We start from the raw sequence: 57,671 nt of genomic DNA on the forward strand, positions 1-57,671 counted from the left end.
CTAGCGCAACGCACTCCTCGTGCCGCCGGTGGCGCCTGTTCGATGGCACCGGGGTCCGGCAGTCGTAGCGAGATGCGTCGTCGACACTAGTGCGTCGATGTCCACGACTCGGTCTGCTGTTCGACGATGCTGACCAGGCGGTCGAGGCCGAATTGGAAATCAAGCAGGTGCGTCTGGTTTCCCGGCACGTTTGTGTTCGTCGAATAGGCGACGACACAGCCCGCTTGACCGCGTCGAGTACAGATCGGAATATTGCGGAAGTCACCGCCGTGCGTGCGACCGCGCTCGGTCATCACGTTGCCCCCGAGGAGCACGGCGCCGACCATTCGCGCACGCAGGGTTGGGTTAGGGTCAATCTGCTCGCGGATCAGCCGTCGCAGCATCAGCGTTCCCTGAGAATGACCGATGAACACGATGCCGCGTCCGTGGTTACTCGTCGCCAGGTACTCTTTCCAGGCAGCTTCCACGCTGGCGTAGGCCACATCGGTCGGGTACCGCCACCCGTACATGACCGGATAGACGCCCGGCAGGGTGACTTGTCGATACAGCGGCGCGAAGATTCGGCACGCCGGCGCGAAACGCGCCGCCTGCATCATCGTCACCGTGTTGATATCAGGCGTCGAATGCAGCGGAGCGTTGATGGTGGGGTCAGATGTCGCAGTCGGATAGACGTAAAAGCAGTCGACGGGCTTAGCGGATTTGGGATTCTCAGCCGGGGTGGTCTTTCTCCCGGTTGACAGGTCTGTTGAATACCCCGGCTTCGGGCCGGGGTATTCAACGCAGTCGAGGACGAGTCAGTGGCGATCCAAGCCACCGACCAGGGTGGCCAGTTCGGCAGTCGACTCGCCGGCAGACTCTACCGCGATCACCAGATTCGACGTAGCTCCGGCGTGGGGATGCCACGGCTCGAAGGTGGGCGCGGTTGTCTCATTCTGGATCGACTCGGCGATGGCCTGCAGGCGACCGGCGAATTCCTCGGACTCGAGGCGTACCTTCTCGCGGCGATCCGCATCCGGTCCGGTGGCGAATGCTGCCATGACCGAAGTCTGCCGGGAGATATTCGCGACAGCGGGCGTCAGCGCGGCGATCTTGTCCGCCGACCATCCGCCGCTAGCGACGCGGCGCGGTTCGGCGGAGGCACGGTGCACCGCTTCGGTGAACTCCATTCGGGCGATCCGTGATCGCGCGGTCGCGTGAACCACTTCCGCGTCGGCCGCGGCGTCGTTGGGCTGCTCGGACAGATCGGCGATCGCCCGCAGCCGTTCGGACTCGGCCCGCAACAGCGCGGTGAGCAGGCTCGACAATCGGGAACCATGCCACGTCGGGGCGATCAGATAGACGACGAATGCGAGAACACAGCCGGCGAGCGTTTCCACGCCACGGGTGATCGCACCGGCGGGACCTACGGTCAGGGCAGCAATCCATGCAACCACCCAGAACATCGTGTACGCCTGTCCGCAACTGCGGAACGCCAGATAGCCGAAGTACAGCACAGTGAGAACCAGCGCATGGACGGCCAGTGTGCTGGGGAGAAACGACAGTGCGATGCCGAGGCCCACGCCGAACACCGTTCCGATGGTTCGACTGATACCGCGCGACATCGTCTCGCCGTAGTCGGGAAACAGGATCAGCACCACCGCGACGACCACCCAGAAACCGTGGCCGCGCAGGACCAGATCGGCAGGTGTCGCCTGACCGATGGCCAGGCCGATCAACTGAGCTACGACTCCGGCACACGCCAAGCGGAGACCGTGCTGCATCATCGGGGACGACAATCGCAGCTCCGCGCGAACCAGATCCAGCGCCGACGGCGGCCGATGCCGACTGGCGGTCGATGCCTCGACGTCGGCGGGAAGTTCTGTCGAGGCAATGCTGCTCGCGGTGTTGACGGCCCGGACGAGTGCGTTCGACAGCCGATCCGCATCGGTCTGCTCGTCGAGCACGATCTGCTCGGCATTTACGAGTCGCCCGCGCTGCACTCCGACCGCGATCGCACGGCATCGCCCGCTGATGGCGTCCAGTGTCGGCCGGTCCGCGGCGTCGTGGCGATTGTGCATGGCCTGCAGGAGCTGACCGATCTCCTCGGCGACCTCGACCAGTTCGGTCAGCCGCCCCACTTCGTGGCTTCGCCGGTGGCTCACCAGCGCGAGACTGCGATCCGCGGTGAGGATCGCCGGGCCGTATGGACCGTCGGTGGCCAACGCCCGATACAGGTCGGCTACTGCCACCCGCTGCGTCGCATACGCGGGTTCGATCGGCGGCAGGAATTGCGCGACCATCATGATCAGTCCGCCCGCCGCAAACAGGCCCAGCTCCGTCAGTCCCGTATGCCACGAAGTCGTTATCTCCGCGAATGCGAGGAAGATGATCGTCACAACGATCACCCGCATGCTCAGCCCGACAGTCACCGACCGCAGCAGTCCGCCGGCCAACAATCCGATGAATAGGACGGGCAGGATCACCCACCAGATCCCGTGGACGACCACACCCAGAAATAGCGCTGCAATTTCTCCGAGCGTCGTCAACGACACTGCGGATAATCGCGGCCGGTTATGCGGCATGACCGCCGCGATACCGGCGAGGAATGCTCCGACGCATACCAGGGCCAATCCACCTATCGTTCCAGTGAGATATCCGACAATCGTCGCCACCGTCATTCCGACAGCGACCCGCAAGAGTCGCGCGGGGTCCTTGAGCGGTGGTTTGGGGCGCATTTCACGCAGCGCATGATCCAGGATCGACGGTAGTGACATCGTGGCTCCTTAAGGCCGTGTCATGTCACCGATTTGAGCGGACTGGCACGGGGCCGTCGTAGTTGTAACCGACCGATACGACGATGTGTACGCATGGTCTTTAGCAAAAGAATATCGCCCGAGCGAAATGGAAAGCAATTGGAAAAAGAGCAACCATGGATTCGACTGTGGTAAAGGATCCACCGTCGGGAAATCGGTTCGTGGCCGTCGAAGACGCGATTCGCAAATCGTCACTTGGCTCGACCGACCAGGCCGCCTAGTGTCTGGTTATTGGGTGACTTAGGTCACGAACGCACAGCGCGGTGCGCGTGCCAGGTGGCCGCGGGTCGCTCGACGAGGAGGACAGAAATGACAACCACCAGGGCTGCGGTACTGAAGTCGTCACCGGGACGGCTGGAGATCGTCGAACTCGAGATGGCTGACCTGCGTCGGGGTGAGATTCGCGTGAAGATGGCTGCAGCGGGCCTCTGCCACTCCGACGACCACTTCGCGACCGGAGACCAGACGCCAGGGATCGTTCCCATCGTGATGGGTCACGAGGGTGCCGGCGTCGTCGAAGCGGTCGGCCCGGAAACATACGGCTTCGAGGTCGGCGACCACGTCGTGTTTTCCTTCCTCCCGGTCTGCGGCAGATGCAAATGGTGCGCGAAGGGCATGCAGAATTTGTGCGATTTGGGTGCCTTCCTGTCGACCGGTTCCCGTTTCGAAGAGCCGGGTACCTATCGACTCTCGCTGGACGGTGAGCCGGTCGGAGCGCTCGCGAGCCTCGGAACATTCGCCGAACGCGTTACCGTTTCAGCGATCTCGGCGATCAAGATCGACAAATCTATTCCGCTCGACGTCGCGTGCCTGACCGGCTGCGGGGTCGGCACCGGATGGGGATCGGCGGTCAACGCGGCTGCGGTGCGCCCCGACGAGGTCGTGATCGTGATGGGTATCGGTGGCATCGGAATCAACGCCGTACAGGGAGCTGCGCACGCGGGCGCGGCCGCGGTGATCGCCGTCGATCCGGTCGAGTTCAAACGAGAGTGGGCGCTGAAATTAGGTGCCACCCACGCCTTCGACAGCATCGACTCCGCTGCGGAGTTCGCGCGGTCGATCACCAACGGTCAGGGTGCGGACTCCGCAATTGTCACTGTCGGTGTCACGACGGGCAAGCACATCGGACAGGGTCTCGACGCCATCCGAAAGGGCGGAACGTGCGTGGCGGCGGGTATCGGTCACAGCCACGTCAAGGAGGGCGACATCGACCTGCACCACCTGATACTCGCTCAGAAGCGACTGCAGGGCGCCCTGTTCGGCGCCAGCTCGCCGACCACCGACATTCCGGCACAGCTCGCGATGTACCAGCAGGGACGGCTGCACCTCGACGAGCTGATCACCACCCGCTACACGCTGGACGGGATCAACGAGGGCTTCGACGACATGAAGGCGGGCCGCAACATTCGCGGCGTCGTGATCTTCGACTGACGCAGGCGGCGGCCCTGGCCATTCGCCTCGGCGCAGAAGCGTCGTAAGTCGAATCACAGTGGCGCAGAACACCTCCCAGGCCAACAGACTCCAGAACCAACGAACTCCAGAACCAACGAACTCCAGAACCAACGAACTCCGGGACCGACGCACGCCGCGGCGGCGACCGGTCCGGCACACATCGTCCGCGGCACCAATTCAATTCCACGAGGAGAGTCGATGACTTCCACATCCACCGTCCAACTCGGTCAGGCCCGCAATCCGAAGGTCGCCGCGTGGCTCGACGGTCGCAAGCCGTCGTTGCTGATCAACAATGAGTGGGTGCCGGCCCAATCAGGCAAGACGTTCGACACCGTCAATCCCGCTACCGAGCAGGTTCTCGCGGTGGCCGCCGAGGCAGCCGCCGCTGACGTCGACGCCGCGGTCAAGGCCGCGGGTGCCGCGTTCACCGAGGGGCCGTGGTCGAAGATGGGGCCGGCGCAACGCGCGCGGCTCCTGCGCGCATTCGCCGCGCTGATCGAGGAGAACACCGACGAACTCGCCGAGCTCGAATCCCTCGACAACGGAATGACTTTCGCGACTGCTCAGGCGTTCATCGGGGTCGCGGTGGAGAGCATGTACTACTTCGCCGGTGCTGCGCAGCAGATCTTCGGACAGACCAGCCCGTCGGCGCCGACCAACTTCAACTACGTGCTACGAGAGCCGATCGGCGTCGTCGGCGCGATCATTCCGTGGAACGCCCCGATCACCGCGGCCGTATGGAAGATCGCTCCCATTCTGGCGGCGGGGAACACGATGATCCTCAAGCCGGCCGAGCAGACGCCGCTGACGGCTCTGCGGTTGGGGGAGTTGGCGATTGAGGCGGGACTGCCGGCCGGAGTGCTGAACATCCTGACCGGTTTCGGTCCCGGAGCCGGTTCGGCGATCGCCGAACACCCGCAGATCGACAAGATCACCTTCACCGGTTCGGTACAGACGGGCCGCACGATTCTGCGGGCCTCGACCGGCAACCTCAAGCGAGTCACGTTGGAATTGGGTGGCAAGTCACCCAATATCGTGTTCCCCGACGCGGATATGGAAGGCGCCCTTGCCAATTCGTTGGCCGGGTTCGCCACGATCAGCGGTCAGGTGTGTGTCGCGGGTACCCGGTTGTTCGTACAACGCGACATCAAAGACGAGTTCGTGGAGAACCTGTCGGCCTACGCCGCGGGTATCAAAGTGGGTGATCCGCTCGACCCGGAGACCACGATGGGACCCTTGGCGTCGCGGGAGCAGTACGAACGCGTGACCGGCTACCTGGACCTCGGCAAATCTGAGGGCGCGGTCGCGGCAAGCGGCGGAAATGCGATCGACGGCAAGGGCTACTTCGTGCAACCGACCATCTTCGATGGCGTCGACAACTCGATGCGGATCGCTCAGGAGGAGATCTTCGGGCCGGTGGTCTCGGTGATCCCGTTCACCGACGAGTACGACGCGGTGTTGCAGGGCAACGACACCACCTACGGTCTCGCAGCGGCGGTGTGGACACGCGATGTCAGTCGGGCCCACCAGGTCGCGCGGCAGATCAAGGCCGGGACGGTGTGGATCAACACCTTCCTCGAACTCGATCCGACGATGCCGTTCGGTGGCTACAAGGAATCCGGCCTCGGACGCGAGTTCGGCGCCAACTGGTACCAGCACTACACCGAAGAGAAGTCCGTCTTCCTCAAACTCTGACCCAAACCTCCCGTCGACTACCAAAAACTAGGAGCACAACGTGAAGACCAAAGCCGCTGTCGTATACGAGCCCGGCAAACCCATGGAGATCGTCGAATTGGAACTCGACGGTCCCCGCGAGGGAGAGGTGCTGATCCGGTACCTCTACGCCGGACTGTGTCACTCCGACGTGCACATCGCCCACGGCGACCTCGACGCTCGGCTCCCGATGGTGATGGGCCACGAAGGTGCCGGTGTCATCGAGGAAGTCGCGCCAGGCGTCACCCGGGTCAAGCCGGGCGATCACGTCGTCTGTTCGTTCATCCCTAGCTGTGGCACCTGCCACTGGTGCGCGACCGGACAACAGGGCATCTGCGACTGGGGCGCGGGCATCCTGGAAGGCAGCCTGCCGGGCCCCAACGCCGGCGCGGGCGACCTGGCCGGCGGACGCTTCGCGTTCACCGGCCCGCGCGGCGACTACGGTGCGATGTGCATGCTCGGCACCTTCAGCCAATACGCCACCATCCACCAGAATTCGGTGGTGAAGGTCGCCGACGATCTCCCGCTTGACAAAGCGGTGCTGGTCGGCTGCGGCGTACCGACCGGCTGGGGATCGGCGGTCAACGCGGCGAATGTGCAGCCGGGGGAGACCGTGATCGTCGCCGGTGTCGGTGGCATCGGCATCAACGCTGTTCAGGGAGCTCGGCTGGCCGGCGCACAGACGTTGATCGCCGTCGATCCGCTCGAGAACAAGCGCGCCGCGGCACTCGAGCTGGGCGCGACCCACGCGTTCGCCACGATGGAAGAAGCCGCCGAACTGGCGCGCAGCCGCACCAACGGCAACGGCGCCCAGAAGGCGATCCTGACGGCCGGGATCGTCGACGAGCAGCTGGTGTCCGAGGGCTTCGCAGCGATCGGCAAGGCAGGCACCCTGGTCGTGACCGGTGTGGGTGGACCCTTCAGCCGAAAGACCGTCAGTCTTGCGGGCTCGGAACTCACCTTCTTCAACAAGACCGTCAAAGGTACGACGTTCGGTCATTGCAACCCGACGACCGACATTCCGCGGATCCTCGACCTCTACCGGACCGGTGACGTCAAACTCGACGAACTGATCACCCGCCGCTACACCCTGGATCAGATCAACGAGGGCTACGACGACCTGCTGTCGGGCAAGAACATTCGCGGCATCGTCGTACACGAGCACTGAGACGCCGAGCTGAGGAGGAGCCATGGCTGGACCACTTGACGGCATCCGGGTCATCGACCTGACGTCGAACGTGATGGGACCATTCGCGTCGCTTCAGCTGGCAGATATGGGCGCCGATGTGTGGAAGGTCGAGGCGCCGGGTGGCGACGCCATCCGCACCGTCGGGCCCTATCGCCACCGGGGGATGAGTTCGAACTTCCTGCATCTCAACCGGAACAAGCGGAGCATCGCGCTGGATCTCAAACACCCCGACGGTCAGGCGGCGGTGCGCAGGATGATCGAGTCGGCCGACGTGGTGATGCACAGTTCACGCCCGAAGGCTATGGCCCGCCTCGGCCTGTCTTACGCCGACGTCGCTGAGCTCAACCCGCGCATCATCTATTGCGGCGCATACGGATTCGGGCAGGATGGCCCGTACGCGGATCGCCCGGCCTACGACGATCTCATTCAGGCTGCCACCGGAATGACGGTGCTGCAGAGTCGACGGTCGGGGCCACCGCAGAATGTGGCCACCCCCATCGCCGATCGGGTCGTCGGGCTGGCCGCCGCCATGGCGGTGCTGGCGGCTCTCGTCGAACGCGACCGCAGCGGCGTCGGCCAGGAAGTGCAGGTGCCGATGTATGAGACCTTCGCCCAACTGGTCATGGGCGATCACCTCGGCGGGTTGAGTTTCGAACCTCAGCTCGGCGATTGGGGATACGCCCGGTCGCTGGATTCGGGCCGCCGACCGTACCGGACGAGCGACGACGGCTACGTGGCGGTCAACATGTACATCGACAAACACTGGCATGCGTTCTTCGAGGTGTCCGGTCACCCGGAGATGATCACCGACCCGCGCTACGCCGACGTTCACGCGCGGATTGAGAATCAAAGCGACCTGTACGACTTCCTCGGCAGGACGTTCGAGACCAAACCAGCTGCGGAATGGATGAAGCTCCTCGTCGACGCCGACATTCCCGCGATTGAAATGAACACGCCCGCAACGCTTGTCACCGATCCACACATGGCGGCCGTCGACTTCTTCGCGCAGGAGCAACATCCGACCGAAGGCCTGATCCGCACCATCGGCATCCCGCAGCGGTTCAGCCGCACCGAACCGGCGCTCCGACGACACACGCCACGGCTCGGCGAGCAGTCGGTGGAATTGCTCACCGAAGCCGGATACACCGCGGACGAGATCACCGAACTGGTGAACCGCGGGGTCGCCATCGTTGCGGATGACCAAGAGGAATCATGATGTCGGACAACATATTCGGAACCAAGCGACTCAACGGAAAGGTGGCGATCGTCACCGGAGCGACGGGCGGGATCGGGCGCGGAATCGCCCTGGCCCTCGCCGCGCGCGGGGCCGCCGTCGCAGTGAACGGCCGCAACGAGCAGAAGGCCGCCGCCGTCCTCGACGAAATCGAAAGCGTCGGGGGCACTGGGATATTCGTGCCCGGTGATGTCCGTGACCGAGATGGGATGACTGCGGTGGTGGCTCGAACCGTCCAGCTGCTGGGCCGAGTCGACATCGTCGTGCCCAACGCGGGCGGTAACGACGATGAAGCCCGCGATCCGCGAGTGCGTGGACCGTTCGCCGGAATCGACCTCGCGCGCGCGACGGCCTTCGTCGGTGAAGCGCTGTCGGCGAAGCTGAACATCGTGCAGGCCGCGGTGCCCCACCTCGTAGAACACGGCGGCAGCGTGGTGTTCGTGACTTCCGAAGGCGGCCGCGAACCGACACCGGGCCAGACCGCCATGTCGGCATTCGCCGGCGGACTGGTGATGACGAGCAAAGTGTTGTCGAAAGAGCTTGCGCGCGAAGGGGTCAGAGTCAACTGCGTGTGTGTCACCGTCGTGCGGGACTCACCGTCGTGGGCCGCGGTCTTCGACGGCGAGACAGACGTCTCGCCCCAGCACCGCAAACAATACGAACGCATCGTGCAACGCAGTCCACTCGGGGTCGCGGCGCCGGGCGACATCGGCGACGTCGTTGCCTTCCTCGCCTCCGACGAGTCCCGCTTTCTCACCGGCGCGGCGCTGAGCCCCACCGGCGGGCTGACCGTTCACTGACCAACCAAAGGGAGAAGCACATGTGGCAAGGAAACTACTCGAAGCTGTTCATCGACGGCGAATGGACCGCGCCGTCGACCAGTGAGACGGTCGCGGTCATCTCGCCGTACACCGAGGAACCGATCGCGCACGTGGCGGTCGGAACGCGTGCCGACATCGACGCGGCGGCGCAGGCCGCGCGACGAGCCTTCGACACCGGACCATGGCCGCGGATGCCGCTGACGGAACGGTTGGCGATCCTGCGGCGCCTCGTCGACCTGCTCGAAGCGAATGAACAGACAATGGCCGAATTGGTGACCTCCGAAATGGGTTGCCCCATAACACAATCCATCGGAATCCAGGCACAGCGCCCGCGCGCCATTCTCGCATCGGCCATCGACATGGCCGGCGACTATCCATTCGACGTCGTGCGCGACGCTCCGACCGGCCGGGCCCGCGTCACCCGCGAGGCCGTCGGCGTGGTGGCCGCCATCGTGCCGTGGAACGCACCGCACCTGATCACCATGATGAAGCTCGCGCCCGCGCTCATCACCGGATGCACAGTGGTACTGAAGCCGTCTCCGGAAACACCCCTCGACGCGTACCTGTTTGCTGACCTCGCGCAGCAAGCGGGTCTTCCCAACGGCGTGCTGAACGTCGTCACCGCGCATCGCGATGTCAGTGAATACCTGGTCACGCACCCCGCGATCGACAAGGTGTCGTTCACCGGATCCACCGGCGCGGGCCGCCGCGTCGGTGCACTGTGCGGTGAGCTCGTGCGCAGGTGCACGCTCGAGCTCGGCGGCAAGTCCGCCGCGATCATCCTCGACGACGCCGACGTCGACGCCGCCGTGCGCTACCTGGTCAACGCCGGCTACCGCAATACCGGTCAGGTCTGCAGCGCGAAGACCCGCGTCGTCGTCCCACGGGGCTTGGCGAAGGATCTGGTCGACGGACTGGCAGCCGCCGTCGCGCCGCTGCCAGTCGGTGATCCATTCGATCCCACAACCGAATTCGGACCGCTGGTGACCGCGCGTCACCGCGATCGAGTGGAGGGATACCTGGCGGCCGGTCTCGCGGAAGGCGCGCGTGCCGCCCTTGGCGGCGGTCGGCCCGGTGCGCTGAATCGGGGCTGGTTCGTCGAGCCGACGCTGTTCACGGGAGTTCAGCGCGACATGCAGATCGCACAGGAGGAGATCTTCGGCCCGGTATTGTCGGTGCTGGAGTACGACGACGAAGACGACGCGATCGCCATCGCCAACGACTCCCAGTACGGATTGAACGGGGCGATCTTCTCCGCCGACGTCGATCACGCGGTCGCACTCGCCGACCGGATCAGGACCGGCACGGTCGAAATCAACGGCAATCCGGTCGGGCTTGCGGCGCCGGTCGGCGGATTCAAGACCAGCGGCATCGGCCGGGAGCTCGGACCCGAGGGCTTCGACCCGTTCACCGAGTTGAAGTCGGTCGGTTTGCCGCGGTAGGGCGGAGATCTGCGCCCGTTCCACCTCGGCACGAGCGCTGTTCCCATGTTGATTGAGCGAGCGCAGCGAGTCGAAATCCACCTCACGGGGGTTTCGACTCGCTGCGCTCGCTCAACCGTCGGTGGGGAAGTTCTCGCTCAACCATCGGTGGGGGAGCGGGTGCCGATTGAACACAAGGCAACCACCATCTGCCGGTTGAGCCGGGCCGAAGCGCGGGTGCCCACGCCTCGATGTTCGATTCCCATCACAGTTCGACACGTGTGCCACCGTCAAATGCATTGTGGTACAGAGGTTTCGACACGCTCGTCGCTAGCGCTCCTCGCGGCTCAACCAGCAGATGGAGTGCCCGGACCGGTGAAACCAGCCTCAACGAGCGGAGGGCAGTTGTCTTTCAGACGTTCGACGGCGGTGCCTCGACCGGTTTCGTCGAATTCGGTCGGTATTCAGCCCGATTGGCGTCGAGCACCCACGTGGCCAGGACAGTGGAAGACGACGCGGGACTCGTACGACCGTGCGAGTCGAGCGCGATGTCGTCGACGATTGTCACCATCGCGGGCCAGGCGTGCACGCTGAGCCGGCTCAGCGCCGACGTCAAGTCCCAGCCACGCAGCCCGTCGACGCCGGGACGCAGGGTGAGGGTGGCACTGATGCGCGGCGCTCCGTCGACGATCACGAGATCGACAGCGGGAATCTCCTCCAACGCGGCGCGGACGGTCGACGGTGCGATATCGCCGTCGGCGGTCACCACCTGATCGGCGGCGTCGCCCACGATCACAACTCCGTCGTGACTTGTCCGGGCGAGCACACCGACGACGTGCCAGTCGTCGGTCGGTGTGAATATGCCGTGCACGCTGCGGTCGGAGTCGCGATGAGAAATGCTGTCCGACAACAGCATTCCCGTCTCACCAGCCGTGCATCGGCGACCGGAACCGGTGCGGTCGAAGCGCAGCCGTTGCGCGCGCACGTCGTACTTCGCGATCGCGAACGACGGCGTGCCGGGCGCACGCTTACGTACCGCGTCCGGTCCGGTAGTGCCGATCAGTACCAGTTCGGCTTCCGGCCCCAGATACACGTCGTCGACGACGGAAATTCGGAATCGGTCTCGTGCACGACGCGACAGGTTCGACGGCATGTCGGCACCGACAAGCGCGCGCACCGGATGGCGACGTTCCAAGGGATGCGGTGGTGCGTCGACGATATCGCGCAGATCGGCACCCGCGTACGACACGTGCGTCGCACCGTACCGGCGGATCTCCCGCCAGAACTGATCGGCATCGGCAGCAGTCGACAATGCGATACGCGCGCCTCTGGCCACCGCGCCGCCGAGCGCGAGCAGCTGCGTCACGCGATGGTGCAACGGGGACCGAAGGTACACGGTGTCGTCGCGTGTGACGGGCGCACCCTGCGCTGCCGTCAGCCAGCGCTCATTGCTGATTCCACGCGCGATCGGCGTGCGACTCTCGCCGACGAGATCGAAGAAGATGAATGCCGATTGACCGGTTCGCGCGGGGCCGGGCTCGTACCACTGGGGCAGTGCGGCTCGTCTGACGTCGACGTCGGGCAGTGCGCGGACATCGGTGCTCGACACGGACCCTGACGGGTCGGTGCAGAACCACGGGATTGTTTCGGCCTCGGCACGATGCCCGGTATTCTCGTCATCGGCCAGGACCCACTGCACATCGCCTGCCGCCAGCTGCTCGGACAAGTCGCAGTCGTCGCGCAGCATCACTGCGACGGCGCCGATTCTATTGAGCGCGAACAGGATCGTGAGTCCGGACAGGTGCGTGGACGTGAGGAGTCCGACATGGTCGTCGCGCCGGATACCGACCGCGCACAGCCGTGCCACCGACTCGTTGATCGAATCGTCGAACTCGCGATTGCTGACGACGACCCCGTCGACGAAGATCGCCGGCACGAATGGATGCTGTGTGCCGGCCGCGGCGAGCAGACCGGCCGCGGAGACGGCGTCGGAGCCGAGCGCGAAGGACAGCCGGTCGGCCAGGCCCACCTGATGCGCGGCGTCGCGGGCGGTTGTGCGTAAGACGCCTACGGCGTCGTCGACGACGCCGGCGGCGGTCGTGACCACCGATACTGCGGTATCGACGACGCCGGTGATCCGATTGAGGATCGGCCCGGGGCGCCATTCGCCGAGCGACGTCGTCTGATCGACCGGCACGACCGCACCGGGCGAGGGAGCGGCGCCACCTCGCCAGGCCAACCACTCCGCGACGCGGGGCCAGGTGTTCCGTTTGGCGCCCGAACTGGCGATGATGCCGAAGTGGCCGGTGCTCAGCGCGAGTTCGTAGACATCGGCGAACGGGGCGGCGTCGGCGACCGCACGGATCGTCGCAGGGTTGCCCAGCGAGTCGGCGTCGCCGGTGGCGACCAGGACGGGATTGGTCATGTCGGCGAGCGTGACGACGCGATCGCCGATCACGATGCCGCCGACGAGCAGTCGGCGATTGGCCACCCAGTCCATCAGGTCTTCCAGGGCGGGACCCGGGTAGGACGTCCACCCCTTGCTGTCCAGGAATTGGCGCTGCTGTTCGTTGGGCAGCAACTTCTCGCGATCGTCGAGTTGCTTGACGTATTGGTAGTTGAACTGGGCGTTCTTCACCGGATCGGTCAGCTTGGTGAGCGTCCGGGCGACGTCCTTGGGGAGGAACAGCCGCTGGAACACCCCGCTCTGCCGGATCCCTCGAGCGACCGTCGAGTAGGTCTTCGTCGACATCGGGATCGACATCGGAGTGTCCGGCTCCCAGACCACCGACGAGCCGTAGCTGACGACCGAGTCGACACCGTCGGAGTGCCGCAGCGCGGCCGCGAGATAGCTGAAGAGCCCGCCCTGTGAGTAACCGCTGAGCACGACGTCTTTGCCGGTGATCTCGCGGACGTGATCGACGACCTCGCTCACGGCCGAGACATAGTCGGCGACATTGCGTTTGAGTCCGCCCTCGATGTCTTCGGGCCGCCCGAAGTCGACCACCCACACATCGATGCCGTGTTCGTGGACCGCTCGAACCGGCCCGGTTCGCGGGGAGGCGTCGTACACGTCTGCCAGAATCATCAGCGGCGGCACGAAGACCAGGGGCGGCATCGGTCCCGCAGTGACGTCGTCGGGGAAGTAGCGCCGCAACGAGTAGCCGGTGCCTTCGACCACGACCGAGTACGGCGAGTAGACCTCGTCGATCGCCAGTCCGCCGAACCTGAGGTACTCGTAGACGTTGCGTCCCGTGTCGCCGACATGGGCGATCAGCTGGGCTGCCTCGTCGGTCGAGGTGGGGACCGCGCCCAGTGCCGCGGCGATCGGATTGGGGGGTCTCACTGCTACCGCTTGGTGCTGTCGCTGCCGAGCACCGAATACTCCGCTCGGAGAACATGTTTGAGGACTTTGCCGGATGCGTTGCGGGGCAGTTCCGGGACGATGACGAAGTACTTGGGGATTTTGAACTTCGCGAGCCGGTCGGCGAGGTAGCGGCGAATCGCTTCGACGTCGATCGACGCCTCGCCCGAGGCCACCAGAATCGCGGCACCGACCTCGACGAACTTCTCGTCGGGCACGCCGACCACGGCGACGTCCTCGACCGACTCGTGCCCGGCGAGTACCTTCTCGATCTCCGCCGGATAGATGTTCTCGCCGCCGCTGCGCACCATGTCCTTGGCCCGGCCGGCGAGCGTCATGAAGCCATCGGCGTCGAAGCGGCCCAGATCGCCTGTGCGGCACCAGCCTTCGACGAAGGTCTCGGCGTTGGCCTCGGGACGGTTCCAGTAGCCGACGCTCACGCCGGGATTGCGGGTGAAGATCTCGCCGACCTCGCCGATCTCGACCAACTCGCCGTCCGGCCGCCGAATTTCCAACTCGCCCAACGGATTCGGGCGACCGACGCTGGTCTCGTGGCCACGCGCGTGCGAGTGCTTGAGCAAGCAGCACACCATTCCACCTTCGGTGAGCCCGTAGGTCTGATCGAGCAGCACACCGGGGAGGCGTTCCTCCAACTCGTCGTAGATCCACGGCAGGACGGTGTCGCCGCCGGCCACCAGTTGATGCAGGGTCGGCGCGACCACTTCTTTGAGGTCGTCGCGTCGCATCAGTTCGTAGAGCATGTGGGAGTACACGAAGGCCAGCGTCGCACCTTGCTTGCGGCCGATCTCCAGATGCCGATCCAGGGTGAACCCTCCTGAACCGAGGAAGATGCCGGTACCGTGCATAAGCATCGCGGGCAGTACGCAGATCTCCAGCGCCGCCGCGTGAAACATCGGCCCCGAGGTCTGCGCGACCGACGTCGAGTCCAGCTTCCACATCAGCGCCTGGATGGATGCCAGCCACAACAGATTGCCGTGCGTCAAGACCGCGCCCTTGGGCAGACCGGTCGTCCCCGACGTGTACATGATGGTCACCGGATCGTCGGCGTCGAGCTCGGGGAATGTGCCGATCGAATCGACCTGCGCGAAGGAGTCGAACGACTGCGCCCAGGTGGGGACGTCGCCGCCGGCCGGGCGAGCCACATACGTGTGGATGGCGGGGAGCACGTCGCGCACCGTGTCGATGCGCTCGGCGAACTCGGCGTCGAGGATCAGCAACGACGACCCGGAGTCGTCGAGGAGGAAACGCAACTCCTCGCCGGTCAGGCGCCAGTTGAGCCGGACAGCGGTGGCGCCCACGCGGGAGATCGCGAAGAAGAGTTCGGCGTACTCGATGCAGTTGCGCATCAGGATCGCCACTCGGTCGCCCCGGTTGACTCCGGCGTTCTGCAGCGCGGTCGCATAGCGGAACTCTGCGGTCCGGAGCTCTCCATAGGAGATCGGTGCCTGATCCTCGAATGCCAGCGCGGGCTGTTCGGGACTCGCCACCGGTACCTGCCCGGCGACTGAGTCGGTGATCCAGTTGAGTGTGGTGCCCATGAGACGACCCTTCTCGAATATTCCGACGTGATGGAGGGTGGATTTGTCCGGTGCTTGTGAATTGAGTCACAGCTCTCTGCGAAAGAAGACTAATCACGACCCGGTATCTCGTCAACTGACCTATTTCGAAGCATTGATTCGAACCTGTCGAATCGCCTGACTACGTGAGCATGGAGAATTGACAGATGGTTACAAATCAGGCTAGGAAAAGGCCTATGCCCACTTTCCTTGAATCGCTTTCCGATGTCACAGTCAGCGCACTGCAGCCGGTGAGCCCGTTGCTTGTGCGCCTCTGGGCCTATCCGGCCTTTTCGGTGCCGTTGGCGCTCGGTGTGGACGCCGGAATCAGGACCCAGCGGTGCGGTGGACGGCTACTCGGCGCCCGTACACACCAACAGGCGGGACCGCAGGTGGCATGGCATGAAGGTGGCAGCGGACCCGCGGTGCTGTTGCTCAACGGATTCACCGCCGACGGCGACACCTGGCCGCAGGCATGGGTCACGGAGTTGGAGCGGACGCACCGGGTGATCCGCGTCGACAACCGCGGTACCGGGGAGTCGGGGTCCTCGCCGCGACCGTATCGACTGGCGGACATGGCCGACGACGCATACGACGTGGTGCGCGCGTGCGGCGAGGAGTCGGTCGTCGTGTTCGGCCTGTCGATGGGCGGCATGATCGCCCAAGAACTGGCAGTCCGGCACCCCGAAGTGGTAAAACGGCTGGTCCTGGCCGCATCGATACCGCCCGTGCCGGCCTGGGTCGCCAGTGAGTACGGCGTCGGACTGGCGGCGAAGATCACGATGGGACGTCGGCGCCGAGACCCTGCGGCCGAGCCCGCGGCCGAAGTGGGCCGAGCGTTGATGGCCTTCGCCGCGCCGGGTTTCACCGTGTCCGAAGACGAGCTGCGGCGGCTGGGCACTCAGGTGTTGAGCAACCCCACGACGCCGGTCGCCGCCATCTCACAAGCTCGGGCCATCAACGGATGGTGGAATCCGAGTCGACTCGCATCGATCACGGCGCCGACGACGGTGGTGCACGGATTGGCCGATCGCGTGGTGCCGATCGCCAACGCCCGCAGACTCGCTCAGTACATCCCCGATGTCGAGTTGGTCGAAGTTGCCGGATGTGGTCACATGGTGCCGTGGGAGGCTCCAGAAGTTCTCCTCCACGCAATTGCCGGCGAGGCATGAGCGCTATCCAGCGAAGGGGGGTGCTGAGCGCACCTACCCTATTTCGCGACTGGTCGGATACCTTGATTACAAGGTCGGAACAGCAGACCAGAAACGCCAGTCGCGCGTTTTCCGAAATAATGCCGCCAGGAGGAAGACATGGCACTCGACAAAGTCCGTAACGTGAAATTGAAGGCGCTGTATTGGGATATTTCCGCCGACGTCTATTTCCCGCCGAACTTCGACGAGAATGAAAAGTATCCGGCGATTATCAGCGCGCATCCCATCGGCAGCTGCAAAGAGCAGACGTCGGGAAATGTCTACGGCACCGCCCTGGCCGACCAGGGATTCGTCGTCATCGCATTCGATGCGAGCTTCCAGGGCGACAGCGGCGGTGAGCCGCGGTTCATCGAGGACCCCACGCTGCGCGTCCAGGACTTCAGCTACGTCGTCGACTACCTGGTGACGCTGCCCTACGTCGACGCCGAGCGGATCGGTGTGCTGGGGATCTGCGGAGCCGGTGGCTACTCGATCAACGCGGCGATGACCGAGCGCCGGATCAAGGTGGTCGGGACCGTCGCCGGCGCCAACTACGGCCGACTCTGGCACGAGTCGTTCAGCGGATACGATCCGATCGGATCGTTGGAGGCGATCGCGGCGCAGCGTACCGCCGAGGCACGTGGTGAAGAGCTGCGCGTCGACGACCTTTTGCCGCCGTCGCCGGAGAAGGCGCAAGAGCTGGGCTACACCGAGATCGACGTCTACGAGGCCACCGAGTACTACCGCACCGACCGCGGACGTAAGCCGCACGGACTCAACCGAGCATTGTTCTCCCATCAGGCCACCGCGGTCGGCTGGGACGCCTTCAACCGCGCCGAGGTCCTGCTGACCCAGCCGCTGTGCGTTGTGGTCGGCGACAAGCCCGGCGCATTCGGTTCCTACCGAGACGGTGTCGAGATCATCCGCCGCGCACGCTCGACGAACAAGGAACTCGTCGTGGCCGAAGGGTGGTCGCACTACGACCTCTACGACAAGCCCGAGCCGGTCGCTACCGCGCTGGGCGCGCTGGTGCCCTTCTACCAGAAGTTCCTGTAGGCCGACGATCGAGTCCTGCTCATCCCGCAGTTGACACCGCGGGTCGAGTACTACCGTGGAGGATGTGGATTCCACGGTCGAATTGAGAGAGTTCCTCATGAGCCGGCGAGCAAAGGTCTCGCCGGCTCAAGTCGGCTTGCCTGCCGGCGGGCGACGAAGGGTGGCGGGCCTTCGACGTCAGGAAGTTGCGACGTTGGCGGGGGTGAGTCCGGACTACTATCTGCAGATCGAGCGAGGTCGGGCGCCGGGAGTCTCTGCCGAGGTACTCGGGTCGATCGCCCGGGTGCTGTTGCTCGACGACACCGAGCTGGACTATCTCTTCGAGCTGGCCGGCCTGCCACCGCGCCGCGCGGAGAGTTCGCCGTCGACGGTACCGACGATGGTGCAGTCGATGATCGACTCCATGGCGACGATGCCGGTGATCGTGTTGGACCCGGCCCTGCACATCGTGGCAGGCAATCGTCTGGGCAATGCCCTGTACGCGGAGGTCATCGAAAGGTCGCCGCACGTTCCGAACCTCGCGCGTTTCGTATTCCGTGACGAAGCGGCTCGACAGTTCTACGCGGAGTGGTCGGCGATGGCCGATCATGCCGTGTCACTGCTGCGCGCGGAGACGGCACGCCTGCCCGGCGGGCCGGCCGACGCAGTGGTCTCCGAGCTCATGACGACGAGTCCGGACTTCGCGGCGAGGTGGCACACGCACGACGTGGCCCGGCACGAGGTCGGCATCAAAGTCATCAACCATCCGAGTGCGGGTCAGCTGCGGCTCGCCTACCAGGGGCTCGACATACCGGGGGGACAGGGATTGCGAGTGTTCGGCTACACCGCGGTCGCCGACGATGCGGACACCGTGGCGGGGTTGTCGAGGTTGGCCACCGACGCGCTCGAAATAGCCGGGTTGTAGTCGACGCCCCGGTCGGGTCGGGCTGGTCAGCCGCGTTGCGACCTCCAGTCGATCTCGGCGATGGCGAGGATCTCGGCGCGGTCGGCGTCGAGGAGGAATCCCTGCGCGATCGACGTGTCGAGGGCGTCGGTGAACTGCCGGAGGTAGTCGGTCATGCCGTGGGAATAGCGCGCGGCGAGTTCGACGGCGTCGAACGGCCGGGTGATCCCGAACAGGAAGGCGAAACCACTGCCGCCCTGCCCGACGCCGGCCAGTGTGGCGACCGGGGCGTCGACCCACGGGGTACGCACGCCGCCCAGCGCGATGCCGCGCTTGTCGCGGTCCAGGTCGTCGACGTCGTCGCGCAGTGACAGTCGGGGTGCTAGCGGTGGGGGCGAGCCCTCGTCAGCCCAGCGAACGAGGTGTTCGATCGCCGCCTGGGCGACATAGTGCTGTTGCGGTCCGGAGTTGATCGGCAGCTCGGTCGCTGAGCCGAGAACCTCCGACACCGGTCGCAGTGCCGCGGCCAACCGCTGGACCGACGTTCCGTCGTCCTCATTTGCTGCCATCAGGTACGTGTCGGCGTGTGCGGTACCGGCGATTTCCCAGACGCGGATGCGATCGGTGTCCGGCTGCCGGAGCCGGCCCGCGCGCGACAGCGCGACGTCGGACTCGCTCTGCAGGACGAACACGGGGACTCGGGGATCGTCGCGGATGGGAACGGGGGTTTGGGCGGTGAACATTCTGACTGCGTCGGCGACCTGGTCGGATTCGACGGCGGCGGGTGTCGCCAGTCCGGTCGTCAGATCGGCGGCGACCGCCGGTCGACCGTGCACCAGGTATCCGTCGATCACGCGAGCTGCCGGATCGACCGCGTTGATGTAGGTGACCAGGAACATCGCTGACTGGGAGTGCCCGATGGCGAGTATCTGGTGCGCGCGTTCGCCGCCGAGCACATCGCCGGCGCCTGACCTCAACAACTCCGCGACCTGGGTGAAGATGTCATAGCTGTATTCGTCGCCCGGGTGAGCGAGACAGCGGTATCTGTCGGCGTCGAGCGATTTGAGGTTGTGGCCCGCAACGAAGCCGCCGCCGTCGATGCCGGCGCGCTGGGCCGAGACTCCAACCCACGCGTGGCCGCTCCGGATGAGGTGGCGATGAACCAGCCCCCAATCGGGTGCCATGTCCGCGCCGGTCGACACATTGAGCCATTCGACGACGACGGTACCGCTGAATTTTGTGGAGTCGGTGGGCCGCCGGACGCGCAAGCGGGTCGCGAACGGTGCATTGCCGTCGAAGTCGGCCGTCCAGTCGGTGTCGTTTCGCCGACGGTACGCACTCGCGGTGCCCCGCAGAATGTACTCCCGATCGACGTAGCCCAGGGCCTCGAGGTCGTATCGCAGAGGTGCTACGTCAGGGATGGGACCCGACAGCGCTTCGACCTCGGGCATATCAGACATCAGAAATCCCTCCGTGAGCACGCGTCGTACCGGCCGCGACGGACGCGGCATTCCGTACGGGAAAAGTGTTGTGCGCAAACCCTATTGGCGAACCAGGGCGGTATTCAAGTGACATCTTTCGAAGTCGGTCTTCGATGGGACGAAAGCGGGTGGACTCAGCACGGCGCGTCACGCCCAGTTCAGTGTGAGACCGAGCCCGACTTGGGCGCCGAACTCCAGCTGGCCAGCAGCCGGAGGGCCTCATCGTCGGCCGATCCCGGTTCTGCGGCGTAGGCGACGAGGGACAACCCGCCCGGACCGTCGATCTCCAGCGCTTCGTAACTCAGGGTCACCTCGCCCACGACGTCGTGGCGAAAGCGCTTCACGCCACGACGATGTGCACGCACGTCGTGTGCGGCCCACCGTGTCCGGAATTCGTCACTGCGTGTGGCCAATTCGCCGACCAGATTGGTAATCGCGCTGGCATAGGGGGTGCGGGCGGCGGCGAAGTGAAGCAGGGCGACGGCGTCGTCGGCAGATTTCGACCACGCCGGAAAGGTGTCCTCCGCGTGGGCGTCGAGGAAGAGGAATCGCGCCAGATTCGGTGCGTCCGTTGCACGTTCGAAGACCGGCGCGTAGAGCGCGCGGCCGAGTGCGTTGGCGGCGACGATGTCGAGCTGTGGGTTCTGAACCAGCGCGGGCGATCCGGCCATCGACTCCAGGATGAGGCCGATCGTCGGCGGAACCTGTTGCCGCGACGATTGCCGAGATGTCTTGCGGCCGCCCGATTTCGCGGTCGCGGCGCGGGCCAGATCGAACAGGTGGGTGGTCTCCTCTTCGGTCAGCCGCAATGCGTTCGCTATCGCCTGGAGCACCTCGTCGGAGACGCCCGCGACCTTTCCGCGTTCGATCTGGATGTAGTACTCGGAGCTGACACCAGCCAGCGTGGCGACCTCTTCGCGGCGGAGACCGGCGACGCGGCGGCGGGGCCCGGAGATCAGACCGACCTGCTCGGGGGCGATCTTGGCCCGCCGCGTGGTGAGAAAGCCCTTGATGTCTTGCGCGAATTCCATATCGCTAGGCTAGGCCGCTCGGCGGGCCGGATGCAGGGGACGCTGGTACCCCCATGACCGCGTCCCGCTGGAACCCGCGGGCCAAGTGGGCGTCACGGCTGCGGAAGCTCCAACGGGATGGGCTTGTTCGCCAGTCCGCTCATCGTGACGGTGCCGAACGGCCCGGCACGATCGAACATGATCGCCGTCGCTGTCATGACGCCCCGGTCTTCGGTCCGGACGAGGGACTGCAGTCCGACGTCGGTCTCGCTGGGGAGCCGACTCAGATTGAGGCTGGCGTCGGCATTGATGAATTCCAGGCCACGCGACCCCAGGTTGGCGCTCGCGTTGATCAGATCGGCGACGCCGGCCACCGCCTGGAAGGGGGTTAGCGGCTCGCCGTCGACGGTCGGGGTGCCGAACTGCCACAGTCCTTTTCGACCGTCGTCGGCAGGTGTGTCGCCGGCCGGCAGCCATCCCGTTTCGCTGCGGTAGATCCGCTCGGTCAATGGGTCCGCCGGGGCCGCGGGCGGGGGTTGAGGAGACTCGGTGGTGCGCCACAGCCCCGATTCCGCCTCGGTGGGACACAGCAACAGCGCCGAGGCGCGCGCGACGACGGTGGATCCTTGCTGAAGCGAGGCGTCGATCAGGCAGAGTCGACGACCCGCGCGCACCACCTCGGTATGCACCGCGGTCGGTTCCATGGCCGCGGGCCGGAACAGGTCGAGTGTCCACCTCGCGGGCTGCATCGCGCTCCGCTGAAGTTGTGCCGCAGCGGATTCGACGCCGCGCGCGAGGAGGGCACTGACTGCCATTCCGCGCATCTGGCCCGCGCCCCACCCGCTGCGCGCCAGCGGCAACGGCGTGAACAGTTCCTCGGCGCCGCCGGTGTTCCGCTCGAAGAAGGCGTGGCGGGGCGCCGGGGGAGAGGCGTGGTCGCGTAATGGTCGTGAGGCAGTCATTTTTGTATATTATACGAGGACTGACGGTGCAGTCGCATCGAAGACCGAGGTTCCCGGTACCTACAACGGCCACTGCATGTGCTTGACCTCGAAGAACTCGCGGAAGCCCTCTTCGCCGCCCTCTCGTCCGATGCCGCTGTGGCCGGGCCCGCCCCACGGCGCGTCGGCGCGCATTCCGCCGCCACCGTTGACGGTGACCGTGCCCGAGCGCAGCCGCCTGCCGAACGCGATCGCCTCCGGCGTCGGCCCCCAGACGTTGGCGTTGAGCGCGTAACGGACCCCGTTGGCCAGTCGTGCGGCTTCGTCGAGGTCGGCGTAGGGCATGATCACGCCGACCGGTGCGAATAGCTCCTCCTGGGCGACCTCCGCGGAGTTCGGGACACCGGTCACCAGGGTCGCCTCGAGGAAGTAGCCGTCGTCGAGACCCGACGGCCGCCCACCGCCGACGGGTAGTCGCGCACCCGAGTCGACGGCGCGCGTAAGCACCCCCTCGACGCGATCGCGGTGCTCACCGGTGATCAACGGACCGAGGATCGTGTCGGGCGCGAACGGGTCGCCGATCGTCAGCGTCGCCAGGAATTCTGCCGACCGTTCCACGTACTCGTCCAGATCCTCCTGCGGCACAAAGGTTCTCGTCGTCGCTCCGCACGCCTGACCGCTGTTGCGGGTGAAGCGCATCGTCGACGCCGGCACCGCGGTGGCGATGTCGGCACCCGGCAGGACGATGTTGGGGGATTTGCCGCCGAGTTCGAGGACGGTCTTGGTGAGATTGGGTGCCGCAAGTTCCAGGATCTTGCTCCCGACGGCGGGCGAGCCGGTGAAGGTCACCAGGTCGACGGCGGGCGAGCCGGCGACACCCGCCGTGACCTCCGGTGTACCGAAAACGAAATTCACTGCGCCCCTGGGGAATCCGGCCTCTTCGAACAGCTTCACCACCGCCGCGGTCAGCAGCACCGCCCGCGGCGACGTGACGAGCACCGTCGAACAGCCGGCCGCGAGCGCGCCACCGAGCTTGTATGCGCACATCATCACCGGAACGTTGTAGGCGACGACGGCGGCTACCACACCGACCGGGTCGCGTACGAGCATGCCGCTGGTGGTGATCGGGCTGCGGTGCAACGGCATCGGCTGCTCGACGCCGTCGCGTGGTCCGCGTACCGCGGCGTCGGCGAACCAACGGAAGAAGGTGGCGGGCAGGTCGACGTGCAGCGTCGGCCCACCGGAGATCGGTGTGCCGACTTCCGCCGCCGCCAGCGCGACCAACGAATCACGTTCGCGCTCAAGCAAATCGGCGAATCGGTGCAAGAGTACACCGCGGTCGGCGGGGGCGAGGCGACTCCATTCGCCGCCGTCGAAGGCGCGCCGGGCGGCAGCGACCGCTGCCGCGGTCTGCGCGGGATCCGCGCCACCGGACTGCGCGATCACCCGTCCGGTGCCCGGGCTGACGGTGGTGACCGGCGCACCCCCACCGCGCTCCCAGCGTCCGTCGATGAAGCATTCGGCGGAGGTGTAGGTGGTCATGGGTGTTTCCTTTCGGCGGTCGATGTACGCGACCGGTTGATGAAGCTCGAAGGGTGGTGATTGGTGTGGACGGCGACCCACTGCGCGGGTTGAGCCGGGCCACTGCGCGGGTTGAGCCGGGCCACTGCGCTGGTTGAGCCGGGCCGGAGCGTTAGCGAAGGTCCGTGTCGAAACCACCGAAGCCAGCGATGTCACCGCACCAAACTCGTAGCGACAGTTGGTCATTCGGCTCACCGTGGTTTCGACACGGGCGCGTCTCGCTGCGCTCGTCGAGCCCGGCTCAACCAGCAGGATTGCCCGGCTCAACCGGCGGATCGCGGTGCCCGGCGGCCGATCAGCCTGCCAGGTAGCCGCCGTCGACGACGAACTCTCCGCCGCTGGCATACCCCGAGCGATCCGACAGCAGCCAGATCGCCATCTGCGCGATGTCGTCGGGCTGCGCGAGGCGCCCGGCCGGTATGCGCGTGTACAGCGCGTCGCCGAGCAGTCGTTTCGCCTGCGCCATCAGCGCGGTGTCGGTGTAGCCGGGGCACAGCGCGTTGACGCGGATCGTCGGGCCGTATTCGATGGCGGCGGTCTTCGTCAGTCCGATGACGCCGTGTTTGCCGGCCGAATATCCGGCGGTCCGCTTGAAGCCGGTCAGCCCGGCGAGCGACGCGGTGTTGACGATCGCGCCGCCGCCCTGCGATTCCATCTGGGTGAGTTCGGCGCGCAGACACCGCCATGTGGTCTTGAGATTCACCGCGATGGCCAGGTCGAACTTGTCCTCGTCCCATTCGCCGACGCGCCGATCACCCTGCCCGATCTGGCCGCCGCTCACTCCGGCGTTGTTGAACGCGCCGTCGAGGCGGCCGTACTCGGCGACCGCGGAGGCAACTAGCGCGTCCACGTCGGCGCGGACGGTGAGGTCGGCCCGAACGCCGATCGCCCGACCGCCCGCCGCGCGGACGGCGTCGACGGTGTCGGCGAGGCCGTCGGCGGACAGATCCGAGAGGATCAGTCGGGCACCTTCGGCTGCCGCCAGCAGCGCCGACGCCCGCCCGATTCCGCCTGCCGCACCGGTGATGAGGACGGCCTTGCCGTCGAGGAGTCCAGCGCTCATCTCACTCACCCGACCCGCGAGGCGGGCCAGTCGTGGGCGGGGGAGCGCCACGCGGGCCAATTGTCTTGCGGCTCAGGACGAGTCACCGACACGTGGTGAAAACACGTCTGACACTTGACGACCATGCGCGGGCCGAGGTAGTTCGCGACCGGGTAGCGCGCGAGATCGGTTGCGCCACAGGCCTCGCAGGTGCCGTCGACGGGCTTCTTCTCGACGTAGACACGCGCGGTTTCGGGACGGGGGAACAGGAGTCGATCGACTGCCATGGGACTGCCTTTCTCAGATGGTCCAGTGCTGCGGGATGGCGAGGGGCACCTGCCAGGTGCCCGCGGTACGTTCGGCGGCCAGCCGAGCGCGTTCGGCGTTGGTCGCCTCGGCGTCGACGGCGTCGTCGACGATGATCACGCCGTAGGCCAGGCGCGCGAAGTCGATGCTGGTGAGTCCGGCGCGCACGTCGGCGGCCACCCGCTCAACGTCGCGGTGCAGCGGATCACCCCAGCCACCACCGCCGCCGATCAGGAAGCGGATCGCGTCACCCTGCCTGACCAGCATGTTGGAGAACTTGCCGGTGCGGTACCGCGCGCCCCGGCCGAACTCGCCGGTGACCGGATCGGGGCGGCCGTCTTCGTCGAACATTCCGAAGAGCGGCTCGGCTCCGCGTAGGTCGAGCGGGTCGCCGTGGTCGGCGAGGTCGAAGTTCGGGATGTACCAACCGAACGCGGGGGTTCCCGCGCCGCCGCCGTTCGCGCCGGGAGCGCCTCGGCGCAGCCGGTCGGCGACGACGGTGATCAGCGTGTCCGACTCGGCCAGGATCGAGTACACCGATCCGAGTCCGCCGCGGAATTCGCCCGCACCAGCCGTGTCGGCGACGATCTCGTGCTGCACCACGACCAACGGGCTCTCGATCTCGACGTGCTCCTGGACGGAGGTGCGGCAGTTGCCGATGGGGGTCACGCAGAAAGACACACCGTCCTCTTTCCACGTGCCGCCCCAGCCGCCGCCGCCGAGGCCGTAGGCACCCCACGGGGTTCCCTCGTGCCCGGGCCGCGAATCGATGCCGCTGAATCCGACGTAGAGTGCGGTGCCGGTGTCGGGGGCGAAGGATTGCTCGGTCGCCTGGCTCAGCGCCTGGGTCACGACATTGATGGCGCGCGGCCCGATGTCGGCATGGCTGGAGCAGCTCGACGGCGGGAGCACCTGCACGACGCTGCCCGCGGGCAGCAGTACGTCGATGGGGCGCAGCGTGCCGCTGTTGACCGGCGTCGACGGGTCGACCATCAGTTTCACCGCTTCGATGCATCGACCCGCCTCGCACCAGGCGGTTCCGCAGTTGCCCAGCGGCTGGCGGCCGGAGCCGGAGAAGTCGATCTCCATCGAGTCGCCGCGCACCCGAACGGTGACGTTGACCGGGATCTGCTCATCGGTGACGCCGTCCTCGTCGAGGAAGTCTTCGGCGGTGTAGTCGCCATCGGGGATGGCGGCGATACCCCGGCGCATGCTGGCTTCGGTGGCGTCGATCGCGTAACGGCCGGCGGCGCGCACCTGGTCGAGTCCGCCGCGGGTGATCAGGTCCTGCAGCTGCCGTTCGCCGACGACGAGGCATCCGTGCAGGGCCCGCAGATCGCCGAGGACGAGGTGCGGCACGCGGTTGTTCTCCAACAGGAAGTTGAACGTCGACCGCACCGGCACGTCGTTGGCGTACAGCATCGTCGGCGGCAGTTTGAGCTGCTCTTCGAAGTGCGTCTGCGCTCCGTTGGAGAAGCCGCCGGGAATGGGGCCGCCGAGGTCGACGAGGTGCGACGTCGACTGCAGCAGGAATTCGACCCGACCGTTGACGAACACCGGTCGGAACAGATTGACGTCGGCCTGGTGCAGCGAGCCGCGCCACGGGTCGTTGGTGAAGATGACGTCGCCGGGCTGCATCTGCTCGACGTCCCAATCGTCCATGACGAAGTTCGCGATGTGCGGTGCCACAAAGGCGTGCTGCATGCAGCCTTCCCACAGCGCGGCCGCCTCCCAGCCCTCGTCGGTGCGCATGTGAATCACGACGGTGCAGTCGAGGATGTCACGGCAGACCGGCGAGAAGGCGCTGCGCATCAGGGAGTCGAGCATCTCGCGGCCGACTTCGATGAGGCCGTAGCGCAGGATGTCCAGTTCGACGTCGGTGACTGATTCGGTGGCGACTGGTTCGGCTGCGGAATCGGTGGTGAGGGTCATTTCGATGCTCCTGTTGCGGGCGATTCGACGATGAGGTTGCCGTCGTCGTCGACGTAGGCGTGCCGGTTGGGCAGGACGAGGGTGGTGGCGAATTTCTCGGTGACCAGCGCGGGGCCGGACACCGGTCGGTGCGGGTGCATCCGCTCGCGGACGTACACGGGAATGTCTGCGGCGGTGCCGGTTCCGGGGACCACGACGCGCGCGGTGCGCAGCTGTGCGTCCCCGTCCTCGACGGTCGACGCGATCGACGACTGCTCGCGTTCGATGATGGCGGTCACCTCGACGGTGGACACGACCACGGGGATCTCGGTCGCGGCGAATCCGTAGGACTCGCGGTAGAACTCGTGGAAGCGCTCGACGAGCGGCGCGACGACGTCGGCGCTGATCGCACCGTCGACGGGCAGTCGGTTGTCCCACGTCTGGCCGCGGTACATGGCGAAGATCGCGCGCTCGAATCGCAGGTCGGCGACGTCGACGCCCTGATCGACGAGGTCGGTCCGGATGCGGTCCTGCAGTTGCGCGAACGCCTTCTCGATGGTGTCGGCGTCCGACGGCGCCAGCGGCGTCATGATCGAGTGGGCCCGGGTGACCATCAGGTCGCTGCGCAGAAGTCCCAGCGCCGAGAACTGGCCGGGGCTGCGCGGCACGATCACCCGGTCGAGGCCGAGGATCTGACCGACGCGGTCGGCGAGCATCGGACCGGCGGATCCGGACGGTTGCAGAGCGAACTCGCCGAGGTCGAAGCCGCGGTACACCGAAATGGTGCGGACTTTGGCGGCGATGTCCTGACAGGCGATCTCGTAGGCTGCCGCCGCGAGCTCGATGTCGGACATGTTCCATTGTTTCCCGGTGTTGGCCAACGCATTTCGCGCGGCGTCGACGTCGAGGCGGATGGCTCCGTTGGCGAAGAGGTCGGGCTGCAGAATACCCAGGGCGGCGCAGGCGTCGGTCAGGGTGGGCTCGGTACCGCCGCGCTGGTAGCAGACCGGTCCGGGGTTGGATCCGGCCGACGCCGGGCCGACGGCCACGCTGCCAAGGGCATTCGGCGCGATGAGGCTGCCGGCCCCGGAGCCGATGCTCTCGACGTCGACGAGGGGCATCGTCAGGGTGAGCCCGGTTTCCAGCGTCCAGGTGTCGGTGAGCGGGGTCTTCGCGTTGCGGATGGCCGCGACGTCGGTGCTGGTGCCGCCGACGTCGATGGTCAACAGATTGGGGTTGTTGCTCTCCGCGGCCAGTTTGATGCTGCCCGACACTCCGCCCACCGGACCCGAAACGAGTTGGAAGACAGGAGCTTTGGCGGCGTCGGCGAAGGTGGCGACCCCGCCGTTCATCATCATGATCCACAGCGTGCCGCGGTAGCCCTGTCCCGACAGCCGGTCCATCAGCCGGTTGAGGTAGCCGACGACGGTCGGCCCGACGTAGGCGTCGAGCGCTACGGTCGCGGTGCGTTCGTGCTCGCGGGTGACCGGATACAGCGCCGACGTCTGAATGTAGGCGCCGGGCAGCTCCTCGGCGACGATCTCGGCGGCGCGCCGCTCGTGAGCGGGATTCGCATACGAGTTGACGAGGCAGATCGCGACGGATTCCGCTCCGCGAGAAGCCATGTCGCGTGCGGCGTCACGCACCGCGTCCTCGTCGAGCGCGAGCAGCTCGGAACCGTCGTAGCGCAGGCGCTCTGGCACACCGAAACGCAGATCGCGGTCGACGATGGGCCGCTCCTGATGCGGCCTGCGCCAGGTCGGATCGTAGAAGCGCTCGCCGAATTCGCGGTGCATGCGGCCGATGTCGAGCAGGTCGCGATGGCCGCCGGTGGCCAGCAGTCCGGTGCGTTTGCCCGCTCGGCTGAGCAGCGCGTTGATGCCGACGGTGTGTCCGTGGACGATCTCGGCGACGTCGGGGACGTCGACGTCGATCGCGGTGAGCGCCTCCAGCACTCCCACCTCCTGTTCCAGGGTGGACAGGACCTTGCCGTCGCGGACTTCACCGGTCTGCCGGTTGAGCCCGATGATGTCGGTGAACGTGCCTCCGACGTCGATGCCGACTACCCAGTCGGCCGGTCGTTCGACCTGCGTCATAGCGTGTGCCTCTCGTGCTGTGGCGGAGCGGCGGGGCAATCATGTTGCGCCCCAGCCACTTTGTGTCACAGATCACTGTGCCGCGCGGGCTGTGGCCAGACATCTGGCGCAGGTATGACTTTTGTACGACCTTCGTCTTGAGCGTGGAAGTGGCCGGGCCGAAACCACGTAAACCCGCAATGTCGCCGCACGAAACTCGTAGCGGCAGTTGGTCACTCGTCTCACGGGGGTTTCGACACGGGCGCGGCTCGCTTCGCTCGTCGGGCCCGGCTCAACCAGCGGGCGGCATCGGGCCCGGCTCAACCAGCGGCCTACCCCGACTCCGCCCGCAGCCACACCGCGACGGCCTCGGCGCGGTTGCCGACGTCGAGTTTGCGCAGGATCCGGGTGACGTGGGTCTTGACGGTGCCTTCCGAGATGACCAGGCGCCGTGCGATTTTCGCGTTCGAGTCGCCGTCGGCCATCAGTCGCATGATCTGGGCTTCGCGTCGGGTGAGCACCGAATCGTCGTCGCGACTCGCGGCCACCGACACCGTCGCACCGCGGGCGGGCGCCTGCCAACGCGCAACGCCGTCGAAATGCGAACGCAGCGCCGCCATGCCGTCCAGCACGGTGACCCGTGCGAGATTCTGACTCAACCCCGCCGCGAACGTCGACAGCAGCGCCTGGTCTTCGACGGTGAACAGTCGGTCCTGGAAATAGCAGTCCGCATGCAGCAGCCCGACGACCTCGCCGTCGACGAGCAGCGGAGCGATGCCGTACGACGACGACCTGGTGATCTCGGCGAGCGCGCGATTGACCCGCGGGTTCTCTTGCACCTCGTCGACGAGCGTTGCCTGCACGCCGACGACGGTGTCGTTCTCGATGAGGCTGCGATCGAGGACCAGCGGTTCTTCGCGGCCCACCGCGACGATCTCTTCGGCCCACCGCGGATCGCGCACCACGCACATCGTGTGCAGTTGCCAATTGGTGTCGACGGTGGACACCAGCACGCGATCGAATCCGAGGCCGCACGCGATGCTGGGCGCGATGCTCAGCAGGCCGTCGACCGACGTCGCGGGGGAGATCTCGGCGAGCGCCGACCGGACGCGCGCCAGCGTCGCCGACTTCTCGGCGAGTTGAATCTGGGTACGCGCCGTCTCCGCCTCGCGGATCCGTCCGAGCAGCCCGAGCAGTGCGGCCATCCGTTCCGGCGACACTCCGCCGACGACGGCGTGCTGGATTGTCGCGGTGACCAGGTCCCACAGTCCGTCGAGCCCGACGATGTGCTCGTCGTCGAGTAGATCCCTTGCGTCACAGACGATTCGGGATATCGTCGATCGAAGTGCGCCGGCGTCGGCGCGGGTCGCCACGGCGGTCATGCCGAACCCCGCCGATGCCGTTGGAATGTCTGCGAGGGTGATTCGCCGAAGCGGGCCCGGTAATGCGACGCGAATCGGCCGAGGTGGACGAAGTGCCATCGGTACGCGGCGTCGGACACCGCGACGTCGGCCCCGCCGACGAGGTCGGTGCGCACCCGATCGAGTCGGACGTTGCGAATGAACTCGGTGGGTGTCATCCCGGCCACGCGGCGGAAACCGGACTGCAGCGTCCGGGGCGTCGTACCGACCAGCGCGGCGAGCGAGGCGACCGAGAGGTCGTCGTCGGCGTGGCCCTCGATGTGGTCCATCACGCCGCGGATCATCGAGTCGGAGTCGGGGGAGGGCTCGCGGAGCAGCTCGGGCGTCAGATTGCTCTGCGCCACTAACAGGATCTGGGTCATCAGTGCGGATTCGAGCTCCTGCTGGACTGCCGGCATAGTGGCCAGACCGCCCGCGGGGCGCAACTGCGAGTAATAGAACGCGACCGAACTGTTCAGCGACTGCCCGGCCGGGGTCCCCAGGTCGAAGCTCAGATCGAAGTCGATCGTCGACGGCGCGGTGCCGAGCAGCCTGGCGGCGTGCCCCTCGAGCGCGTGTCGGGACACCTTGAGGTGATACTGCGACGCGTCGGCGCTCCAGTCGATGTAGACCGGTTCGTCGGGACCGAAGATCACGCCGAGCGGATTCTCCGCCGCCGAGAACGTCTCTCGTCGATCCCCTTGTGCAACAGTACAATTGCCGGTCGCCAGCAGATTGATGTGGTAGCAGTCGCCCATCTTGGGCCCGACGATGCGCGCGCGGGCGCCGTAGGCCATCCGCCCGACGGTGACGGCGTCGGTGGCGGCGGTGTCCAGCCGGAAGCGAACGGAATCATCGGCCAGCGACAACCGGTGTGCGGCGAAGGTCTCGCTCACGTAGTCGTGCGCCTGCTCGGGATCGCGGGTCGAAAAGCTGCGGTGCAACGACGCCGCGGCGTCGAGCAAGTCGGGCATCGCACAAGTCCCTTCGACGATCGGCCGTGACGTAAGTCATATCAGTGTCGCACATCGGAGCGCGCCGCCACACCCTCGATTTCGCATTATGGATAATACTTCGTGATCTGGATTGTGGGTCAGATCACAGGTTTCTAGCGTTACGCCCTACCGAGATCACCTCCCTGAACTGGAGAAGCCATGACCCAACCCGCACCCGTCGTCGACCGGCAACCGGTCGACGGTGCCTGTCCTCGCTGCGAGCAGACTCAGCTCGCCACTTACGACGTCGTCGGCGAAGCCGGCTGGGAGACCGTCGTCAAATGTCAGCACTGTCTGAAATCGGTGTCCCGCACGCGGGCCAACCGACTCGGTCCCATCACCCTGCTCGTCGACCTCGTCTGACCCGGAAGGCCTCAAAGAAGATGATTGCTGTAGATGTAGGCGGCACGTTCACCGACGTCGTCGGGTGGCGCGACGGGAAGATCCTCACCACCAAGGTCTCCACCGAATACGGCGACGTCGCAGCGCCGGTGCTGCGCGGCGCGCAACGCCTCGGCGTGAGCGGCTCGAGCGTGTTCAATCACGCCAGCACCCACGGACTCAATGCCGTGATCACGCGCAACCTGCCCAAGATCGGCTTCCTGGCAACCGACGGCCACCGCGACATCCTCGACATGGGACGCGTGTGGCGGCCCGCCGAGGCGATCCTCGACCCAGGGTGGCGGCGCAGCTTCGGCGACGCCGCGCAACCACTCGTCGACCGCTACCTGCGTCGCGGCATCGCCGAACGCATGCTCGCCGACGGTCGGGTGCTGTTTGAACTCGACGAAGACCAGGCTCGCGCGGAGATCGAGACGCTGCGCTCATGCGGGGTCGTCGGCGTGGCGGTCTGCCTGATCAACGCCTACGTCAACCCCGCCCACGAGATCCGGCTGCGTGAGCTCGTGCGCGAGATCCTCGGCGACGTGCCAGTGTCGATCTCCAGCGAGGTCTCACCGCTGGCCAAGGAGTACGCCCGCGCGTCGACGACGGTGATCGACACGCTGATGAAGATCATCTACTCCGACTACACCGACCGCTTGTCGACCGGCCTGGCCGACCTCGGCTTCGACGGTTCGCTCAACTTCGCCGACTGTGCCGCCACCCTGGTGCCGGTCGACCACGCGATGCGCCGACCGTTCCGCATCGTGTTCTCCGGCCCCGCCGCGGGCACCGTCGCATGCGCGCATTTCGGCCGTCTCATCGCCGAACAAGATCTGCTGTGCGCCGACGTCGGCGGCACGTCGTGTGACATCAGTGTGGTCACCGCGGGCGAACCGTTCGTCAACACGTCCTTCGAACTCGAACACGACCTCGTGGTCAACGCGCTGGCCAACGACATCTCCAGCATCGGCGCGGGTGGCGGTTCGATCGTGCACATCGGGCCCACCGGCGAGATCCTCGTCGGCCCCGACAGTGCCCGCGCCGAACCCGGACCCGCGTGCTTCAACCGCGGCGGAACCGCGCCGACGACGACCGACACCTGCCTGATGATCGGGATCCTCGACCCCGACGGATTCGCCGGCGGCGAGGTCGCGATCGACCGCACGCTGTCGGAGCGGGCCTTCGACTCCCTCGACAGCGAATTCACTCTCGCGCAGCGCGTCCGGTACGCCTACGAGATGGCCGTGCACAACATGGCCGAAGGCCTGTTCAACGTGGCCATCAAGAACGGCGTCGACCCGCGCGACTACACGCTAGTGGCCTTCGGCTCGGCCGGCCCGATGCTGCTGCCGGCGGTGCTCGACGCCGTGCAGTGCAAGCAGGTGGTCATCCCGCCGAGCCCGGGCTTGTTCTCGGCGCTCGGGCTGCTGTCGGCCGACCAGGTCTTCACCGTCAACCGCAGCGCCTATCTGATGCTCGACGCGGCCAACGCCGCGCAGATCGACGCCATCTTCACCGACATGGAAACCGAACTGCGCGAACAGCTCGGCGAGTCGGCCGACGTCACCCTGCTGCGCAGCATGGACGCGCACCTGGCCGGCCAGAGCTGGGACACCCCGTTCGTACCGGTGCCCGACGGCACCATCGGCGCCGACGACGTCGCGACGATGGTCACCGCCTTCCACGACACCTACGAGGCACGGTCGGGCAATCGCTTCGCCATGATGCCCGTCGAGGGCGTGACCTTCCGCATCCGCGCGGTGCTCGCCACCGACAAGATCGAGTACCCGCAGCTCCCAGCGCGCACCGGAGAGCCCTTGCAGCCCAAGGGAACTCGTGTCCTGCGTTACCTCGGCGACATCACCGGCGACTCGGTCGGCGAGCAACTGGCCGACGTCTACGACCGCGACGACCTGCGCGCGGGCGACCACATCACCGGCCCCGCCATCGTCAACGAAGGGCTCTCGACCACCCACATCGGCGCGGGCCAACACGGCGTCGTCGGCGCCTACGGCGAAATCACCATCCGGAGGAACGCATGACCACCACCGAACAGCGACCCGAGGCGCGCATCCGCGACCTGCACGCCGACGAGTTCGCGGACCGATATCACACCGACCGATTCACCGCGTCGGTGCTGCTCAACCGACTGCGCTATGTCGTCGAGCATATGTCGACCGGCTTCATGCGCGAGGCCTTCAGCCCGATCATCCGCGACTGGTACGACTTCGCGTGCACCATCAGCGGGCCCGCCGAGCAGGACTATCCGATGGCGGTCGTCAGCAACAGCCTGATGGTGTTCCTCGGCACCATGGGCGACGCGGTGCGCAACACCGTTGCCGAGTACGGACCGGAGAATCTGCGGCCCGGCGACGTCCTGATCTGCAACGACCCCTACCGCGGCGGCCGACACGTCAACGACGTCGCATTCATCCGGCCCGTCTTCGTCGACGGCGCGATCGTCTCCTACGTCACGATGTGCGCCCATCAGCTCGACATGGGCGGCACGGTTCCCGGCGGCTTCTCGGCCACCAAACAGAACGTCTACGAGAACGGTCTGGTGATACCGCCGATGCTGCTGTGGAGCGGCGGCAAGCCGGTGCGCTCGACGTTCTCACTGATCTTCGACAACACCCGATGGGGCGGCATGTTGCTGCCGGACTTCAAGTCGATCTTCCAGCAGCTGCGCCTCGGCGAGGAGTTGGTCCTGGGCAACATCGAGCGGTACGGGCTGCAGGCGTATCTGGGCACGCTGACCTATGCCTGCGACAGCTCCGCGGAGCGGATGTCCGACGCGATCGCCTCGGTGCCCGACGGCGACTACACCGGTTCGGCGCTCATCGACGCCGACGGCCTCGACGACACCCTCGAGTACCGGGTTCAGGTCTGTATCCGCAAGCGCGGCACCGACATCGAAGTGGATCTGTCGGGCACCGCCGGGCAGTCGCGCACCTGCATCAACTGCGGTGTGCTCGACGCCAAGACCTCCGTCGGCGTCGCCCTGACGATGCTCCTCGACCCGAAAGTGCCGTTCACCGCGGGTACCTGGCGCAACATCGACTTGATCTGTGCGCCCGGCTCGATCGTCTCGTCGCTTCCGCCGGACGGTGGAATCATGATGTTCTGGGAGGCCTCGGGAGCCGTGGTCTCGGCGATCTTCGACGCGCTCAATCCGGTCCTGGCGGCGCGCGGCGTCGCGGGTGACTACGGGTCGACCAACACCCACAACGCGTCCGGACTGCGCGACGACGGTTCGTTCTGGACCAGCGCGACCCAATGCGGCGGCGAACACGGCCCGTGGGGCGCGACGCAGGCGGGCGACGGCGACAGCTACACGGTCCTGTTCACGCTCAACAATCTCGATCCGGCGACCGAGACCATCGAGCACGACTCTCCGGTGGTGTTGCTGCGCAAGGAACACGCCATCGACACCGGCGGAGCGGGCACGTTCCGGGGCGGGGCGGCGAATCTGAAGGACGCGCTGTGGTTGACCGGTGCACAACAGCACCTTTCGCCGTTCCGGACCAAGGAGCCCAGCGGCGTCGGCGCCAACGGCGGCGCCGCCGGACCCAACGGGGCGATGTGGCTGTTCCCGCTCGGCGCCGACGAGACGCCGACGATGATCGGCACCTCCGACGATGTCTACGCGGCAAGCGAACCGGTCGCCGGTGTGCTCGACGAACAGACCAAGGCGCTCGACCCCGTCAACGGGACGTACCACTACTTCGCGAGTCAACGCGTCTGGAACACCGCGCCCAACACCGTCCTGCGGTGCCTCACCAACGGCGGCGGCGGTTGGGGCGACCCCTTCGCCCGCGATCCGCAGGCAGTACTGCGCGACGTCCGCAACGAATATGTCAGCCTCGCCGGCGCCCAGCGCGACTACGGCGTCGTCGTGGTCGGTGATCCCCATCGCGACCCGGAGGGGTTGCGCATCGACGACGCCGCCACCGCGGCACTGCGAAAGGAACTGAAGTCATGAAAGGCGTGGTGTTCGCCGGAGACGGGACAGCTGTCCTGCAGGAGTTCGACGTTCCCGAGGCCGGACCCGGACAGGTCGTGGTCAAGATCCGTGCCTCCGGCATGTGCGGCAGCGACCTGCACTTCTACCACGGCAACTTCGACTTCGACCACAGCGTGATCCAGGGCCACGAGCCGTGCGGCGAGGTCTACGCCGTCGGTGCGGGCGTCACCCCGGCACAGGCGAGCGTCGGCGACCGGGTGATGATCCACCACTACTTCGGGTGCGGAACGTGTCGTCGCTGCCGGTCGGGCTGGCCGCAGATGTGCGAGACGGCACCCGCTGCGACGATGGCCATCCACGCCGACGGCGGACATGCGCCGTTCGCCCTCGTACCGGTGTCCTCGCTGCTCCCATTGCCCGACGCACTGTCGTTCAAAGCCGGTGCGGCCCTCGGCTGCGGCACCGGAACGGCGTGGGGCGCCATCAAGCGGATCGGCGGCTGCGCCGACACCGTGACCGTCGTGATCGGGCAGGGACCGGTCGGTCTGTCGGCGACGATGTTCGCCGCGTCGATGGGCGCGAAAGTCATCGCGGTCGACGTCGACGACCGCCGGCTGGCGAAGGCGAAAGACTTCGGCGCCGACGTGGTGGTGAATTCGCGCACCGAATCGCTCGTCGACGTCGTCGGCGCGTACACCGGCGGCCGGATGGCCGACGTCGTGCTGGAGACGTCGGGCCGGGCGTCGGACGACGCGCTCAGTGTGCTCGGCACTTTCGGTCGGGTCTGTTTCACCGGGCTGCCCGGCGAGGTGGAGTTCACCACGCAGGCGATCTACAAGAAGCAGTGGACGCTGATGACGTCGTGGACGATGTCGTCGATCGAGCAGGCGCGATGTGCGGATTACATTGTCGCGCACGACCTTCCGGTCGACGACCTCTACTCACACACTTGGCGCCTGGATCAGGCCGCCGAAGCGTACGAGTGGTTCGACAAGCAGGACGCCGGCAAGGGTGTCTTCGAGTTCGACTGACCCCCAAACACTATTCACCATCGAGGAAGAGAAACTACACATGACTGCACACCTTGCCGCGGCACCGCCCACACCGGCCTTCATCGGCGGCGCGAAACACAACCTCATCGGCGGGCAGTGGGTACCGGCCGCGTCGGGCGCCACGATCGACGTCATCAATCCCGCGACCGGCGGGGCGCTGGGCACCATCGCGGCGAGTGATTCGGTCGACGTCGATCGCGCCGTCGCCGCTGCCCGCGCCGCATTCGAGGGCCCGTGGAGCGGCTGGACGCCGCATCAGCGCCGCAAACTGATTCTCGACGTCCACGACATCCTGCTGGACAACTTCGACGAACTCGCACTGATCGAGACCCTCGACATGGGGGCGCCGCTGTCGCGGACGATGGGCCTGCGTGAGTGGACGTCGCAGGTGTTGCAGTTCTTCGCCGGCCAGGTCGACGCCGGAACCGTTGCAGCAGCAGAGAATTCGCTGCCCGGCGACTTCCTCACCCTGCGCTACCGACCACCGGTGGGCGTCGTCGGCGGCATCATCCCGTGGAATGGTCCGCTGATCGGACTGTGGTGGATCTTCGGGCCGGCCCTGGCCACCGGTTGCACCGCGGTGCTCAAGCCGGCCGAGGACGCGTCGTTGTCGGTGCTGCGGGTCGCCGAGCTGATGCAACAGGCCGGCGTCCCCGACGGCGTGATCAACGTGGTGACCGGATACGGCAAAGACGCCGGGTCGGCGCTCGCCGAGCACCACGGCGTCGACCGGATCGCCTTCACCGGTTCGGTCGGCACCGCCCAGACCATCGTCCGGGCGTCGGCGGGCAACCTGAAGCGCCTGCAGATGGAACTCGGCGGCAAATCGCCCGACATCGTCTTCGCCGACGCCGACCTGGACAAGGCGGTGCCCGGTGCCGCGATGGGCGTGTTCACCAACAGTGGGCAGGTCTGCGTCGCGGGCACCCGGATCTTCGTGCAGCGGGCCATCCACGAGGAATTCGTCGCGCGGATGGCCGACTTCACCAAGACGATCCGCGTCGGCAACGGCCTGGACCCGAATACCCAACTGGGACCGCTCATTTCGCAGCGTCAGCTGGATCGCGTGCTGGGCTACATCGACATCGGCAACGATGAAGCGCAGCTCGCGGTGGGTGGTCGCCGGTTGGCTGGGGAGTACGCGAACGGCTTCTACGTGGAGCCGACGGTGTTCTCCGGCGCGAACAACGAGATGACGATCGCGCGCGAGGAGATCTTCGGTCCGGTCGCCACCGTCATTCCGTTCGACACCGTCGACGAGGCGATCACTCTCGCCAACGCCACGCCGTACGGGCTCGCCGGCGGGCTATGGACCGAGAATCTCGGTACGGCACACAAGGTTTCGCAGGCGATCGACGCCGGCACCGTCTGGGTGAACTGCTACGGCGTGCTCGATCCGGCGATCGGATTCGGTGGGACCAAGATGAGCGGCTACGGGTGGAAGGGCGGCCGGGAACACGTCGAGAGCTACCTGTACTCGAAAGCGGTCTACATCAATCTGGGCTGATCCGCGGTCGGCGACCGGATTCGCCGGCGCGCCCGCCTTCTCGCGGGCGCGCCGCCGTCGGTGGGGCACAACACTATTCGGTGGGGCATAATACATAAAGTCCCATTCACTTTCGAGAAAGGTCCGGTGGCTGTGATGGATTCCGTTCGCGAGTTGCCACGCCAACGTGCGAACGGTCGCGCGCAGCTCTCCGAAGACGTCGCCGCCTATGTGCGCGAACTGATCATCTCCGGGCAGGTCCGCCCCGGCGAGTTCCTGCGCACCGAGCCGATCGCCGCGGCGGTCGGCGTCAGCAACACACCGGTACGGGAGGGACTGCTGCTGTTGTCGGGCGAGGGATTCGTCGAGCTGGTACCGCGCCGGGGATTCGTCGTCTCGACGTTCAGTGCTGAGGACGTGCGCGATCTGTTCTGGGCGCAGGCCACACTCGCCGGCGAACTCGCGGCGCGCGCGGCCAAGCGGATCACCCCCGAGCAGCTCGCCCATCTCGAGGACCTCAACGAGCAGCACGCGGCAGCGATGGCGGAGAACGCGTCGTCGGACGTGACGATCGCGCTGGGGCACGAGTTCCACCGCACCATCAATCTGGCGGCCGACTCACGCCGGTTGGCGTTGATGCTGGCGATGATCGTCAAGCAGTTGCCGAACCGGTTCTACAACGACATCGAGGGCCACAACGACGACACGTTGGAGGCCCACCCGAAAATCCTGCAGGCGCTGGCCCGCAAGCGCAGCAAACAGGCGAACGATCTGATGCGCGATCACATCATGTCCGGTGCCGACGAGCTGATCGCATCCTTGGAGAAGCAGGGGATCTGGGCCGGCGAACCGAAGTAGACCCCCGTGAGGTCACTCAGGTCGCCGGCCTGCCGATCGGAGATCAGTCGAACAGGTCGAGCAGTGAGGTCTCATCCGCCGAGCCGATCACGCCGAGTGGCTTCGCGGTCGAATCATCGAGAATCTCAGAGAGATTGGCGGCGACGTCCTCCGGCGCGATCTCGGTATTGGTGTAGCCGTCGTTCATCGCCAGCGAGAAGCGCTGGATGAGTCCGCCCTGGGCCAGAATGACCTCGCCTGCGACGCCGCATTCCTCGTGCGCGAGATAGGCGACGACGGGTGACACCATCGCGGTCGTGTAACTCTTCTCCAGCGTTTCCTTCAAGGAGTCCGGAATGTCGGCCTCCGCGGCCATCCGGGTGTAGGCGGTCGGCGCGATCGCATTGACCCGGATACCCGCTTTGAGCGCTTCGATCGACAGCGTGCGCGTGAAGGCGTACACGGCACCCTTCGACGCGACATACGCCGACTCACCCTCCCAACCGGCGAGGGTGGGGGAGCAGGTGTTGATCACGCGGCCGGCGCCGCTCGCGACGAGATGCGGCCAGGCCGCCGCGGTGATGGCCACGGTACCGAGGAAGTTGATCTCCAGGTGTCGACGGACCTCGTCGACAACGCTTGCACCGAACGGCGACGGACGGTCGACGCCAGCGTTGTTCACCACGATGTCGAGCCGGCCGAACGCCTCCACCGCGGCGTTTACGACGGCGTCGGCAGAGGTGGTGATGTCGTCGTGGTTGGCGACGGCCCGGCCGCCCGCCGCGGTGATCGCGGCGACCGCCTCATCGGCGGCCGCGGCGTCGGCGTCGTTCACGACGACGGCGGCACCGCGTTCGGCGAGCAACTGAGCGTGCGAGCGACCCAATCCCCGGCCGGCGCCGGTGACCAGGGCCACCTTGTTATCAAATGTGAGCATTTCCAGTCTCTTTCGTTGCAGTGATAGGGGAGTGCGTGTGCTTGTTCGGCCGGCGACGATGCCCGGCTGCGCCGCCTCACTGACGATTGTCAGCGGAGTCGGCGACGACTGATGTCCAACTATCTGGACACTCGGTCGACCTCGCTCGGCCTATGGTGAGGGCAACGAGACAATGAGGAGAGTCCATGGCCGACAACACTTTTCACCGCACCACCCACTTCATCGACGGACGCTTGCAGCAGGCCCATTCGACCGCGCGGATCGACGTCGTCAACCCGGCCAGCGAAGAGGTGTTCGGGTCCGTCGTCGACGGTGACGACGTCGATGTCGACGCCGCGGTGCACGCAGCGCGGGCGGCGAGTGCTGACTGGGCGGCGACGTCTCCGACCGAGCGCGGGGACCGGCTGCGGGCTCTAGCCGATGCCTTCGAGGCGCGGTCGGACGAGGTATCCGCGCTGGTGAGCAGGCAGAACGGTACACCGATCGGGCTCGCGAAGGCGATGCAGACGATGGTGCCCGCCAACTACCGCTACTTCGCGTCGCTCGCCGACGACCTGCGCGTGGAGGAACAGCGCACCACCATGACCGGAGACGCGGTGATCCGTCGGGAACCGGTCGGCGTCGTCGGAGCGATCGTCCCGTGGAACGGGCCGCAGCCGCTGACGGCCTGGAAGATCGGCCCGGCACTGGCGGCGGGCTGCACCACCGTCATCAAGCCCGCGGCGGAGACCTCGCTCGACTCGTTCGTTCTCGCAGAGCTGTTCGCCGAGGCCGGCCTGCCCGACGGTGTCGCGAACATCGTCACCGGTGGACGCGAGACCGGCGCCGCGCTGGTCCGCCATCCCGGGGTGCGCAAGATCGCCTTCACCGGTTCCACCGCTGCGGGCAAAGCCATTGCGGCGCAATGTGCTTCGGATCTCAAGCACGTTACCTTGGAACTCGGCGGAAAATCGGCGGGCATCCTGCTCGACGACGTCGACCTGCAGGCCTTCAAGCCATTCGTGATGTCGGCGTGCACGCCCAACACCGGGCAGACGTGTCGTGCATTGACTCGCATCCTCGCGCCGCGCGAGCGTTACGACGAGATAGTCGACTTCATCGCCGACACCATGAAGGCGATTCCCCTCGGCGATCCCGACGATCCGGCGAACTTCTTCGGCCCGCTGGTCAATGCCACGCAACGAGACCGCGTCGAGGCCTACCTCACACTCGGCGTCGAAGAAGGTGCCCGGATCGTCACCGGAGGAGGCCGGCCCGAAGGATTCGATCGCGGGTACTACGTCGAGCCGACCGTCTTCCGCGATGTCCGCAACGACATGCGCATCGCGCGCGAGGAGATCTTCGGACCCGTCGTGGTGGTGTTGCCGTACGACTCGGTCGACGAGGCCGTCGCGATCGCCAACGACTCCGACTACGGGCTCGGCGGCGGAGTGTTCTCGCCCGACGTCGACAAAGCCACCGACGTCGCTCGACGGATCGTCAGCGGAACCGTCGGGGTGAACTCGGCGTCGTTCCCGATGGACGCCCCGTTCGGCGGCGTCAAGAACAGTGGACTCGGCCGCGAACTGGGGCCGACGGCGCTCGACGCGTACTTGGAGTACAAGACGATCTTCCGTGGGGTGTGAGGCCTGGCATTGGGACGTCCCGCGGCGGGCTGATCACGAAAATTCACCGCGCCGTTGGCGGCAAGGGCGTCCGTTGGTGAACATCGTGACCGGCGGGGCTCGATGCGACGGTGTATGTCGAGTTCGGCACTGCGTGGAGAGTCCGGGCGGTGCGGCTGACCCGTGAGCCGGCGTACGACAGCCGCGACTGGTAGCTCTCCGTCTGAGGTTGAGTCGGCGCGCCGCGGTGTCCTTGCGTTGTCCGACGTGTCTGATTCTTTGAGAGCTTGGTTGTGTTCTTGGAGAGTTCGTATATTTGCTGGTGTGGGCGTTGCGGTTGATGTGAAGGATCGTCGATCGGCGCCGGGGATGACTCAGCAGGAGTTGGCGTGGGCGTTGAATACGACGCAGGCTACGGTAAGTCGGTGGTTGTCGGGGGATCGTGCGCTCAGCCCGGAGGTGCAGGGGCGGCTGACGCGGTGGGAGCATGTCGCTCACGCGACGTTTGCGGTGGTGGATCCGGAGAATCGGCGTGGTCCGGTCATCGTCCCTGATGGCGTATGGACGGCGGTGTTCGCGCCGCGGCGCAAGGTGCGGTTGCCTCGTCACCTGGATTGGTCGGGGTCTGCCGGGGGACCGGATTCGTGATGTCGGCTGTGGTCGCGACGGCATCAGTCGGTATGGCGGGCAGTGTTGCGGCAGAGCGGATTTCTGTGGGATTGACGCCTGCAAGAACGGGCTGCGGTGATTCTACTGGATGCCGGGCATGGGCACCTGAGTCTTGCGGGTGGCGCCGGTCTGATTATCCTCGGTCTCACCGATCGCGACACTGAGGATCTCGGTGCGTTCGCGGCGAGGCTGACAGAGGACACGTTCGCGATTACCGATCGGGTGAGCGCGGCATTCAGGGCAGCGGGCTATGAGGTGGTTGATGTGTCGCCGAGTCCGGAAGGGAGCTTGCGGCGGCTGATGGTGACGCCCCCGGGTGGCGGTGCTGTCAAGGTGGAGATCGGCGTCGACTATCGGGCGCGGCCGACGCTGGACACCCGGGTGGGGCCGGTGCTTGATCCGTTGGAGTTGGGGGCGAACAAGGTGCTGACGGTGTACGCGGATCCGACCCGTGGCCGTGATGCTGACGATATCGCTCGACTCTGCAGCCGCTACGCGTTCGATGATCTGATGCGGCTGGTTGATCTGAAGGAGTCCACTCCGGTCGACCGGCGCGTGCTGGCGGAGATGTTCAGAGCGCTTGCGGCGGTGCAGGACCCGCGGTTTGAGGTCAGGGAGCCGGTGCGGGAGTTCATGCGGAACATTGCGAGTCATCTCGATGGTGACTTGCTGCTGGGGCCGTCGCTGTATACGGGGGTGGTGTGACGATGGGCGGGTGCTGAGGATGTCTGTTTGCCGGGGTCATCGCTGCTGCCGCCGCCGCATTCGCCAAGAATCGGCCGGTAAACGTGTGCGGCGGCGGAGGGACCGGACAGCAAGAGGAGGGAGCCACACCGGAGCTGCTGCGGCGACGCACGGTGATCAAAGCAGACGACGTCCTCGGCGAGTAGATATTTCAACCGGAGATCCGGAAGTCATCTAGGGGCGGTGCCCTGCAGTCATTGTCGGCGATCTGCTTGCTGTGCTCTATGAGGTTTGGACGGTGACGCAGTCGGGGGTGGATTCATCGACGATGCGGCGTCGTGTCGGGTCCTGTTGGCCGATCGCCGGGTCCTCGGGGACTGACGTCGAAATGGTCGACCGACCGGAGAAACCGTGCGCGACAACGTTCTTCCGACGATCGTGCCGCGTACGAATCGTCAATGTTACCGATGCCGTGAAGACCTTCGTGCCGGGTGGCTCATGTCGGGCGGCGGCAGCAGGGTTGGGGAAATCGCAGATGGTGGTTTGTAATCGGCTGTGGCGGCCGGGCTGTTAGTTGATCTGCCTGGTCTGTCTTGAGGGGGTGTCACCCGTGGGTCCTACGCTGATCGGGACCTGAGCGGCTGGACCGCGCCAGGCGTATGCCAGTTGGTTCGAACTTGTTGGAGTGAGAGAGGTTTTGATGAATGAACTCATGAAGGGTGCGCGGGTAGATGTGCCGGCGGGCCGGTATACCGTGGCGCTCGACTCGGCGTCTGATGGGCTGGTTGATGCGGCGGCAGTGTTGCTTGCTGTGTCGGGGAGGGTTCGTTCCGACGACGACTTCGTGTTCTTCAATCAGCCGGTCGGTCCGGGTGTGGAGATAAGTGCCGGGCATGTGGTCGAGGTCGACCTGAATCGTGTTCCTGCCGACATCAGCAGAGTGTTGATCACCGGCAGCACTGAGGCTCAGGGGGTCAGTTTCGGTGCGGTGATGGGACTTTCGATCCGTGTGAGCGGGTCGTCGTCGTTCGTGTTCTGCCCTGAAGCGTTGACTACGGAGACGGTGCTGCAGACGGTGGCGTTCTACCGCCGTGGCGATGGATGGCGGATCGACGCGATCGGGCAGGGGTACCAGGATGGTTTGGCGGCGTTTGCGACCGACCATGGGATCAGCGTTGATGAACCGGAACTCGTCGAGTCGCCCGCGTCACCGGCGCCCGCGCCCGCGCCGTCGGCGGGTTCGCCGGTCAGCATGGAGAAGGTTCGGATCTCGATGACGAAGGAGTCGGCGTCCAGGACTGCGACGATTGACCTGCGTAAGAGCCAGGGAGATCCGGACTGGGTGCTGACGGTGGGGCTGGAATGGGACGGGCGGGGCGCAAAGTATGGCAAGTCGGGCAAGGTAACCAGCTATGGCACAGGCGATCTCGACGTCTACTTTTTCGTCCGCAACGAACAGACGAACGACTACGTGGTGATCAGTGGTGATCCGGGCCGCCATGGCAGCCTCGACGCGTGGCCCAATGTGAAGCATTTCGGGGACAGTAAGGGCCCGGGTCGCGGGAAGCCTGCGGTTGAGCAGGTACAGGTGCTGCCCCAGGAGAACGGCCAGATGGCAGTGTCGGTGTACCAGTCGGTCGACAACGGGCTCGGCGCATTGAACACGTTCGGCAACCCGCGTGTTGCGGTGCGGTACGGGCGCCGCGGCCGCAAAGGGCTTCCAGGGCCGGATGCTGACGAAATTCTCGTGCATGTGGGCAACAACAAGAATGCGTTCTGGGCGACGATCGCGATGATTGACGTCGAGAACGGAATCCTCACCGTTGAGGGCGAAACCCAGTACAGCCGAGCCTTTTCCGAAGCGATGCCCGGTATCGATTCGAATGGCAAATGGGTTCGGGCGCCGAAAGGCGGACCACGCGGGCAGAGCAAGAAACGCAACAAGGGGCAAGGACTCAGCCACTACCGCGGGCGGTGCGTATGACCGGAGTGATCTTCGGGGCGGCGGGATCGGCATTGGCCGGTGATGCCGGGGTTTGTAGGCGCCGTCGATGAGTTCAACGCAGTGGGGCCAGTGGTGTGCCAAACCGTTCGCGCGTCGTCGCGGTATGCGGGTGCTGATCAGTGTGTCGGCGATCGGGCCGGTAGTCACGGTGGGGTGCATGGCATTTCTAGCGGCGCGCCGGTGGGCGAGTACCGATTGGGGGACCGTGCCCGCATGGGTGAGCGCGGTAGGGTCGCTGGCCACGTGCGTGTCGGTCGGTATCGCTGCGGTCACGTATCTGCGTGCGCAGGAGGATCGTCGCCGTGCGGAGCGGGATCGCAGCGAGGACCGTGCGGCCGCGCGCGAGGACCAGGCAACTCAGGCCAAGCTGGTCCGATTATCCGCGCTGGCCCGGGGTGGGCTCGACGATGAGGGCAGGCAGCGGTGGAAGGTGATGTTGCGAAACGATAGTGATCGGCCGGTGTTCGGTGTGCGGATCCACACGCTTTGTGCGGTCGCTACGGAGGGGGCGAGTGCGGCGCCGATGCGGTCTCGGCAGTTAATCGATCGCGGTCGCTATTGGCGGCCGCACAAGTCCATACCCAGAATTAGTGTTGAGAGCTCCCAGAAGGGCGAGCTATCTGTTTGGATTCATGAAGACGACTGTGGGAGACGCGGATGTGCGCGCGGATCCGTCGGCTGTCGACGTCCGCATTCATGCGAGGTGTCACTCATTTAGCTGCTGCTGCTCGTGTGTTGTCCGAGGAGTTGAAGCGTGCGGCGAGATTAGGGCCGGCTGTGGGGGAGACCCATCGTGGTGTGGGGCGGTGGCATCGCCGGTGTGAGTGCCGCCGCCCTCCCCTTGACCCACGATGTATGCACCCTCGGCGATCAGATCGGCGGTACCCCAGGAGTTGAGATCGGGGAACGCCGCTCGGAAGCCGGTGGCGAACTCGCGGACCTGGTCCCGGCTGCGCAGTGGCTGATGCAGGGAGTGTTCGAAGCGGATGTCGGGTGCGGCGAGTTCGTCGATGACGGCGGGGGTCCAAGTTCTCGCCCCAGAACTCGGTGAACCAGCAGCCGACGATTGCCTTGTTGTCCTCGATCGACATGAGATCTGCTCTCCATCTCAATGAATCATATTGCGACACATGTCTTTTCGTGAGAATCGCACCTGGAGGCGGTGTCGGCGACCTGGATGTGAGACGCGTGACGAAACGCTTTCCGGTCGGCTTGGTGCACCGGATCCGGCACACAATAAGTTGTCAGTGGGTGGCGGTATTGTCGAATATAGGTTCGAAGGGGACCTGACGATTGGGCCGGCCTGGGGAGGTGAGTGCGGTGACGCGAACAGCGGCGGTGATGCCTGCCGAGCGGGTCGTGGGTGGTTACCGGGATGCCCTCGCGTCGGTCACTGCGCTGTCCGACGTGTCGACGGTGGTGTGTTCGGACGCCGAGTTGGTCGAGGTGACCCGACTCACCGAGGAACTGTCTCGACGGGTCGAGGCCCTGACGGTCGCCCGCTACGCCGACAATCTGCAACGACGCCCGGGCCCGATGATCACTTCGGTGGGGTCGGTGCACGGCTTCTACGAACAAGCGTTGAATGTCGGGCGGGGGGAAACCAATCGGCGCCGCGAGCACGCCGGGAAACTCGCCGCGGGTCAGACCCCCAGTGGTGAGACGATCGCGCCCACCCTTCCCGACACGGCCGAGGCGCTGCGTGCCGGGCAGATTTCCCGCACGCATGTCGACGTGATCATCAAGACGATGCGGAAGATCCCCACGTCGGTGAGCCCGGATGTCGTCGCGTCGGCGGAGGCGTCGATGGCGGAGTTCGCGACCCAGCTGACGCCGCGAGAGTTGGAGAATGTCGGTGCGCGGTTGTTGGCGTATCTGGATCCCGACGGTCAGGTGACCGATGAGCAGGACCGGGTACGACAACGCGACCTCTACCTGTCGTCGCAGGATCAGCAGTTGATGTCCACCCTGACCGGGCACCTGACGCCGGCGGGGCGGGCCGTGGTCGAGTTGGCGATGGAGTTGTTCGCCGCCAAGGGGATGAACAACCCGGACGATCCCGACTCGCCGCGGGGTGCGGTCAACGCGCCGGGCGTCGACCCGCATGTGTTGGCCGAGGCGGCCAAGCGGGATCGGCGGACGGCCGGGCAGCGTCGCCACGATGCGCTCATCGCGATCTGCGCGCACGCGAGCGCCAGCACCGACGGAACGTTGAACGGGCTACCCGCCCACATCGTGGTCACCGCGTCGAAGAAGGACATGGAAGACGGGCGGGGGTTCGCCACCACGGCCACCGGTAGTACGGTGCCGGTCACTGATGTGATCGACCTGGTGATGAGAGATCCGGGCACCGGCGAGATGGTCGTGGTCGTCTTCGACGATGACACCTCTGATGTGATCTTCTACGGCACCGGCCGCCGGTCGGCGAACACCGCACAACGGTTCGCCTCTTTCGGCCGGGACCGAGGATGCACCAAACCGAAATGCCGGGAATCGATGTTCGGCTCGCAGGCCCACCATGTGCGCCGGTGGGAGAACGGCGGGCGCACGACGATCGGGAACCTCGGGGCGGCGTGCGGTCACGACAACCGGCGCGAAGGCCCGCTAGATGATCAGTGGAAGACCGTCATCATCCCCGACGGCCCCGATAAGGGGCGGGTCGGGTGGATCGACCCCGCCGACCCGGACCGTATCCCGCGGGTGAACAACACGTTCTTCCCCGAAATCATCCTGCGCCGCACCTGGAACAAACACCACCGAGGCCCGACCACCCCGTCACCACCGCAACGCGAATAGACCCGAAAACCACAGCAGTGCAAGTGAATCCGCCACGACGCCCGCACCCGGGTGCCGACACAGCCATGCGCCCGGGTGAAACCAACGGCCTGCGTCGAACTCTTCGTTAGGCAGTTTCAGCTACCCCCGAATAGGCGGGTCATCCTATGGCGAGCGTCCCGTGTTTCGTGGGCGCCGGCCGGCTGCAGCGTCAGTCAGTAGTGACGCAACAAGGATGGCGGTGCCGACACCTGGCGCCTATCGGAAGACCTTTGCGACGTCCCGTCTGCCCGGTCCAGCAGCGATCAGTCCCGGTTCAACTGCGTGACATACAGATTCACTGCGCTTTCCATGCCCGATATCGGTCCGCGCAGCACACCGCACAGGGTCGGTATCCGGCTGCGATCGCCGTCGCCTCGTCGGCGAAGAACACCCGATGCCGTACGTACCCGCCGCGGTCGATCGTGTGCCGCGCGGCTCGACAGTCCAGGGTGCCGTAGATCTTCGCGCGCCGATGTCCGCCCCAGAGTCCTTTCACCGGAGACTCGTACGGGCGGCCGTCGGCGTCGATCAGTGTGAACATCGCTCACCGTGCGTCGTGGAAGACCAGGCCGAGTGTGTGCCGCTGACCTGATCGCACGCGTGATACTCCGTGCCGGATCGGACCGATCGACCACCCGCGGGTCGATGCGACGGGCCGTTCCCGGGTGGTGAAGACCAACCCGTGTCCCTGCGGGATAGTGAAGGCCGTCCCACGCGATTGGGCTCGGGGCCGCTGCTCGACGAGCAGGAACTCCCCGCCGGTGAAATCGACTCCCGGCTCGCTCAGGTTGACGACGACCTGCATCGGGAAAATGAGATCTCCGTACAAATCCTGGTGCAGCGCGTTCCAGTCATCGGCGGCGTAGCGCAACAGGATCGCCGTCGACTTGGTCTGCCCGGCCGCATGACAGCGATCCAGCCACTCGTCGAACGACTCCGGCCACGACGCCGGACGCCCGAGCTTGATCGCCCAGTCTCGGGCAATCGGCAGCAACCGCGGATACAACGCCTGTTTGAGTGCGGCGATCGGCTCCGGATACGGTTCGCGGAAGTACCGGTACTGGCCACTGCCGAATCGGTAGCGGGCCATGTCGATGGTCGATCGGAACCGGTCGACGTCGTCGTACATGTCCCGAATCTCAGCGGCCTCCCGCAGCGTCAGCAACTGCGGCAACGGCGCCGCGCCGTCGTCGTCGAGCTCGGCGGCGACGGCCCGCCAATCAGCGGAATCGACACGTTGCTGCCACGATCCCGCACCGGCGGTCATGCCGCCTCCAGTCCGAGGAGGGTCGCCTTGGCGGCCAGCCCGCCGACATATCCGCCCGGCGAACCATCGGAGCGGACGACGCGGTGGCACGGCACGACGATCGGCAGCGGGTTGGTAGCGCACGCCGTCCCCACCGCCCGTACGGCATTGGGGTTCCCGACGAGTTCGGCCATCTGCCGGTAACTCCGGGTTTCGCCGTACCCGATCTCGGGCAGATGCTGCTGTACGAGTTGCCGGAACCCATGAGAGAGCGACAAATCGAGCGGGAGGTCGAAGCCGTGCCGGCGACCGGTGAAGTACTCGTCGAGTTCGCGGGCCGCGACGTCGAGCCGGGCCGGGGCGCGCAGAATCCGCGGACTCAGTTTGTGCGCCAGCGTGTCCAGGACATGATCATGGCCTTCGTTGGCGTAGGCGACCCGCACCAGGCCCTTCGGGGTAGCCGCCAGCAGGAGCGCGCCGACGGGGGAGTCGATCGTCGTGTACGCGACATCGAGTAGATTCTCCTGCGCCGCGGCCACCGCGAGCCGAGCGCGCAGCGACTCGAGGGAATTCGATGTCGCCGGCGAGCGAAGGACGTCGAGGATCGGGGCGTCGGACGGATCGGTGTTCATGAGGTTTCTCCTTCCATGATCGCGCCCGGAACTGTCTTCTTCAATTTCTTCATGCCATCGGCGGCGGCTCGCCGTGCTGCGTCGACGCTGCCTCCGACAAGTTCGGCGACCGCCGAATACGGCAGTCCACCGATGTAGTGGTATGCGATCGCGTGCCGCTGCTTATCCGGCAGGTCGGCGAGCGCTGCCCACAGCTCAGGATGCCCCGAACCGGGGAGACCATCGGTGCTGGCGCGCTCCGGCAACTGTTCGACCGGCAGCGGATTGCGGGCACGGGCCCGCACGACGTCGATCGCCTTACGATGTGCGATCGTCACCAGCCAAGCCTCGACGTTGGCCGTCTCGGCCAACTCGGGATAGGCGCGCAGCGCGGCCAGAAAAGTCTCCGACCATGCGTCATCAGCGTCGTGCGGACCGAGAACTGCTCGGCATACCCGCAACACACGATCTCCGTGTTCGTCGACGATCCGCTCGAAAGGCTGCTTCATCGGATTCGACCGGGCGAGCCGGTCAGTTGGGTGTGCATCGTCTGCCCTCCTTCACCGAGTAGACGCCACGCGCACCGCAAACGTGAGATCTGCCGGGCGCACACTTCTTCACTCCGCCTCTCGATCCAGAATTCTGCGCTGCAGCGCCTGCCCGGCGGGAAGCTGCGCGACGAGTGACCGCAGCACCGGAATCACGGCGTCGAGTCTGTCGGCGTCGAGCACGAATCCCAGTGCGGCATAAAGGTTCTCTTCGATCTCCCGGACCGTGCGCGCGGCGTCGAGGCCCGACTCGGTGAGCGAGAGGACAGTGGTGCGTCGATCCTGCGCCCCGATGACGGAGTGCACCAAGCCCTTGTGCGTCAACGTCGCCATCAACCTGCTGGGACTGCCGCCCTCACAGACGAGTCGTTGGCCGATCTCGCGAACCGTCAACGGCGTCGACGCGTCCCTCAACACGGCGATCGCTTCGGCTTGCGACACGGTGAGCCCGTACGGCTTGAGGGCAGTCGCCAGCGCTCGCGCGCCTTCCCGTTGGGCGGCGAGGACGAGATAGCGAAACTCCTCGATCGATTCCATCGTCACAGCACAGCATATCGACAATCCATGACGTGTCATGTATTAATAGATGACACGTCACCTAACTAAGTGGCAGTCACCGTCGAAAGAGGCCAACCATGACCACTACGCCCACGCTCGTCACCGTCCCGTGCTTCTCCGGCGCCCCGTGGGACGACCGTCAGCTCAGCCCCCTCAAAGCCGCGTACCCGGTACGGACTATGCGATTGCCCGAAGCGCTCGACGACGTCGAGCGCTACGCCGACTTCGTCGCGGCGCAGGTCGCCGATCTGTCCGACTACGTGTTGGTGGGGGACTCGTTCGGTGCCGTCATCAGTCTGACGCTGGCGCTACGGCAGCCGACGGGCCTACGCGGACTCGTGCTGTCCGGCGGATTCGCCGCAAATCCACTGCCGGCCTGGAAGAACACTTTCGGGCGCAACGCCCACCACATCACCGGCGCCCTGTACCGCAACGGCACGCTGCGGTATCACGCCGCGAGCCTCGCATCGAAGTACGACGTCGGGGCCGAAGTTCCGCACACCAAGGAGGACTACCGCCAGCTGTTCCTGGCGAATACTCCGGCCGAGTCGTACAACGCGCGAGTAGCGAGCGTCATCTCGTTCGACGTGCGCGATCAGCTCGGCAAGGTCGACGTTCCTACACTGCTGATCACCCCGGAGGACGATCAGCTCGTGGGTGAGCAAGCGGCACAGGTACTGCGCGACGGTCTGCCCAGCGCGAGCGAAGTGATTCTGAACAACACCGGCCACATGTTCCGCTTCACCCATCCCGACCTCTACGGGCGAACGATTCTGAATTTCCTCGCGACCCTGGACACAACGTCCGACGTGGTCGGAAAAACCTCGCAGTAACCGCGTACCCGGCTCACGAACTTCCCGACACGCGGGGCAGCCGCAGCGCCACAGCACCGGCGAGGCACGCGGCCACCGCCGCGATCACAAGACTGACGCGCACTCCGCGAACGAACGTGTCGGGTTGGGCGAGCAGACCGCCGAAAACAGCGATCGCCAAAGCTCCGCCGATCTGTCTACTGGTGTTGAAGACGCCCGACGCCACGCCGGACAGATCAGCGGGCACGGCGTCGAGCAGGAGAGCCGTCGCGGGTGGAGCTACCAGCGGCCCACCGAGCCCGACGAGAATCATCAGCAACGCGATCGACCATACGGGCGTCGACGACGACAGAACCACGATCGTAACGAGTCCCACGGCCATCACCGCCAGCCCCGCGACGATCAGCGTTCGGCGGCCGAATCGCTCAGCGAGGCGGGCCGAGAACGGGGTGACCACGAGTCCGATCAGCATCATCGGCCCGAACGCGACTCCGGTCTGCAGTGCGGTGAGTCCGCGATGCTGTTGCAGGAACAGACTCATCACGAACGGGAGCCCGTAGTATCCGACCATGAAGGCGAACCCGCAGACGAGCGTGATGCGGACGGTGCGGGAGTGCAGCAGCGTCAACGGCAGCATCGGGTGCGGCACGTTCTTCTGGAGGAGCCAGAACGCGACCGCCGCGACGACCGCCACGATGAAGGCGCCGATCACCGGCGGGGCGTCGAATCCGCGTGAGCCGGCTTCGATGGCGCCGAAGGTCACCGCGCCCATGGCGATCACACCGGTCACCTGCCCGGGAACGTCGAAGGGCACTGCCCGCGTCGTCGACGACGCGGTGCGGGCGAGCACCAGCAACGCGGCGATACCGGCCGGCGCGTTGATGAAGAAGATCAACCGCCAGTCGATCTGATTCAACAGCCCGCCGACGACCGGCCCGGCCGACGACGCGACGGCACCACCCATCGCCCAGATGCCGATCGCTCGACCACGTTCTCGAGGGTCGGGGTAGCCCTGGCGGATCAATGCCATCGACGCGGGCATGATCGCGGCGGCCGCGGCGCCCTGGACGAAACGTGCCGCCACCAGGACAGCGAGGTTCGGCGCGAGCCCGCATCCGACCGATGCGACGACGAACAGCACGACTCCCGAACCGAACGCCGTGCGGGCGCCGACCCGGTCCGCCAACGACCCCGCCGTGAGCAGCAGCGCCGCGAACATCAGGGTGTACCCGTCTACCACCCATTGCAGGCCCGCGATTCCGCCGCCGAGGTCGGCGCGGATCGTGGGCAGCGTGACGTTCACGACAACGGCGTCGAGGGTGATGAGAAAGAACCCGATGATGGCCGCGACCAGCGTCGAACGGCTGCGGGTGGTCGTCGGAGATGCCAGTGCTGTGCTCACCCAACCAGCTCACGCTCCTCGGTACCCGGGAGGAAGGTCGCGGTTATGGGGGTACCGGCGCGACCTCCCATTCGACGACCCCGAGTCGTAGCGTTGTCGGCGTGGACCTCCGCGCAGACATCCGCGACTTTCTCGTCACCCGACGAGCCCGGCTGACCCCGGAGCAGGTCGGCCTGCCCAACACCGGCCGACGTCGAGTGCCCGGTCTGCGTCGGGAAGAAGTCGCGGTGCTCGCAGGTGTGAGTCCAGAGTGGTACACGCGTCTGGAGAAGGGCCACATCAGCGGGGTGTCCGAGGACGTGCTGGATGCGGTAGCGCGCGCACTACGACTGAGCGACATCGAATGCGAGCATCTGTTCAACCTCGCCCGCAGCGCGAAGCCGGTACGCACGCCGCGCCGCCGCAACAGTCCGGTCGTGCCGGAAAGCCTTCAACGCGTACTCGATTCGATGACGACTGCCGCGGCTTTCGTGCGGACCGGTCGGCTCGACATCGTCGGGACCAATGCTCTCGCGCGAGCACTCTATTCGCCGGTGCTCGACGACCCCCGCCACCGGGGCAACCTCGCCCGATTCGACTTCCTGGACCCACGGGCGGCCGACTTCTATCCGAACTACGACGCCGCACTGTCGGTCGCGGTCGCGCTGTTGCGAACCGAGTCCGGACGCAATCCACGGGATCCGGAGCTCATCAACTTGGTCGGCGAACTCGCCACGCGCAGTGAGGCCTTCCGCGTCCGTTGGGGCGCTCACGACGTGCGATCACATCGTGGCGGAGTCAAGGAGTTCAACCACCCGGCCGTCGGATATCTCGAACTCACCTATGACTCGATGGAATTGGTCGCGGCGCCGGGGCTGACGCTGACCGCCTATACCGCAGAACCGCACACGCTCTCCGCCGACAATCTCGGGCTGCTTGCTTCCTGGGCAGCGAGCCGGGAGCTGCCCGGCGTCGACGCCGTAGGCCGTCTGTCGCTGGGGGACTGACTCACGCGAAGGCAAGACGGTTGCGGGTGACCCACTCGGCGAACGGGCGGGCGGGATGACCGAGGACCGACGCGACGTCGGGGCTGACCCGCCGTTCGGTGGGCAGCGGTAACCCGAGGACGTCGAGCGTGCCGTCGATCACCGCTTCGGGCATGACCTGCGCCAAGTGTGCGCGCGCCTGTTCGCGGGTCAGTTCCACGAAGGTGATGTCGACGCCGACGACGTCGGCGATCACCGCGGCCTGCTCGCGCGGCGTGATCAGGTGTGGCCCGGTGACGTCGTAGACGCGTTCCGCGTGGCCCGCCTGGGTGAGAGCCGTGGCCGCGACGGCTGCGATGTCGGCGGGGTCGACGACGGGCAGTCCGACATCGCCGAACGGCGCGAAGACGGTTCGGGCAGTACGCACCGACTCGGCCCACCCGAACGCGTTCGACGCGAAGCCGCTGGGCCGCAGAATGGTGACGTCGACGCCGCTGGCGCGCACCGCCGCCTCGAACTCGCGCAGGCGAGCGTGCGAGTCGACGTCGGGCCGAGTGGCACTGACCTGCGATGACTGCAACACGATGCGTTTCACGCCGGATTGAACGGCGGCGTCGATCACCGCGGCCGGCGGTTCGCCGTGACTGTTCAACTCGCCGCCGATCAGCAGGAAGAGGGCGTCGGCGCCGGTGAGTGCCGGTCGCATACTCGCGGCATCGCCGACGTCGGCCCGGACGTGCCGTGCCCCCGCTCCGAGTCCCTCGATGCGGGGTCGTCGTGAGACTGCGACGACGTCTTCGCCTTGTCGGCTGAGCAATCGCACCACGTGTTGCCCGACGTTTCCGGTTGCTCCGGTAACAACGATCATCTGATTTCCTCGCTTAGTTAGTTGGCTGACTTACTCTCCGAAGCTAGCATCGCGCATTGCCGGTGTCTATAGTTAGTTGGGTGACTGACTCAGTGGGACCGCGGGCCCGGGCGGCCGACAAACGTCGAAGGCTCACCACCGAAGCCGCACGGGTATTGCACGAGCAGGGCGTCGAACGAACGACCCTTGCCCACATCGCATCCGCCGCCGACGTACCCGTCGGGAACGTCTACTACTACTTCAAGACCAAAGACGACTTGGTGCAGGCGGCACTGTCGGAACACGGCGCACGTCTCGACGAACTCATCGGACGGCTCAACGAAATCGCCGATCCGCGCGAGCGACTGACGACGCTCGTCGGGATGTGGGTGGACCAGCGCGACGTCGCGGCTCAATTCGGCTGCCCCACGGGGACACTCGCCGTCGAACTCGACAAGCGGAGGGACGGAGAACTGGATGCGGCGGCCGGCGACCTGCTTCGTCGGCTGATCGCGTGGGCCGCCGACCAGTTCCGCGAACTGGAACTGCCCGACCCCGACGGGCTGGGCGTGACCCTGGTGGCGGCCTACCAGGGGATGTCGTTGCTGGCCAACGCCCTACGCGACCCGCAGATCATGACTTCGCAGGGGGAGCGACTGGTGGAATGGCTCGAGTCGCTGTGACCCTCACCGTCGTGCGCGACCTCCCCCGCACGCCAGCCGTCAGGCGAGCTTCTCACCGACTGCGACCTCGCCCGCTTCGATGATCTCGAGCAGACCGTGCACGCGGCTGAGCTGGTGCACGCCGTAGAAGTCGGCCTCGATCACACGGCGGTCGTCCGTGTCTGCCCGCCGCAACTGCGCGGCGAGGAGGCGAGCATGTGCCCAGCCGCCGGCGAGCAGACCGCACAACGTGAGATACGGCACGCTGACGGCGAATACATTCCTGGGGTTCGACGCCGCGTGCTCGACGAGCGCGGTGGTCGCCCGCCGGGCCGCGGCCAGGGCACGGTCGAGCCGCTCGACGGTGCGCGCAGCCACCGCATCGCTGCTCGCACGCAGCTCGACGACGTCCTTCTCGATGAGCGCGAAGAACTGTTCAGCGGTACGCCCCCGGTCGCGGAGCATCTTGCGGCCGACGAGGTCGTTGGACTGGATGGCGGTGGTGCCCTCGTAGATCGGGAAGATGCGCGCGTCGCGGTAGTGCTGAGCCGTGCCGGTCTCCTCGATGAAGCCGACGCCACCATGTACCTGCACGGCGTCGGAGGTGATCGCGACGGCCTCCTCGGTTACCCAGCCCTTGAAGATCGGCACCAGAAACTCTGCCAGCTCACGGGCCTGCGTCGAATCGTCCTGCTGCGCGGCGTCGAGCCATACCGCGAGCTGCATCGATAGCGCACGGAACGCGGAGATCCGGCTGGACATCGAGATCAGCAGGCGCGCGACGTCGGGGTGCTGGGCGATCGGGGTGCCCGGGGCGCGCCCGACCACGGTTCCCTGCACGCGTTGCGCGGCATAGTCGCGGGCCTGCTGGAACGCGCGGTCGGCGACGCCCAGCGCCTGGACGCCGATGCCGATCCGGCTCGCGTTCATCATCACGAACATCGCCGCGAGTCCACCGTTGAGTTCACCGACGAGCCGACCGACCGCGGCGTCGTACTGCAGTACGCAGGTGGGACTGGAATGGATCCCGAGCTTGTGCTCGATCGACACCGTGGTGATGGAATTGCGGCTGCCCGGTACGCCGTCGTCGGGTAGGTACTTCGGCACCACGAACAGCGACAGTCCCGCCAGGCCGGCCGGTGCATCCGGCGTGCGGGCCAGCACGAGGTGGACGATGTTCTCGGCGAGGTCGTGATCGCCCCAGGTGATGAAGATCTTCTGGCCGGTCACCGCCCATGTTCCGTCGGCTTGCGGGCGTGCGACGGTGGTGATCGACGCAAGGTCGGTTCCCGCCTGCGGCTCGGTCAAGTTCATCGTGGCGGTCCATCGTCCGGCGACAATCGGCGCGAGGTAGGTGTCGCGGATCTCGTCGTCGGCTGCGGCGTTCAACGCGAGTGCCGCGGCGATCGACAGTCCAGCACACAGCGACAGCGCCGCGTTGGACGCGCTCCACAGTTCGCTCAGCGCGCCGTGCACGGTCCACGGCACCCCTTCGCCGCCGATGTCCTTGGGCAGGAACGTGCCCGCCCAACCGCCCTCGGCGTAGCGGCGGTACGCATCGACGTAGCCGGGCGGGCTGGTGACGACGCCGTCGGACAACGCAGCTCCGACGCGATCGCCGACGGCGTTGAGCGGATGGAGAACCTCGACGGCGAACTCGCCTGCGGCGGCGATGACGGCGACGGCGTCGCCGGCGGTGAGGTCGCCGTCGGTCGCATGCGCGACGACGTCGCGCTCGAAGTACTCCGACAGCAGGAATGCGTAGTCATCGGTGGGGACGCGGTACATCTTCGACCTTTCAGCAGGCGACGGCCGGGCATCGCCCGACCCAGGGAATCGACGGCGATCTCAGCACGTCGGGCGCTAGACTATGTCGTCTAGACGAATCGGTCAACACTTCCGCGCGGAACGGTTGACCTGGCGATTCATCGAGTCGACCGCAAATTCGAATCGTGCGGCGATCGATTTCGATTCGTTATTGACGATCTGGTCTAGACTGATTAGTCTACTGCTTCAGCAGGCGTCGGATCGGCGCCGGAACATCCCAAGCAAGTCAGGAGTACCGATGAGCACGACCGACACCGGTCAGGTCACCTTCCGCACCGAGGACCACATCGCCGTCATCACCGTCGACAACGAGTCGAAGA

The 57,671-nt window shown here is 66.2% G+C and carries 48 protein-coding genes (1 of these 48 running past the window's edge); 24 read left to right on the top strand and 24 right to left on the bottom strand.

What is annotated here, in order from left to right; translation table 11 throughout:
* Positions 1–86: 86 nt before the first annotated feature.
* Positions 87–740 (bottom strand): DUF3089 domain-containing protein, encoded by a 654-nt coding sequence (locus HH308_RS18535; RefSeq protein WP_170195813.1) that lies wholly within the window; start codon positions 738–740, stop codon positions 87–89.
* A 54-nt stretch (positions 741–794) separates the two neighbouring features.
* The gene (locus tag HH308_RS18540; protein WP_170195725.1) at positions 795–2,753 is read right to left on the bottom strand and encodes an FUSC family protein; all 1,959 of its coding nucleotides are present in this window, start codon (positions 2,751–2,753) and stop codon (positions 795–797) included.
* A gap of 348 nt (positions 2,754–3,101) precedes the next feature.
* Between HH308_RS18540 and HH308_RS18545 the strand changes: the two genes are divergently transcribed.
* The 6 genes from HH308_RS18545 (at position 3,102) to HH308_RS18570 (ending at position 10,643) form a co-directional block, all read left to right on the top strand.
* The gene (locus HH308_RS18545; RefSeq protein ID WP_170195726.1) at positions 3,102–4,223 is read left to right on the top strand and encodes an NDMA-dependent alcohol dehydrogenase; all 1,122 of its coding nucleotides are present in this window, start codon (positions 3,102–3,104) and stop codon (positions 4,221–4,223) included.
* Positions 4,224–4,442: 219 nt separating this feature from the next.
* Entirely contained in the window at positions 4,443–5,939 is a 1,497-nt protein-coding gene (locus tag HH308_RS18550) for an aldehyde dehydrogenase family protein (protein WP_170195727.1), read from the top strand.
* 40 nt (positions 5,940–5,979) lie between these two features.
* On the top strand, positions 5,980–7,125 hold the full coding sequence (locus HH308_RS18555; RefSeq protein WP_170195728.1) for an NDMA-dependent alcohol dehydrogenase: 1,146 nt from the start codon (positions 5,980–5,982) through the stop codon (positions 7,123–7,125).
* Between the two features lie 22 nt (positions 7,126–7,147).
* Entirely contained in the window at positions 7,148–8,362 is a 1,215-nt protein-coding gene (locus HH308_RS18560; protein ID WP_170195729.1) for a CaiB/BaiF CoA transferase family protein, read from the top strand.
* A complete protein-coding gene (locus tag HH308_RS18565) occupies positions 8,362–9,180 on the top strand; it encodes an SDR family NAD(P)-dependent oxidoreductase (protein ID WP_170195730.1) in 819 nt (272 codons plus the stop codon). The genes HH308_RS18560 and HH308_RS18565 overlap by 1 nt, the downstream gene beginning before the upstream one ends.
* Before the next feature lie 20 nt (positions 9,181–9,200).
* Positions 9,201–10,643 (top strand): aldehyde dehydrogenase, encoded by a 1,443-nt coding sequence (locus HH308_RS18570; RefSeq protein ID WP_170195731.1) that lies wholly within the window; start codon positions 9,201–9,203, stop codon positions 10,641–10,643.
* Between the two features lie 391 nt (positions 10,644–11,034).
* Here HH308_RS18570 and HH308_RS18575 read toward each other — a convergent pair whose 3' ends face one another.
* Together HH308_RS18575 and HH308_RS18580 are read right to left on the bottom strand one after the other, a co-directional pair.
* On the bottom strand, positions 11,035–13,968 hold the full coding sequence (locus HH308_RS18575; protein ID WP_170195732.1) for an AMP-binding protein: 2,934 nt from the start codon (positions 13,966–13,968) through the stop codon (positions 11,035–11,037).
* Positions 13,969–13,970: 2 nt separating this feature from the next.
* Positions 13,971–15,545, bottom strand: a complete 1,575-nt coding sequence (locus HH308_RS18580) for a class I adenylate-forming enzyme family protein (protein ID WP_170195733.1) — start codon at positions 15,543–15,545, stop codon at positions 13,971–13,973.
* Positions 15,546–15,760: 215 nt separating this feature from the next.
* Here HH308_RS18580 and HH308_RS18585 point away from each other — a divergent pair, with 215 nt between their 5' ends.
* From HH308_RS18585 to HH308_RS18595, 3 genes are all read left to right on the top strand, one after another.
* Positions 15,761–16,735 (top strand): alpha/beta fold hydrolase, encoded by a 975-nt coding sequence (locus tag HH308_RS18585; RefSeq protein WP_170195734.1) that lies wholly within the window; start codon positions 15,761–15,763, stop codon positions 16,733–16,735.
* Between the two features lie 138 nt (positions 16,736–16,873).
* Positions 16,874–17,809 carry an alpha/beta hydrolase gene (locus HH308_RS18590; protein WP_170195735.1) on the top strand — a complete coding sequence of 312 codons (936 nt, stop codon included), beginning with the start codon at positions 16,874–16,876 and terminating at the stop codon, positions 17,807–17,809.
* Between the two features lie 97 nt (positions 17,810–17,906).
* On the top strand, positions 17,907–18,713 hold the full coding sequence (locus HH308_RS18595; RefSeq protein ID WP_246284704.1) for a helix-turn-helix domain-containing protein: 807 nt from the start codon (positions 17,907–17,909) through the stop codon (positions 18,711–18,713).
* Between the two features lie 26 nt (positions 18,714–18,739).
* On the opposite strand, the gene HH308_RS18600 is transcribed toward HH308_RS18595, so the two are convergent.
* The 10 genes from HH308_RS18600 to HH308_RS18645 form a co-directional block, all read right to left on the bottom strand.
* Positions 18,740–20,152 carry an alpha/beta hydrolase domain-containing protein gene (locus HH308_RS18600; RefSeq protein WP_170195737.1) on the bottom strand — a complete coding sequence of 471 codons (1,413 nt, stop codon included), beginning with the start codon at positions 20,150–20,152 and terminating at the stop codon, positions 18,740–18,742.
* A gap of 179 nt (positions 20,153–20,331) precedes the next feature.
* Entirely contained in the window at positions 20,332–21,204 is an 873-nt protein-coding gene (locus tag HH308_RS18605) for a helix-turn-helix domain-containing protein (protein WP_170195738.1), read from the bottom strand.
* 92 nt (positions 21,205–21,296) lie between these two features.
* Entirely contained in the window at positions 21,297–22,145 is an 849-nt protein-coding gene (locus tag HH308_RS18610) for an acyl-CoA thioesterase domain-containing protein (RefSeq protein WP_170195739.1), read from the bottom strand.
* 60 nt (positions 22,146–22,205) lie between these two features.
* Entirely contained in the window at positions 22,206–23,666 is a 1,461-nt protein-coding gene (locus HH308_RS18615) for an aldehyde dehydrogenase family protein (RefSeq protein ID WP_170195740.1), read from the bottom strand.
* A gap of 334 nt (positions 23,667–24,000) precedes the next feature.
* Complete coding sequence (locus HH308_RS18620) at positions 24,001–24,768, bottom strand: SDR family NAD(P)-dependent oxidoreductase (RefSeq protein WP_170195741.1); 768 nt, start codon at positions 24,766–24,768, stop codon at positions 24,001–24,003.
* Positions 24,769–24,773: 5 nt separating this feature from the next.
* Complete coding sequence (locus HH308_RS18625; protein WP_170195742.1) at positions 24,774–25,034, bottom strand: hypothetical protein; 261 nt, start codon at positions 25,032–25,034, stop codon at positions 24,774–24,776.
* A 13-nt stretch (positions 25,035–25,047) separates the two neighbouring features.
* Positions 25,048–26,985: a hydantoinase B/oxoprolinase family protein gene (locus tag HH308_RS18630; protein WP_170195743.1), complete on the bottom strand. Its 1,938-nt coding sequence runs from the start codon at positions 26,983–26,985 to the stop codon at positions 25,048–25,050.
* A complete protein-coding gene (locus HH308_RS18635) occupies positions 26,982–29,060 on the bottom strand; it encodes a hydantoinase/oxoprolinase family protein (RefSeq protein WP_170195744.1) in 2,079 nt (692 codons plus the stop codon). The genes HH308_RS18630 and HH308_RS18635 overlap by 4 nt, the downstream gene beginning before the upstream one ends.
* A gap of 311 nt (positions 29,061–29,371) precedes the next feature.
* Entirely contained in the window at positions 29,372–30,421 is a 1,050-nt protein-coding gene (locus HH308_RS18640; protein ID WP_170195745.1) for a LuxR C-terminal-related transcriptional regulator, read from the bottom strand.
* A complete protein-coding gene (locus HH308_RS18645) occupies positions 30,418–31,413 on the bottom strand; it encodes an AraC family transcriptional regulator (RefSeq protein WP_170195746.1) in 996 nt (331 codons plus the stop codon). Before HH308_RS18645 ends, HH308_RS18640 begins: the two co-directional genes overlap by 4 nt.
* A 180-nt stretch (positions 31,414–31,593) precedes the next feature.
* Between HH308_RS18645 and HH308_RS18650 the strand changes: the two genes are divergently transcribed.
* The 6 genes from HH308_RS18650 (at position 31,594) to HH308_RS18675 (ending at position 39,178) form a co-directional block, all read left to right on the top strand.
* Positions 31,594–31,797 carry a hypothetical protein gene (locus HH308_RS18650; RefSeq protein ID WP_170195747.1) on the top strand — a complete coding sequence of 68 codons (204 nt, stop codon included), beginning with the start codon at positions 31,594–31,596 and terminating at the stop codon, positions 31,795–31,797.
* 20 nt (positions 31,798–31,817) lie between these two features.
* A complete protein-coding gene (locus HH308_RS18655; RefSeq protein ID WP_170195748.1) occupies positions 31,818–33,860 on the top strand; it encodes a hydantoinase/oxoprolinase family protein in 2,043 nt (680 codons plus the stop codon).
* Positions 33,857–35,800, top strand: a complete 1,944-nt coding sequence (locus tag HH308_RS18660) for a hydantoinase B/oxoprolinase family protein (RefSeq protein WP_170195749.1) — start codon at positions 33,857–33,859, stop codon at positions 35,798–35,800. The genes HH308_RS18655 and HH308_RS18660 overlap by 4 nt, the downstream gene beginning before the upstream one ends.
* Positions 35,797–36,813 (top strand): zinc-binding dehydrogenase, encoded by a 1,017-nt coding sequence (locus HH308_RS18665; protein ID WP_170195750.1) that lies wholly within the window; start codon positions 35,797–35,799, stop codon positions 36,811–36,813. The genes HH308_RS18660 and HH308_RS18665 overlap by 4 nt, the downstream gene beginning before the upstream one ends.
* Before the next feature lie 40 nt (positions 36,814–36,853).
* Positions 36,854–38,341, top strand: coding sequence for an aldehyde dehydrogenase family protein (locus tag HH308_RS18670; protein WP_170195751.1), 1,488 nt, complete (start codon positions 36,854–36,856; stop codon positions 38,339–38,341).
* Positions 38,342–38,476: 135 nt separating this feature from the next.
* Positions 38,477–39,178, top strand: a complete 702-nt coding sequence (locus HH308_RS18675) for a GntR family transcriptional regulator (RefSeq protein ID WP_170195752.1) — start codon at positions 38,477–38,479, stop codon at positions 39,176–39,178.
* A 43-nt stretch (positions 39,179–39,221) separates the two neighbouring features.
* Here the strand turns inward: HH308_RS18675 and HH308_RS18680 are convergent, their stop codons facing one another.
* Positions 39,222–40,094 (bottom strand): SDR family NAD(P)-dependent oxidoreductase, encoded by an 873-nt coding sequence (locus HH308_RS18680; protein WP_170195753.1) that lies wholly within the window; start codon positions 40,092–40,094, stop codon positions 39,222–39,224.
* A gap of 185 nt (positions 40,095–40,279) precedes the next feature.
* Here HH308_RS18680 and HH308_RS18685 point away from each other — a divergent pair, with 185 nt between their 5' ends.
* From HH308_RS18685 to HH308_RS18700, 4 genes are all read left to right on the top strand, one after another.
* Positions 40,280–41,719: an aldehyde dehydrogenase gene (locus tag HH308_RS18685; protein WP_170195754.1), complete on the top strand. Its 1,440-nt coding sequence runs from the start codon at positions 40,280–40,282 to the stop codon at positions 41,717–41,719.
* 303 nt (positions 41,720–42,022) lie between these two features.
* On the top strand, positions 42,023–42,346 hold the full coding sequence (locus tag HH308_RS18690) for a helix-turn-helix domain-containing protein (protein ID WP_170195755.1): 324 nt from the start codon (positions 42,023–42,025) through the stop codon (positions 42,344–42,346).
* A 96-nt stretch (positions 42,347–42,442) separates the two neighbouring features.
* Positions 42,443–43,072 carry a hypothetical protein gene (locus HH308_RS18695; protein ID WP_170195756.1) on the top strand — a complete coding sequence of 210 codons (630 nt, stop codon included), beginning with the start codon at positions 42,443–42,445 and terminating at the stop codon, positions 43,070–43,072.
* A 679-nt stretch (positions 43,073–43,751) separates the two neighbouring features.
* Positions 43,752–45,035 carry a TerD family protein gene (locus HH308_RS18700; protein ID WP_170195757.1) on the top strand — a complete coding sequence of 428 codons (1,284 nt, stop codon included), beginning with the start codon at positions 43,752–43,754 and terminating at the stop codon, positions 45,033–45,035.
* Positions 45,036–45,762: 727 nt separating this feature from the next.
* Here the strand turns inward: HH308_RS18700 and HH308_RS30725 are convergent.
* Positions 45,763–46,152, bottom strand: coding sequence for an ester cyclase (locus tag HH308_RS30725; protein WP_376767236.1), 390 nt, complete (start codon positions 46,150–46,152; stop codon positions 45,763–45,765).
* A gap of 224 nt (positions 46,153–46,376) precedes the next feature.
* On the opposite strand from HH308_RS30725, the gene HH308_RS18710 reads away from it, so the two are divergent.
* Entirely contained in the window at positions 46,377–47,852 is a 1,476-nt protein-coding gene (locus tag HH308_RS18710; RefSeq protein ID WP_170195758.1) for an HNH endonuclease signature motif containing protein, read from the top strand.
* Between the two features lie 316 nt (positions 47,853–48,168).
* On the opposite strand, the gene HH308_RS18715 is transcribed toward HH308_RS18710, so the two are convergent.
* The 5 genes from HH308_RS18715 to HH308_RS18735 form a co-directional block, all read right to left on the bottom strand.
* Positions 48,169–48,414 carry an Ada metal-binding domain-containing protein gene (locus HH308_RS18715; RefSeq protein ID WP_170195759.1) on the bottom strand — a complete coding sequence of 82 codons (246 nt, stop codon included), beginning with the start codon at positions 48,412–48,414 and terminating at the stop codon, positions 48,169–48,171.
* 3 nt (positions 48,415–48,417) lie between these two features.
* A complete protein-coding gene (locus HH308_RS18720) occupies positions 48,418–49,140 on the bottom strand; it encodes a 2OG-Fe(II) oxygenase (protein WP_170195760.1) in 723 nt (240 codons plus the stop codon).
* Entirely contained in the window at positions 49,137–49,751 is a 615-nt protein-coding gene (locus tag HH308_RS18725; protein WP_170195761.1) for a methylated-DNA--[protein]-cysteine S-methyltransferase, read from the bottom strand. Before HH308_RS18725 ends, HH308_RS18720 begins: the two co-directional genes overlap by 4 nt.
* Positions 49,748–50,239, bottom strand: a complete 492-nt coding sequence (locus HH308_RS18730; RefSeq protein WP_170195762.1) for an RNA polymerase sigma factor — start codon at positions 50,237–50,239, stop codon at positions 49,748–49,750. The genes HH308_RS18725 and HH308_RS18730 overlap by 4 nt, the downstream gene beginning before the upstream one ends.
* 108 nt (positions 50,240–50,347) lie before the next feature.
* Positions 50,348–50,815, bottom strand: coding sequence for a MarR family winged helix-turn-helix transcriptional regulator (locus HH308_RS18735; RefSeq protein WP_170195763.1), 468 nt, complete (start codon positions 50,813–50,815; stop codon positions 50,348–50,350).
* 98 nt (positions 50,816–50,913) lie between these two features.
* Here HH308_RS18735 and HH308_RS18740 point away from each other — a divergent pair, with 98 nt between their 5' ends.
* Positions 50,914–51,669, top strand: a complete 756-nt coding sequence (locus HH308_RS18740; protein WP_170195764.1) for an alpha/beta fold hydrolase — start codon at positions 50,914–50,916, stop codon at positions 51,667–51,669.
* A 13-nt stretch (positions 51,670–51,682) separates the two neighbouring features.
* Here HH308_RS18740 and HH308_RS18745 read toward each other — a convergent pair whose 3' ends face one another.
* Complete coding sequence (locus tag HH308_RS18745; RefSeq protein ID WP_312870699.1) at positions 51,683–53,050, bottom strand: MFS transporter; 1,368 nt, start codon at positions 53,048–53,050, stop codon at positions 51,683–51,685.
* Positions 53,051–53,151: 101 nt separating this feature from the next.
* On the opposite strand from HH308_RS18745, the gene HH308_RS18750 reads away from it, so the two are divergent.
* Positions 53,152–54,036: a helix-turn-helix transcriptional regulator gene (locus HH308_RS18750; protein WP_312870700.1), complete on the top strand. Its 885-nt coding sequence runs from the start codon at positions 53,152–53,154 to the stop codon at positions 54,034–54,036.
* Position 54,037: 1 nt separating this feature from the next.
* Here HH308_RS18750 and HH308_RS18755 read toward each other — a convergent pair whose 3' ends face one another.
* Positions 54,038–54,883, bottom strand: a complete 846-nt coding sequence (locus tag HH308_RS18755) for an NAD(P)H-binding protein (RefSeq protein WP_170195766.1) — start codon at positions 54,881–54,883, stop codon at positions 54,038–54,040.
* 80 nt (positions 54,884–54,963) lie between these two features.
* Between HH308_RS18755 and HH308_RS18760 the strand changes: the two genes are divergently transcribed.
* Complete coding sequence (locus HH308_RS18760) at positions 54,964–55,545, top strand: TetR/AcrR family transcriptional regulator (RefSeq protein ID WP_170195767.1); 582 nt, start codon at positions 54,964–54,966, stop codon at positions 55,543–55,545.
* 39 nt (positions 55,546–55,584) lie between these two features.
* Here HH308_RS18760 and HH308_RS18765 read toward each other — a convergent pair whose 3' ends face one another.
* Positions 55,585–57,312, bottom strand: coding sequence for an acyl-CoA dehydrogenase family protein (locus tag HH308_RS18765; protein ID WP_170195768.1), 1,728 nt, complete (start codon positions 57,310–57,312; stop codon positions 55,585–55,587).
* Between the two features lie 277 nt (positions 57,313–57,589).
* On the opposite strand from HH308_RS18765, the gene HH308_RS18770 reads away from it, so the two are divergent.
* Positions 57,590–57,671: the start of a crotonase/enoyl-CoA hydratase family protein gene (locus tag HH308_RS18770; protein WP_170195769.1), read on the top strand. Its footprint extends 701 nt past the window's final position; the window shows 82 of its 783 coding nt (coding positions 1–82); the start codon lies at positions 57,590–57,592; its stop codon lies beyond the right edge, outside the window.

The organism is Gordonia asplenii, from assembly GCF_012933505.1.
GTDB classification, from domain to species: Bacteria; Actinomycetota; Actinomycetes; order Mycobacteriales; family Mycobacteriaceae; genus Gordonia; species Gordonia asplenii.

Bases quoted from the DNA above. Each gene is read 5' to 3' on its own strand.
- HH308_RS18765 (WP_170195768.1), bottom strand. From the start codon at position 57,312: ATGTACCGCGTCCCCACCGATGACTACGCATTCCTGCTGTCGGAGTAC.
- HH308_RS18570 (WP_170195731.1), top strand. From the start codon at position 9,201: ATGTGGCAAGGAAACTACTCGAAGCTGTTCATCGACGGCGAATGGACC.
- HH308_RS18615 (WP_170195740.1), bottom strand. From the start codon at position 23,666: ATGACCACCTACACCTCCGCCGAATGCTTCATCGACGGACGCTGGGAG.
- HH308_RS18565 (WP_170195730.1), top strand. From the start codon at position 8,362: ATGTCGGACAACATATTCGGAACCAAGCGACTCAACGGAAAGGTGGCG.
- HH308_RS18630 (WP_170195743.1), bottom strand. From the start codon at position 26,985: ATGACCCTCACCACCGATTCCGCAGCCGAACCAGTCGCCACCGAATCA.
- HH308_RS18755 (WP_170195766.1), bottom strand. From the start codon at position 54,883: ATGATCGTTGTTACCGGAGCAACCGGAAACGTCGGGCAACACGTGGTG.
- HH308_RS18685 (WP_170195754.1), top strand. From the start codon at position 40,280: ATGGCCGACAACACTTTTCACCGCACCACCCACTTCATCGACGGACGC.
- HH308_RS18605 (WP_170195738.1), bottom strand. From the start codon at position 21,204: ATGGAATTCGCGCAAGACATCAAGGGCTTTCTCACCACGCGGCGGGCC.
- HH308_RS18670 (WP_170195751.1), top strand. From the start codon at position 36,854: ATGACTGCACACCTTGCCGCGGCACCGCCCACACCGGCCTTCATCGGC.
- HH308_RS18545 (WP_170195726.1), top strand. From the start codon at position 3,102: ATGACAACCACCAGGGCTGCGGTACTGAAGTCGTCACCGGGACGGCTG.
- HH308_RS18640 (WP_170195745.1), bottom strand. From the start codon at position 30,421: ATGACCGCCGTGGCGACCCGCGCCGACGCCGGCGCACTTCGATCGACG.
- HH308_RS18655 (WP_170195748.1), top strand. From the start codon at position 31,818: ATGATTGCTGTAGATGTAGGCGGCACGTTCACCGACGTCGTCGGGTGG.
- HH308_RS18660 (WP_170195749.1), top strand. From the start codon at position 33,857: ATGACCACCACCGAACAGCGACCCGAGGCGCGCATCCGCGACCTGCAC.
- HH308_RS18680 (WP_170195753.1), bottom strand. From the start codon at position 40,094: ATGCTCACATTTGATAACAAGGTGGCCCTGGTCACCGGCGCCGGCCGG.
- HH308_RS18580 (WP_170195733.1), bottom strand. From the start codon at position 15,545: ATGGGCACCACACTCAACTGGATCACCGACTCAGTCGCCGGGCAGGTA.
- HH308_RS18740 (WP_170195764.1), top strand. From the start codon at position 50,914: ATGACCACTACGCCCACGCTCGTCACCGTCCCGTGCTTCTCCGGCGCC.
- HH308_RS18540 (WP_170195725.1), bottom strand. From the start codon at position 2,753: ATGTCACTACCGTCGATCCTGGATCATGCGCTGCGTGAAATGCGCCCC.
- HH308_RS18650 (WP_170195747.1), top strand. From the start codon at position 31,594: ATGACCCAACCCGCACCCGTCGTCGACCGGCAACCGGTCGACGGTGCC.
- HH308_RS18645 (WP_170195746.1), bottom strand. From the start codon at position 31,413: ATGCCCGACTTGCTCGACGCCGCGGCGTCGTTGCACCGCAGCTTTTCG.
- HH308_RS18715 (WP_170195759.1), bottom strand. From the start codon at position 48,414: ATGTTCACACTGATCGACGCCGACGGCCGCCCGTACGAGTCTCCGGTG.
- HH308_RS18560 (WP_170195729.1), top strand. From the start codon at position 7,148: ATGGCTGGACCACTTGACGGCATCCGGGTCATCGACCTGACGTCGAAC.
- HH308_RS18675 (WP_170195752.1), top strand. From the start codon at position 38,477: ATGGATTCCGTTCGCGAGTTGCCACGCCAACGTGCGAACGGTCGCGCG.
- HH308_RS18665 (WP_170195750.1), top strand. From the start codon at position 35,797: ATGAAAGGCGTGGTGTTCGCCGGAGACGGGACAGCTGTCCTGCAGGAG.
- HH308_RS18590 (WP_170195735.1), top strand. From the start codon at position 16,874: ATGGCACTCGACAAAGTCCGTAACGTGAAATTGAAGGCGCTGTATTGG.
- HH308_RS18700 (WP_170195757.1), top strand. From the start codon at position 43,752: ATGAATGAACTCATGAAGGGTGCGCGGGTAGATGTGCCGGCGGGCCGG.
- HH308_RS18550 (WP_170195727.1), top strand. From the start codon at position 4,443: ATGACTTCCACATCCACCGTCCAACTCGGTCAGGCCCGCAATCCGAAG.
- HH308_RS18600 (WP_170195737.1), bottom strand. From the start codon at position 20,152: ATGTCTGATATGCCCGAGGTCGAAGCGCTGTCGGGTCCCATCCCTGAC.
- HH308_RS18730 (WP_170195762.1), bottom strand. From the start codon at position 50,239: ATGAAGCAGCCTTTCGAGCGGATCGTCGACGAACACGGAGATCGTGTG.
- HH308_RS18635 (WP_170195744.1), bottom strand. From the start codon at position 29,060: ATGACGCAGGTCGAACGACCGGCCGACTGGGTAGTCGGCATCGACGTC.
- HH308_RS18585 (WP_170195734.1), top strand. From the start codon at position 15,761: ATGCCCACTTTCCTTGAATCGCTTTCCGATGTCACAGTCAGCGCACTG.
- HH308_RS18595 (WP_246284704.1), top strand. From the start codon at position 17,907: ATGAGCCGGCGAGCAAAGGTCTCGCCGGCTCAAGTCGGCTTGCCTGCC.
- HH308_RS18735 (WP_170195763.1), bottom strand. From the start codon at position 50,815: ATGGAATCGATCGAGGAGTTTCGCTATCTCGTCCTCGCCGCCCAACGG.
- HH308_RS18625 (WP_170195742.1), bottom strand. From the start codon at position 25,034: ATGGCAGTCGATCGACTCCTGTTCCCCCGTCCCGAAACCGCGCGTGTC.
- HH308_RS18725 (WP_170195761.1), bottom strand. From the start codon at position 49,751: ATGAACACCGATCCGTCCGACGCCCCGATCCTCGACGTCCTTCGCTCG.
- HH308_RS18720 (WP_170195760.1), bottom strand. From the start codon at position 49,140: ATGACCGCCGGTGCGGGATCGTGGCAGCAACGTGTCGATTCCGCTGAT.
- HH308_RS18610 (WP_170195739.1), bottom strand. From the start codon at position 22,145: ATGACTGCCTCACGACCATTACGCGACCACGCCTCTCCCCCGGCGCCC.
- HH308_RS18620 (WP_170195741.1), bottom strand. From the start codon at position 24,768: ATGAGCGCTGGACTCCTCGACGGCAAGGCCGTCCTCATCACCGGTGCG.